Here is a 57,671-nt window from a genome sequence, read left to right as displayed (position 1 = left end):
TTAAAACGTCGCGCAAAATGGAGTTAGCGCGATTCATTTCTCCGATGATCTTGTCTCGAACTTTCGCTTTTGGAAGGGCTTTCATGCCCTCATCCCAGCGATCAACAAGGTTTCGCAAGTCAGTATCCAGCTCTTTTACATCCTTGCCCATGGCAACAGTGCGAATAATCACACCAAAGCCTTCAGGCTTGATTGAGCTGATTAGCCGTTGCAAGCGCTTACGCTCCTGACCATCAGTTATTTTTTTTGATACGTTTACCGTATTTGAAAACGGCACCATTACCAGGTATCTACCTGCCAATGACAACTCGCATGAAAGTCGTGGGCCTTTTGTAGAAATTGGCTCCTTTACTACCTGCACTAAAATCTTTTGTCCTTTCGTGAGGACCTGATTCATTTTCCCAAGCTTGTTGATGTCCGGCTCTGTTTTGAAACCTGCCAGTCGAGTGCTGTTCAGTTTCTTTGCCAGCGTTAGCTTGGTAAATTTGTTTAGTGATTGGACTTGTGGTCCTAAATCCAGATAGTGTAAAAAGGCATCTTTCTCGTATCCCAGATCGATGAAAGCTGCGTTCAATCCCTGAACGACTTTCTTAACTGATCCCAGATAAATGTCACCAACATTGAAGGTTTGTCCCCCTCCGTCCTGATGAAACTCTACAAGCCTTTTATCCTTAAGTAAAGCAATACGACATCCTTCGCGAGTTGAGTTAATGATAAGTTCATTACTCATAGCGATTGATTAAAGGGTGCCTATTACTTCTTCTTATGTCTGTTTTTTCTAAGTCTCTTTTTTCTCTTATGAGTGGAGATCTTATGTCTCTTTCTTTTTTTACCGCAAGGCATAATTTCTAATTTTTAAAATTTTTAAAATGTTTTAAAGGCTATTCAGGTAATCCCCTGCCATCACTTTAACGGCTGGTATGGAATCCTGTGTTGCCAATATTTCCTCCAAAAGCAGGCGTGCCTGCGATTGTTGATTTATTTCCATCAATGAAACCGCGAGATAAAGCTTCGCTTCATGGTCTGCTGGGTTCAGTGACACAAGTTTTTCAAAACGTTCTCTGGCTCGATCAAACTGACCACTTTGGATGGCAAGTAATCCCAAGTTTAAAATGGCTTGCCTGTTTGTCTCATCAACAACCAAAATTTCTCTCAGCATGTTGATCCCTGCCATCGGGTTTTCAGAAACAACCATTGTCATCGCCAATCGGTTCTTCACTACCAGATTATCTGGATCTTTATCCAGAAGATTTTGCAACACCTCTCTGGCTTTTAATGCATATTCCTTTGCTTGATCCGGTCCCTGAGACCTCTCATAAGCTGTGAAATAGATGTCTGCTGCCAATTCGGACGGCCCTTCTGACCATCCGTGAATGCGTTCAGCATATCTCGCTGCACTATCTACAATTCCGTAATCAAGATAGCGCCTCGCCAAAGAGTGCGCAAAGTTAGCTTTTTTATCAATATTTCCTTCCTCTTCAACTAATCTTCTTAACTCATTGATCTGAGTTTCAACTTCTTGAGGAATTTCCATGGAATGACTCTCTGTTTGAGTCACCTCCTGAAGCTGCTCGTTTTCAACTACGCTTCTTGGGAGTTGAAATAAAACGACAACCAATGCTGCCGCTCCTAATACAAGAATTAGTTGGGTTCTTGTCACTTGATTTTAGGCGAGTTTTTAATTTTCTCTACAAAAATTTTAGAGGGCTTAAAGGAAGGAATGTAGTGCTCGTCTATTACGATGGCGGTATTCTTGGAGATATTTCGCGCGATTTTCTTTGCGCGCTTTTTATTTACAAAACTTCCGAATCCCCGCACGTAAACATTCTCGCCATTGGCCATGTTGTTTTTCACAACCGTGAAGAAAGCCTCTACTGAAGCTTGCACATCTGCCTTATCAATTCCTGTTTTGTCCGATATCTCGTTTATCACATCAGCTTTTGTCACAACTGTCTGGTTTATAGGTGGGTGTTAAAAATTGGGAGGCCAAAATTAAATTTGCACCTTCACATAAAAAAAGGATTTCTAAATTATTAAGTCATCGAGGGGAAAACATTTTCAGAAAGGCTAATTAATTGGTATACAGAGAGAAAGCGTGATCTTCCCTGGAGAAAAACCAAAGACCCATATCCGGTTTGGCTTTCAGAGATCATCCTACAGCAAACCCGAGTGGATCAGGGGATGCCTTATTGGGAGTCGTTTATGAAAACTTTTCCTGAAATTGAAGACTTGGCCAGTGCTCCTGAAGAAAAAGTGTTGAGGCTTTGGCAAGGACTGGGGTACTACTCCAGAGCAAGAAACTTACACACTACAGCCAAGCATGTTGCCTTTGACCTTGATGGTAACTTTCCTAATAATTATTCCGAAATACTGAAATTAAAAGGAATTGGTCCTTATACAGCGGCGGCCATTGCGTCGATATGTTTTGATGAACCCAGACCTGTAGTAGACGGGAATGTCTTTCGTTTTGCTTCCCGATTCTTTGGAATAGCTGATGATATTTCGAAAGCAAAAAGCAGAAGTGTATTTGAAAAAGTGCTTCAGCAAGAAATTCCTAAAAAAGAGCCTGGAACTTTCAATCAGGCAATGATGGAGTTTGGTGCAACGGTATGTGCCCCTAAGCCCCAATGCGAGTCTTGCCTATTTCGTATGGACTGCTTTGCTTTCAGCACAAAACAACAAAAGGTGCTTCCTGTCAAAACAGGAAAAACGAAAGTCCGAGATCGGCATTTTCACTACGTTGTTTTTAAGCATGAAGACAAGTACCTTCTGAATGAACGAGTAGACAAGGATGTATGGAGTGGTTTGTTTGATTTTTTCCTCCTTGAAGGAAGTCTCCCTACCGAAGAAGTATTGGGAAATGTTACCGATCGGTTTGGGTTAAAGCATTCTGTAATCGAAGAGGTCTCTGAGCCAATGAAGCATATACTCAGTCATCAAAAAATCTACGCTTCGTTTTATCTGCTAACTATTTCCGGGGAAGATCAAAACAACGTAATACAAAACAGTGCGTTAAAGTCGTATTCCGTTGAGGAAATGCTAAATTTGCCAAAACCTAAACTAATCGTAAATTACCTACAACGAGTAGGCATCAAATAATTTGATATGTCAGGAGTAAATAAAGTAATCTTAGTTGGCCGTCTTGGAAAAGACCCGGAAGTACGTCACCTTGAAAATGGGGCAACTGTTGCCAACTTTTCAATGGCAACCTCTGAGACCTACAAAGACCGTCAGACAGGGGAAAGAAGGGAACAAACAGAGTGGCACAATGTGGTACTATGGAGAGGTCTGGCTGAAGTTGCTGAAAAGTATGTGAAAAAAGGTGACATGATTTATGTAGAGGGAAAGCTAAAAACTCGATCCTGGGAAAAAGACGGAGTGACCCGCTACACTACTGAAGTTGTAGGGGATAATATGACCATGCTAGGTGGAAGTGGCGGAGGTGGATCATCTCAGCAATCAGGGGATTACGCTCAGAGCCAACCTGCTCAGGAGTCAGCGCCAGCGGCTGATACATCAGCAGGAGATGCCACAGATGATCTCCCATTTTAAATTAAATTAAGACTACTTGGAAACATCATTAGACGATCCATTCCCCACGGTTTTTTTGAACATGATGGCAGAGATGCCAGTTTCGTTTTACCTGCTTAATGGAATAGTGGTGTTGGTATTACTGGGCCTGTCCGGATTAATTTCCGGATCAGAGGTTGCGTTCTTTTCGTTTACACATAATCAGATTAAGGAGTTTAATACCTCCCTTGATGTAAAAGAGAAAAGGATTAGTCAACTTTTACATCACCCGAAGCGACTCCTCGCTACCATTCTGATTCTCAACAATCTCGTAAATATTTTTATCGTGACCATTTCCACCTTTGCCACCTGGCAGATAGTAGGAGATGAAGGCAAACAGGGATTAACAATCGTTATCCTCACTTCGGTCATTACTGTTTTGATCATCTTTTTTGGAGAGATCATCCCAAAAGTTTATGCCAACCATAACGGAACTGCCTTTGCAAAATTGACATCAGGTCTACTGTTGCTTTCTTACAAGCTTTTCAAACCAATCTCCTGGTTCCTAATGACTATCACAGGTCTAATAGAGAGGCGTATGGAGAAAAAAGGCTACAATTTATCAGTAGAGGAAATCAATCAAGCGCTGGAGATTTCTGTGGAAAAAGAGGAGGTAACCGATGAAGAAAAAGGGATACTGAAAGGAATTGTAAACTTTGGGACTTTGTCTGTTAAGCAGGTAATGAAATCCAGAATGGATATTACTGCCATTGACAGGGAGACTCATTTTCACGAACTCATGAATCAGATCAACAAGACCGGGTATTCAAGAATTCCGATCTTCACCGAAACTGTTGATAAGATTGATGGAATTCTCTACATCAAAGACCTGCTACCTCACATAGGCGAAGAAGAAGACTTTGAATGGCAACACCTCCTTCGACCGGCATACTTTGTTCCCGAGAGTAAAAAAATTGATGATCTGTTTAAAGATTTCCAGGAAAAGCAAGTTCATATTGCTGTCGTTATAGATGAATATGGTGGTACCTCCGGACTCATCACCATGGAAGATGTAATTGAAGAAATTGTGGGTGAGATCAATGATGAATTTGATGATGAGAGTGATGTAGCGTACAACAAACTTGATAATCAAACCTACATTTTTGAAGGAAAGACCTCTCTGAATGATTTCTGTAAAATCACTGATTCTGATATTTCACTCTTTGATTCAGTAAAAGGAGAGAGTGAGAGCCTGGGAGGATTACTGTTGGAGATCAATACCAAGCTTCCAAGTGCAGGAGAAAAAATTCGTTTCAGGCATTTTGTTTTCACAGTAGTAGCAGTGGATCAGCGTCGAATCAAACGCCTGAGGGTTTATATCAATTCCGATAAAAGTAACGTTGCAGGGTTTGAAGATTAGTAGTTGCTTTGCGAGCCATGAAATATTCATTGATACTTCTTTCTTTTCTATTTTTTGCCTGCGGCGGTGACTACCTGCCAAAACCCAAAGGATACAATCGAATAGATTTACCTGCAGCTTCTTATCAGCCGTTACCTGATTCACTTCCTTACTTCTTTGAATACTCCAACCATTCGCGTCTACTTCGAGATTCCAGCTGGATAACTGAACGATATTGGATAAACCTCCACTACCCGGACATGGGGGCAACTATACAAATAACGTATAAGCCGGTTACTGATTCCATCATTCGGGAATACCTCAGTGACTCTTATAAACTGACTTCACAACACAATGTAAAAGCCTATGCAATCGAAGAGAGTATTCTTGAGTTGCCAAGTGGGCTTTATGCTTCATTTACAGAGCTTGAGGGTGAAGTACCAACACAAGCGCAATTTCATGTTACTGACATTGACAGTACCGACCATTTTTTGCGAGGCGCTTTGTATTTCCGTACCGCTACCAAAAACGATTCACTCGCTCCTGTAATTGATTATTTGAAACTGGATATGATCCACTTATTAACCACTTTGAAGTGGAGATAAAACACAACTGAGAGACTGTTAGCCAAACAATCTTCTGAATATTACTCTTTTTTACCCCACCCTATATGGTGTTGTTTTATTTCATCCTAACATTTAGAATGATCTATTGAATATTGTTTAAATGGTTTATACCAGAATAAAATTCTGTTATATTGCAATGTTGTAAAAAATACCCTTTATTAAAAACCTAATAATTATGAGGAGAATTAATAATATTTTATCGCTTGCTTTAATCGCAAGTATCACCCTTTTTTCTTGCTCTGAGCAAGAGCCTGTAGTTGAAGATTTTTCAGCTCCAGATGATGTTGTAGCACAGATTGCTGCTCTTGGATTTGATGTAGAAAACTTCCCTGTGGAAACTTTCGAGAATGGATACCTGGTGGAAAGAGACATCTACCTAACCGATGCAACCATTGCGGAGATGGGTCGAGGTAACGCTGTTCCTTCTGTAGAACAGTACCGAACCAATAACCTTGTGAACGCAGGTGGTGGTCGAGTGATCACTATCTATGCTCCTGAAGAAGGATCTGGTGGCGGAGGCGGAAAAGGCAAAAAAGGTGGAGGAGGTAGCGGTGGCTACAGCCCTGCTATGATCGCCGGACTTGACGAAGCGATCTCACGATACAATGCTGAAAACCTTACCATTTCTTTCCAAAGAGTTACAAACTCATCAGGTGCTGACATAGTAATGACTCGTCTTTCAAAAAGAGATGAAAGAAGAGGCGTTCTTGGATCTGCCGGATTCCCAACAAACTCAGGTGATCCTTACGGAGAAATCAAAATGAGTGGCGTGTTAGAGTCTTCTTACGGACTTAGCACTAATGGCATTGCTACCATTATTGCTCACGAGATGGGTCACTGTATTGGTTTCCGTCACACTGATTACTTCGATAGAAGTATATCATGTGGTGGTGGAACTTCTAATGAAGGTGATGGTGGTGTTGGAGCAATCCACATCCCTGGAACTCCAACCGGAGCGTCACTTTCTAAGCAATCATGGATGCTTGCATGTACTGACGGAAGCAATCGTGATTTTAACAATGACGACAAAACAGCACTTGATTACCTATACTAATTAACAGAAAAAGCTTAAACCAATAAAGGGTATGAAAGGGAGCATTAAACTGCTCCCTTTTTTTGTTGTTTTATTTCGAGACAAAATATTATATTGCAAGGTTGATTAACCATCACCTTTTATTATGAGAAGATGACAAGGTGAACCAAAGGGAGCTTAGGCTCCCTTTCTTTTTTCGCTTCGGTTTATCTTAGCCACATGCACCCATTCTTTGATCGATCCATTGAGTACCTGAAAGGAGTAGGTCCACAGCGGGCCGAGACACTCAACAAAGAATTGCAGATATTCACTTTTGGTGACCTTCTCCAGCATTACCCTTTTCGTCATGAGGATCGCAGCAAATTCTACAAAATCAGAGAATTGCAACCGGACTTACCTTATGTCCAAATCATTGGTGAGTTTAAGTCTTTCAAGACCATCGGTATGGGCCGAAAAGCTCGGTTGGTCGGTACGTTTGCTGACGATACAGGCACCATTGAGATGGTTTGGTTTAAGGGAATACAATGGATTCAAAAAAGTCTCACCATAGGAGTAAAGTATGTGGCCTTTGGTAAAGCCACTTTATTCAACGGCAAATTCAACATTGCTCACCCGGAAGTGGAGGTGCTCACTGAAAAGAACGCCAAAGGAGGCTACCTGATTCCTGTGTATCATACCTCTGAGAAAATGAAAAAGAAGGGACTGGACAGTAAGTTCCTCACCAAAGCGATGAAGGTGCTTTTAGTGGAGGCCGTCAATCACATTCCTGAGACCTTACCGAATCACCTCCTCCAGCAATTCAAATTGATGGATAAGAAAACGGCGGTGGTTGCTATGCATTTTCCTCGCAATGCGCAACAACTGGCTGTTGCTCAAAACCGAATGAAGTTTGAAGAGCTGTTCTTTGTTCAGCTTCGATTGATCAAACTGAAAATTGCCCGAACCGAGAAATACAAAGGAGTCATAATAAATAAGAGCGACCTCCTCAACGAGTTTTATGAAAAACACATGCCCTTCGAACTGACGGGTGCCCAAAAACGAGTGGTGAAAGAAATTTATGCGGACTTCCGCTCCGGTCAGCAAATGAACAGGCTGGTACAAGGAGATGTAGGGAGTGGAAAAACAATGGTCGCTTTTCTTTCCATCCTGATTGCGATTGGTTCCGGTTTTCAATGTGCCTTCATGGCCCCAACTGAGATTTTGGCCGAACAACATTTTAAGGGATTGCAGGAATGGACCAAGCCGCTGGGTATTCACATGGCACGGTTGACTGGCTCTACACCAAAATCTGAACGCAAACTCATTCACGAAGGGTTGATGTCAAGAACCATCACCATTTTGGTAGGCACACATGCCTTGCTTGAAGACAAAGTGAAATTCAAAAACCTAGGCTTGGCCGTAATCGATGAACAGCATCGTTTTGGTGTGGCACAGCGAGCGAAGCTCTGGACCAAGACAAAGGATGTTTACCCACATGTATTGGTCATGACTGCCACTCCAATCCCACGAACATTAGCCATGACACTCTATGGGGATCTGGATATTTCAGTCATAGACGAACTGCCGGCAGGGAGGAAGCCAATCAAAACGATGCACTATCGCGACAACAAGCGCCTGGAAATGTTTGGGTTTGTGGAAAAGGAATTAGAAAAAGGCCGACAGGCTTACATTGTGTTTCCACTGATTGAGGAATCGGCCACCCTTGATTACAAAGACCTGATGGATGGATATGAAAGCGTGACTCGCCGTTTCCCAAATTATCAGATTTCCATCGTGCATGGACGCATGAAGGCGGAGGACAAAGAATGGGAGATGCAGCGCTTTGTGAAAGGCGAAACCAAGATCATGGTTGCTACAACAGTGATTGAGGTAGGCGTGAATGTGCCAAATGCAACCATTATGGTGATTGAAAATGCTGAGCGTTTCGGGCTTTCTCAGTTGCACCAGTTGAGAGGGCGTGTCGGCAGAGGGGGTGATCAGAGCTATTGCATCCTGATGACCGGTTTGAAGCTCAGCACTGAAGGGCGCACCCGCCTGAAAACCATGGTGGACACCACCGATGGGTTCAAAATCGCAGAAGTGGACCTTGCTTTGAGAGGGCCAGGTGATTTGATGGGAACAAGACAAAGTGGAGTGCTTGATCTTTTAGTTTCCGACTTGGTAAAGGACGGAGAAATTTTGAAGGTGGCCCGAATCGCAGCTCAGGATATGCTGAAAGCAGATCCAAACCTTCAAAAACCAGAGCATCGAATGATTAAATCGCACATTGACTCTTTTAGTAAAAATGCCGTTAATTGGGGGAGGATTAGTTAATTGGGGGACTTGTTGCTAATTCACCATTTAACTAATTAACTTAACACTAAATGAAATCCCAATACATCAAACTTCTCAAGAAGCAAATTTCCAAATTGGAGGAAGAAACCTTTGATCTGGAAGCCTGGAAAACCAGTGCGATCACCGTCCTCGAACGAATTTTTGGAGAAAATGACCCCCGTGCCAAGCAGATTGATAATTTAAAGATCGACTACAGCAGCTGGGCATTGCGAGACTCAAGCTCTAAGTACAAGCCCGTTGAAACTGCAAAACTCAAAGGGCGAGAAGTTATGAATACCGCTATTGACGAAATCGAGATTTTCGGTGCTCCGGAAAATCATGCGGCTGAAGTGCTAGGTGATAGTTTTGCAAAAAAATTGCAATCTATGAGTGATTCGGAACGAAAAAAACATTTCGAAGGAATGAAGAAAGGAGAGTTAGTGGACTTGCTAATGAAGTTGACTTCTTAAGGGTCTTACCACAAAGAACCCAGAGAAAATCACGGAGACCACAGAGTCTTTGATAGGCAGCCTTTGTGTCCTTTGTGGATTCTTTGATTCCTCTGTGGTTAAAAAATCAGTGCTTAAAATGCCTCGTCCCGGTCATAACCATTGCTAAGCCATTTGCATCGCAGTAGTCAATGGAGTCCTGGTCTTTGATGGAGCCACCCGGCTGAATCACAGCAGTAATCCCTGCTTTGTGTGCAATTTCCACACAGTCCGGGAACGGGAAAAATGCATCAGATGCCATCACTGCACCATTGAGGTCGAAACCAAACTTACCCGCCTTTTCAATTGCCTGATTCAATGCATCCACCCTGGATGTCTGACCTACACCGCTGGCAAGCAGCTGTCCGTTCTTAGCCAAGACGATGGTATTTGATTTTGATTGCTTACACACTTTAGAGGCAAAAATTAAATCCTCCACTTCATCTGCCGTTGGAGCCTTTTTGGTTTTTACTTCCAGATCATCCTTGGTTTCAGATTTCAGGTCGTAATCCTGAACGATCGTGCCATTCAACAAGCTTTTGTATTGAACTTCCTGCATCCACGGTTTTTTCTGGATGAGCAAGATTCGGTTTTTCTTTTTCTCCAAAATCTCAAGTGCGTCTACTGCAAACGTCGGTGCAATCAGGATCTCAAAAAACAAGCTGCTCATTTCTTCTGCTGCCGCTTTGTCAACTTCCTGGTTGGTAATTAGAATCCCTCCAAAGGCCGAAACAGTATCCGCAGCAAAGGCTCTTTGATACGCCTCCTTAACTGATTTTCCCATTGCAATGCCGCAAGCGTTGTTATGCTTCAAGATTCCAAATGCGATATTATCCGGAAATTCAGCCATCAGCTGAACGGCAGCTTCAATGTCAACAAGGTTGTTATATGAAATTTCTTTTCCGTGGATTTGCTCGAAGTATGCCTCAAAATCCCCATAGAAATATCCTTTCTGATGCGGATTCTCTCCATATCGCAGTGTTCTGCCTGGTGCAGAGGAAACCCTGAATGCAGGTACTTGCTTTTCAGCATTCATCCAATTAAAAATTGCGGAATCATAATGGCTGGAGGTGGCGAATGCTTTAGCAGCAAATAGTTTCCGCTCATCTTCTGTTGTTTCCCCACTTTGATTATCCAGGATATCCTGCAGATCCTGATAATATTCCCTTGAGCTCACCATCACTACATCCTTGTAGTTTTTTGCTCCCGCTCGGATCAGGGCAATTCCTCCGATATCGATTTTTTCAATAATGTCGTCCTCTCCAGCACCACTCGCTACGGTTTCTTCGAACGGGTATAGGTCAACAATAACCAAATCAATCGGAGGGATTTCGAATTTTTTAGCTTCTGTCAAATCTGATTCATTGTCTCTTCTATGAAGAATACCCCCAAAAATCTTCGGATGAAGGGTCTTCACTCGCCCTCCAAAAATGGACGGATAATCAGTAAGATTCTCTACCGGCACAACATCTACCCCTTCTTCTCGAATAAACTTTTCTGTGCCTCCTGTAGAATAGATAGTAACTCCTAGTTTTTCCAAACTATGAATAATGGGGCTTAGACCCTCTTTGTGAAACACAGAAATAAGGGCGGATTGAATCTTCTTTTTGGACATGAATTTGGTTGGTTTTATTTCAAGGTTGCAAAGGTACCACGATGATGGTTTTATTTGGAACGAGACATGATATACTCTTCAATCACACGAGGAAAATGTTCGTATTCCATCTTATGAATTTTTTCTGCCAGAGATTCAGGTGTATCATCTTTCGCCACTTCACATTCGGCTTGAAAAAGGGTTTCACCTTTGTCATACTCTTCATTCACCAGATGAATGGTGATTCCTGACTTTTTCTCCCTTGCCTCTAAAACCGCTTTGTGAACTCGACCACCATACATTCCTTTTCCACCATGTTTTGGCAAAAGCGCAGGATGGATATTTATAATCCGGTTCTTATACGATTGAATCAGAAACTTAGGGATCAGCCATAGAAAGCCAGCCAAAATGATGTAGTCAATATCTTCTAACCGTTTGATAAATGATGAATCCTGAAATTGCTCTCTGGAAAACGTGCAAGAGGGAATGTCTAGATCATTTGCTCGCTGATGCACAAATGCATCCCTTTTGTTGGATAGAATCTCTTTGACCTGAATATGCTCATGATCCTCAAAGTACTTTGCAATATTTTCTGCATTTGTGCCACTCCCGGAGGCGAAGATTGCCAGGTTAATTTGTTTGCTCATTGGTTGTAAAATTAATCAGAAGGCATCTTCAAACACCTCTATGTTGCCACCAGGATCGACACAAACGATATCAAACCGAATGTCCTTCTTCCAGTTGATTGCATAGATGTAGTCCTCAGCCGCTTCTTTGATTCGCTCCTGTTGCGCTTCTGATACAAATGACTCTGCTTCACCAAAGTCCTTTCTACTTCGATTTTTTACTTCAATAAATATTAGCAGGTTTTCATTATGCAGAGCTATGAAATCAATTTCCGCTCGTTTGCATCGATAATTTGATTCCAAAATTTCACACCCTTGGCTTTTGTAGTAGCTTTTTGCTATTGCTTCACCCTGAATACCCTTAGTTTTGCGATCCATGTGCAGGGGCCGCATGGCCAATTTTTTTATTCAATGTCACAATTATATCCATTAAAATTCAATCCCATCTTCAAAGAAAAACTTTGGGGGGGGCAAAAAATCAAAACCATCCTTGGTAAGGACTTTGGTGATCTAGACAACTGTGGTGAAACATGGGAGCTTTCAGGTGTTCCTGGAAATATTTCTGAAGTGGCTAACGGGGTTCTTAAAGGAACACGATTAACAGACTTAATCGTGGAAAGCAAGGCCGAGTTGGTTGGTAATTCCATCTATCAGCATTTTGGAGATGAGTTTCCGCTACTGATCAAATTTATCGATGCGGATCAGGATTTGTCTGTTCAGGTTCACCCTGATGATGAGTTGGCTCAGAAAAGACATGAATGCCCGGGAAAAACAGAGATGTGGTACATACTTCAGGCTGATGAAGGAGCAAGTTTAATCAATGGGTTTGTGAAGGACACCAATCGAGAGGAGTACCAGGAGTATTTCAACAATGGAAAAATCATGGATTTGCTACAATCTCAAAAGGTAGAAACCGGGGAGGTGTATTATTTACCTGCAGGCAGAGTTCATACAATTGGCAAAGGGCTTATGATTGCCGAAATTCAACAGACCTCTGACATCACCTATCGAATTTATGATTTTGACAGGGTTGATAAGCATGGAAAGCAACGTGAGTTGCATGTGGAAGAAGCGCTTGACGCTATCGATTTCTCAAAGCCTAAAGAATTGAAAAGTGAATATGAAACAGTTCCAAATCAAGCAAATACAATAGTTTCTTCTCCCTATTTTTCAACAAACAAACTGATCCTTAATCAGCCTAAATCGATCAATCGTTCAGCACTTGATTGCTTTAAAATCTATATCGCGGTAGGGGGTGCAGGTAAAATCGAAGGAGAACCTATCAAGTTTGGAGAGGTGGTTTTGGTTCCTGCTTGCATGAAAGATTACTCCATTGAACCAGATGGTCAGCTTGAATTGTTGGAGACCTACATAGAACTATAGCTAGTGAATAAAAAAACACAATTCATTCATCTAGGTCTTAAAGACTATCAGGAAGCCTGGGACTTCCAGGAAAAACTTTTCAAAGAAGCGGTAGATCAGAAAATTACAAACCGTAAACTCCCTGAATCGGAGCAAGTTGAAACCAAAAACTATCTGATTTTCTGCGAGCATCCCCATGTTTACACATTAGGAAAAAGTGGAGATGAAAATCACCTCCTTGCGAATGAAGCTTTTCTCAAAGAAAAGGAAGCAACTTTCTACAAAATCAATCGGGGTGGTGACATCACTTACCATGGTCCCGGTCAAATTGTGAGCTACCCAATCTTAGATCTGGATCATTTTTTTACAGATATCCACAAGTATCTACGATTTCTGGAGGAGGCAGTCATCCTGACACTAAAAGATTATGGCATTGAGTCAGGAAGAGTGGAAGGACTGACGGGTGTTTGGTTAGATGGTGACGATGAAAAGAAAGCCCGAAAAATTTGTGCTCTTGGCGTTAAAAGCAGTCGCTGGGTAACCATGCATGGATTTGCCTTTAATGTGAATACAAACCTTGAATATTTTAATTATATCGTTCCCTGTGGCATTCAGGATAAGCAAGTTACGTCCCTTAATAAAGAACTGGGACAGGAGGTTGATATTAAGGAAGTAGAGGAAAAGTTAAAAAAACACCTTGTCAATATCTTTGAGATGGAACTGATAGACTAGCTACTTTTTTACCAACCAGAACGAAATCCCATAGCCAAGAAAAGTGGCCATTAAATGCATCAGCGAAATGTGAAGATCAATTCCAAGGAGAGACAAATTAATTGCCTCAAATACCACGGGTATCATTAGCATAACCCAAGGTTTTTTGCTTTTTGTCGCTAATGCCCCGTACACCTGAAACATGCCAATCGATCCTCCCATCCAGTTTCTTTCAAAAGCGAACTGCATGAAACGGCTATCTGGGAAAAGGTCTAGACCTACAGTGTAAAACACCCCAAAAAATGGAGCAACTGTCACATATGCGGAAAGAAATAATAACGCAGTTGTTTTAGGCCCAAAGATCGCTTCGTGTGATTGTACAATCAATAGGATTCCAAGAATGGAAACAAACAGAATGTGGTCAAACCCATTGTGTAGAAACAGCGTTGTAAACAGGTTTCGAATAAAAATCAACGGATCTTCTCTCAGATTTTTCACCCAGAAAGCAAAGTCACACTGAAGTGCTAATTGCCAGGTATCCTCACAGTTTCGAGTAGAAGCAAAGCCCAACAACCCAATTATTGACCAAATAACAACCAGGTAGTAAATTGAAAATGTCTTCTGTTTAGCTAACTCCCTGATATTAAGTGGTTGATTATTGGCACCCTTCCAGGGCCAGACAAAAGGGAATATTCTATCGTTTTGGTTGGTATTCATGGGAATAAAGCAGCAAACTAAACCAAGCCTCTAGAATAAGGAAAGTGGTTGGCCTATTTTATGTCGAAAGATCCCAAATTTGCATTATGCGAAAAGACATTGATTTTACACCGGTAAAAGGTGTACATATTGTGGTCGGCAAAGACGATGAAGGCTGGAAGGTGTTCTTGATTAACCGTACAAAAGACAAACTCGAAAATGTAATGGTCACTTCACGTGGATACGGTGAAACAAAAACAGAAAAGCAAAAAACCTCCACGCTACGCCATATGCTTCCATTTGTCGATTCTGGAGAATACGCACTAATTGAACCTATCGATGAATCGGTATTCCATTTAAACAATGAATATTGGGTCAGCTATTTCATTGACGGGCAGGTGTACGATAAAAAATTTATCTTTGTCCCCGATTCAATTGTTGAAGAAAATCTCATCTTCATTGAAGAGTTGGAAATGAAGGGTATCTTGCATGATTAATACCTAATCAAACCCGCTGAAGTTTGCAAAATCATTATCAAGACTTCCTAATCGTAGATATTGAAACAGTCTCGGGAAACGAGAACATCGAGCAGCTTTCTCCAGCATTAAAGAAACATTGGGAACGAAAAGCCGGATTTATTCGTAATCCTGATGATAAAACTCCGGAAGAACTCTATGAAGACCGGGCAGCCATCTACGCTGAGTTCGGAAAAATCATTGTAATAGGAATGGGCTTTTATTACCAGCATAAAGGAAAGCCCGCCATGCGAGTGAAGACACTTGCATTAGATAACGAAAAAGAATTATTAACAGACTTTAAAAATTTTATAGAAGCAAAGTTCGATCAGGACAACCTAAAGCTATGCGCACACAATGGAAAAGAATTTGACTTTCCATATCTGTGCAGACGTATGCTGATCAACGATATCAAAATCCCCTGGTCACTAAACATGACCGGAAAAAAACCCTGGGAAGTAAATCACATCGACACGATGGAGTTGTGGAAGTTTGGCGATTGGAAAAGCTTCACTTCACTGGATTTACTTACCAACATCTTTGGGATTCCATCCAGCAAACAAGAACTGGATGGCTCAATGGTGACAAAAACATATTATGAAGAAAAAGATGGGTTAACGAAAATTGAGGAATATTGCCAAAAAGATGTAATCGCAACGGCACAGCTCTACCTCCGCCTCAATAATTTACCTCTGATCGATCCAGGTCAGATAAACATCGTAAAATGACCGCACGGTCAAAAAAACTAACATGAGTAAAAAACGAAAAAAGAAACTAGGATCACGATCCAAACAAAAACAACCAAACCACGTCAAAGAAATAAAGAGTAAACTCCACGAGATTTTCTCACTAAATGATGGAAAATCATATGGCTACAGAGACCTCATCAGGCATCTAAAGCTTCGAGATAAAAAATCAAAAGACTACTTAAAAAGTCAGCTCTTTAGCCTTGAAAGCAAAGAAAAAATCAGGAGACTAAGTGATGGTCGCTTTGTCAGCAATGCTGAAAGCGAATACATTCAGGGAACAGTCGATCATGTCAATCCAAATTTTGGATATGTGGTCACTCCAGAACCAGAAGAAGACATCTGGGTAAAAACCGATGACTTAAATTTTGCAGTACATGGCGATTTGGTCAGTGTATTGATTACCAAGCAATCAGGAAAAGGCTACCGGCCAGAGGGCAAGGTCGTCAATATCTTAAAACGCAACCGAGAAGAATTTGTCGGACGAATTGAGGTATCACCAAAGTTTTCCTTCGTCATTCCAGATAGTCGAAACATCCATTTTGACATCATGGTCTACCCTGAAAAGATTGGTAAGGCAAAGCCGAATGATAAGGTCATGGTCAAAATTGACAAGTGGCACGACAAGAAAAACAGAAGCCCACTCGGAACTGTGACGGAAGTCCTTGGACAGGCTGGAGAGAATGAAGCAGAAATCCACTCCATCATGGCTGAATTTGGTTTACCCTTCCGGTTTCCAAAGAAGATCGAAAAAGCCGCTGATGAAATCTCTGACCTTATTACGGAAGAAGAGATCAAAAAACGTCGTGACTTTCGGGGTATCACCACTTTCACCATTGACCCGCATGACGCAAAAGACTTTGATGATGCACTATCCATCAAAGAACTGGAAAAAGGAAAATACGAAATCGGTATTCACATCGCTGATGTGTCTCATTATGTGGATGAAGGAACGGAGCTGGACAAAGAAGCCATTGATCGGGCCACTTCGGTTTACCTGGTAGACCGCACCATCCCCATGCTTCCGGAAAGATTGTCAAATGGGCTTTGTTCTTTGCGACCAAATGAAGAAAAGCTCACTTTCTCTGCTGTCTTTGAAATTGACTCCAAAGGGGTGGTTTCAAAAAAATGGTTTGGTCGAACCGTCATCAAATCAGACCGAAGGTTTACCTATGAAGAAGCGCAAGAGCGCATTGAGGGATTAGACAGTGATTTCACAAAAGAGATCGTCACGCTAAATGATATCGCTAAACATCTCAGAAAGAAGAAGTTCCAAAATGGAGCGGTGAATTTCGAAACAGTCGAGGTAAAGTTCCGACTGGATGAAAATGGAAAGCCACTTGAGGTGATTCCTAAAGAACGAAAAGATGCACATAAAATGATCGAAGAGTTTATGCTGCTTGCCAACAAGGAGGTAGCCACTCACATTTATAAATGGAAGGAAAAAGGAAAGGAAGAAGGAAGCAAAACATTTGTATATCGCGTGCACGATGATCCGGATCCTGAAAAGCTAAGCACCTTTTCTTCTTTTGCAGCCAAGTTTGGTCACAAAATGGATTTGGGTAAAAACCTTTCCGGTGGTTTAAATAAGCTGATGGACGATATCCAGGGCAAGCCTGAACAAAACGTGCTTGAATCACTTGCCATCCGATCCATGGCGAAAGCCAAGTACACTACCGATCCAAGGGGTCACTTCGGATTGGCCTTTGATCATTACACTCACTTCACTTCCCCGATCAGACGATACCCGGATGTGATGGTGCACCGTTTGCTTGAGCATTATTTACAAGGCGGCAAAAATGTAGGCGATGAGGAATATGAGCCATTATGTATGCATTCATCGGAACGTGAGAAGCGAGCTGCAGATGCAGAACGTGCATCTATCAAATACAAGCAGGTGGAGTTTATGGAAACCATGCTGGGACAAGAGTTTGAAGGAATTGTTTCAGGAGTGACTGAGTGGGGAATATTTGTAGAAATAATACAAACAAAATGTGAGGGAATGATCCGAATGAGTGATTTGGATGATGATTTCTATGAGTTTGACGAGAAGCAAATGCGCGTTATTGGGAGAAACAATAAACGCATTATCACATTAGGAGACAAACTCAAAGTACTGGTTGCCAAGACCGACATTGATCGCAGAACGATTGATTTAGAATTGGTGAATGAGTAAATTAGTGAGCTAGTCAGTTAAGTAATAAGATATGCTCAGCAAAAAAGCCACCGATATGATCGAGTACAATGGGTACTCCTATAAGTCTAATGACCGTCAAATCCTTTTTAAAAAGACAGGTACTGACCGGGTTGGGCTGATCATTGTAATGATCTTTAGTGCAATCATCATCGGCATTTTCTTTGCCATTCAATGGTGGGCAGGTCTAGGAGCTCTTATTGTGGCTTTTCTCATTTTCCGTCCGTTAGTCAAGCGAATTCCCGGAAGTTTAAAGCTGGCCATTGATCTTGCAAAGCAAACACTTGAACTTGATGATCGAAGTAAGTCATTCTCCTTTGAAGAGATCAAAGGAGTTTATATTCATTCAAAATTTGTAGATGAATATTCCAGTGCATTCAAAAGCACCAGTGAAGAACATCAGGTGACTATTGGTTTGGAGATTGAAAATGAAACGCAGATCCCTTTGTTTAAGCTCGTGTCTGATCATGCTAAACCCTCGAAGGAAATGAATGAAGTTTATGAATATTTAAAAACTATCATTTCCAATCAGGAGGCATCTAATGCTGCCTAGGCACAGAGGTGTTTTTAAAACAATATTCGACGAATCTCACAGTATTACTAAAGATTTTTCTTACCTTAATCTTCAGATTTAAGGCCAGCTATATAAATAGGTCTTAACGCATTACGTATGAAATCACCCAATCTCAGCAGGAAGGCTATTGACCTTCTTGAAGAAAACAGCTATTCCTTCAAATACAAGGATGGCGTAATTACTATCAAACGCAAAGCAGGTATCATGGGAGCCCTGGTTTTGCTATTTGTTACCGTCTTTCTTGCCATTCCGGTGTTTTCTGCTGGTGCGATTTATGGTGTTGTATTGATAGGTGGAGTAATCGGCGCAATAATCATTCGTAGAATTTATTTCTCGAAAAAATCCAGTTTGGCAATAGACCTAAACAAGAACACATTTACTGCAATTATCGACACTTATCATCAGGAAGATCAGCCACTAAAAATGATTTCATCCATCACCCTTCATTCTCAGTTTATTGATGAATACACCACTGCTGCCCGAAACTCCATTGAAGAGCATTTGATTTCAATTAGGATTCAGCTAATCAATAAAGAAGAACTAACACTTTTTCAATTCAAGTCTGAGCAAGCTGAGCCAAACGAAGAAATCAATGAAGTGTATTCCTTACTTGAAGATTCTGTAAAAGAGGCAAAGGCTGCTTAACCATACGCTTTTAGCAAGCTCTTTAAATCATCAAGTGTATTTGCATCTTCAGGCTTTTTATCTTTTCTCCACCTGCTCATTCGAGGAAACCTTAATGCAATTCCTGATTTGTGACGTGAGGATTCGGCAATTCCTTCAAACGCAATCTCAAACACCAATTCTGGTTTCACACTACGAACAGGACCAAATTTTTCAATCAGGTTGTTCTTCACAAAACGATCCACTTGCCTGAATTCTTCATCGGTTAGCCCACTGTATGCTTTGGTGAATGGCACCAGCTGGTCGTCATCCCATACAGCAAATGTATAATCGGTAAATAGGTTTGCTCTGCGCCCATGTCCCCGCATGGCATAAATCAATACCGAATCAATGACCATTGGTTCTACTTTCCATTTCCACCAGTCTCCGCGTTTTCGGCCTACTTTATATTCAGAGTCTTTTCTTTTTAGCATCAAGCCTTCCGAATGATGTTTTCTGGCATTTTTTCTTTCTCTTGACAGGTCTTCAATTGAAGTGAAAGCTATCTCATTTGAAAAGTGCAGGTCTGGATGATTAGCCTTAGAAACTAGTGTTTCTAACTTATTCCTTCTCTCCAGCAATGATTCAATCCTTATATCCTTACCCTCAAACTCCAGTAAATCATAAGCCAGTAAAATAATGGGAACTTCATTAAGCAGCTTTTTACCAACCGTTTTTCGACCGATTCTACGCTGCAATTCATTAAAAGTACCAGGTTTTCCATCCTTGAAAGGCAAAATCTCTCCATCGATAGCTATTCCATCAGGAAGCGTACTTCCCAGCGCTTTTAATTCTGGATATTTATCAGTAACCAACTCTTCACCTCTTGTCCAGACAAAAACCTCTCCTTCCCTTTTGATTAACTGTCCTCGAATACCGTCCCATTTTCTCTCTGCAATCCACTTTTTCGGGTCCGCATCAAAGGTCGATGTTTCGTCAAGTTGATACGCCAGATAAAATGGGTATGGTCGTGAAAGGTCCTCATTGCCATCTTCTGTTAAGATTAGTTCTTCATAAGTGTGTGTTGAAGGTGACCAATTTCCCATCAATCGATGTGCAAGGTCATTTTCGTTTTTCCCGGTGAATTGAGCCAAAGCCTTGACCATGGTTTTTTGCGAAACCCCAATTCGAAAGCTACCGCCGATAAGTTTGTTGAGAATAAATCGCTCCTTGCGATTCAGTATTTTCCATTTGCTAACAATATACTGTTTCTTCTCTTCCTCCTCTTTTTCGCCTAAATCAATGATTTCTTGCATCCATTCTGCAAGACTCACCTCTGACACTCCCTCATCATTCGGGATCAAGAGTGAAATCGTTTCTGCCATATCTCCAACTACCTGATAGGTTTCTTCAAAGAGCCACAAAGGAATACCCGCAATCTCGGCTGCCCATTCTTTCATTCGCGTGGAGTTCACCTTTCGCTTCGGTCTTTTTCCCGAAAGCAAGGCAACTGTCCACAGCTTGTCTTGGTCACTAGCTTTCTCCAGATAATTTTTTAAGGCTGAAACACGATCATTGGTTTTCGTGGTTTGATCCAGTTTTTCGAATAAGTCAACAAAGTGCTTCATTGCTCCTCCGCTTTGTTTTCCAATGACTCGCCCTCATAGAGTGTTTTTTCTGAAACTGCATTGTATCCGAGATGATTGAGCCATTCACTAAATGCCTCCGTGTATCCATGTGTACAAATTATATTCTCAGCGCCAGTTTCCTTTATTGCAGTATTTAACCCTTTCCAATCCGCATGATCTGAAAGAACAAACCCTCCATCAACATTTCTCCTTCTTCTTGAGCCGCGAAGCATCATCCAGCCGGAAGCCATCCCGATAGAAAGTGGTTTCCATTTATTTCCCCAAGCAGATCCCACAGCAGATGGAGGTGCGATTATGAGGGCTCCTTCCAGCTGCTGTTTTGGAGTTGATGGATCCACATACGGAAAGTGTCCGGAGAGAAAGCCTTCTTTTTGATAAATTTGGTTGATCGCATCCACTGCACCATGTGAATAGATCGGGCCAATGGACGTGTCTATCATAGCGAGAATACGTTGTGCTTTTCCAAGTGCGTAAGCAGTGAGTATACTGACTTTGCCTGATTTAATGTTGGTCCTCCACCAGTTCTCAATTTGATTAATTACTTCTTTTTCTGTAGGCCAATTAAATGCCGGTAAGCCAAATGTACATTCAGTAATAAACGTGTGACATTTTACAGGCTCAAAATCAACCGCTACCGGATCAGGCCCGGTTTTATAATCACCTGAAACACACCAAACTTCTCCTTTATGTTCAACTCTCACTTGTGCAGACCCTAAAATATGACCTGCAGGATGAAGACTTACCTTCACTCCATTTTTCAAGACAGTCTCATTGTATCCGATACCATTTATAGAAATGTTGCCAAGTCGATACTTCAATATTGATACTGAGTCCTTATGGGTCAGATACTGTCTGTGGCCCGGGCGTGAGTGATCCGCATGACCATGGGTGATAATGGCATCATTCACAGGTTGCCATGGATCAATGTAAAATTTTCCGGCCGGACAATAAATTCCTTTATTCGTAAAAGAGAGTAATGGTGTGGACATTTAAAGGGTAAACTACCCTTTTAATCGAAGGTTTTAGAGACTATTCACTGATTGTGATTTTTCGTTTCTAATTTAGATTTATAATCTAATCACCTCCTTGAAAAATCTACCTTATCTTAAGAAAGAACAAGGGTTCTACCTTTTTCTTATGATATCGGCCTACGTGTCGACACTTGTCTTTGGCATTTTTTATTACATAGCTGATGTGCCAAAGCTTTATATGCCTGTTTTCGGCTCATTTTTACTGTTCGTATTATATGGTGGGCTGTCCTATTTATCAGTTGGGCTCATTACACTTTTCCGGTTGTCCATAACCACAGCTATTTCCATCTTCTTTTATCAAATATTCTACACAGGAGGAATTCTTTCCTCAGGGTTGCTTGAATTTCTGATTCCGCCTCTTCTAGCCTTTTTCTATCGCCCTATAAAAGACCGGTATTTTTTCATGGTAGTATCTGCGATATGTATGGCTTCAATGTATTTACTAACCAAGTTTGAGCTAACCCAAAATTTAATTCCCGAATACCTTGCGAATACTCATGGGCTTCTTTGTTCAGTGTTTGTCTTCTCCATTGTTTCTATCTATACCTTCCTGTTTAGGAATGCGCTGGTCATTAAGAACCAGCAAATAGGCGAATCAATGAAAAAACTGCAGGATACAACGCACAAATTGATTCAGTCTGAAAAAATGGCCTCTCTCGGAATGCTCTCAGCTGGAGTGGCCCATGAAATTAACAATCCGCTGAACTTTATAAAAGGTGGAATTGAGGTTTTGGAAGATGGGTTGAAGGAAGAGAAAGAGTTGCAATTTGAAGCCGCTCCGTGCATTCATGTAATTAAGGAGGGGCTTAGCCGAGCCACCGTCATTGTCAATAGCCTGAATCACTTTAGTAGAAACACTGAATCGATGAACGAAACATGTGATCTACATGAAATAATTGACAATAGCTTAGTAATGCTGCAGCCCAAGCTAAAGTATAAAGGGAACGTAATGAAAGAGTTTGATAATAATCGCTTGGTTATCTCTGGAAATGAAGGAAAGCTTCATCAGGCATTTCTTAACATCATATCGAATGCCGAGCAAGCCATCGAAAAAAATGGAACCATCAAGGTAAAAACGGCTAAAAATGGAAAGAAAATAAAGGTTGAAATCACTGATGATGGAGTGGGAATTAGTAAAGAGAATCTTAAAAAAATCAGTGATCCTTTTTTCACCACAAAACCTGTGGGCAAAGGAACCGGGCTTGGCCTTTCCATTACTTATAAAATCATTGAGGATCATAACGGATCCATTGATGTTTCCTCAAAACCGGGGAAAGGTTCTAAATTTGTAATTTCATTTGACGCCTAGTGAGACCAACTATCCTTTTTGTAGATGATGAGATCATCAACCTTTTTGTATTGGAGAAAAGGTTTGAATCAGAGTATAATGTACTTACTGCTGAGTCCGGTGAAGATGCCATTAAAAAAATAGAAGAAAACAAAGACTCTATAAATGCTTTAATAAGCGATTTGAGAATGCCCGGCATGGATGGTCTTCAACTTATTGATCGAATTAAACCAGATATGGTAGATATCCCTTGCTTTCTACTCACAGGGTATGATCGAAACGAACAAATAGAGGGAGCGCTATCATCAAAAAAGGTATTGCACATGTTCAAAAAGCCCTTTGACTACAACGAAATAGATACAGTTCTGAAGGAATCGCTTTAGCGATGTGCTGTCTTCAAAAGATCCGTTACTGTTTTCACCGGATTAAATGTAATCAACGGTACTTCCACGAAAACTGTATTCCAATCCGCCATGCTTCCATTCCATAATCCCGGTAGTTCCATTGCTAAGAGCTTTTGGCCACTATAGGATTTCTCTGATATAAACCCGGTCTCTTCATCTCTGAATTTTAAGAGGTCAAATTTTTCTCTTTTGTAGTTTTTTACCCCACAAACAATATCAACAGGGTTAAAATGAGTGCCCGCCTTAAAAGTCTTCTTCTGGCTGGTATCCTTCATGTCTATCTGAGCTGATTCAACAATTTGCAGTGATTCTAAGTCTCCACTTTTAACCCAAAACGGACCTCCTCCTGGTTCGCCTTCGTTTTTGACCATGCCGCATACCCGAATCGGCCGGTTCAGTAATACAGGAATTTTATCATCGCTAAAGTGTCTTACTCCCATCTCATTCAATAAACTCCTGCCTTCCTTGGTGATGATATCATTTCCGACCTCACTATTCTTCAGTAAATCAAAAGCTTTTTCCTGATAGTGTAATAGTACTCCAGCCAGCACCTTTTTGTAGCGAATGGTTTCTGTCTTTAGCTTATCAGGGACAACATTGTCAATGTTTTTTATAAATATTAAATCTGCATCTAGCTCATTTAGGTTTTGAAGAAGTGCACCATGTCCTGCCGGTCTAAACAGTAGCTGACCCTTTTCATCTCTAAATGGCTTGAAGTCTAAAGTAGAGGCTATTGTATCTGTGTGCTCTTTCTGGGTGCTAAATGACACATCAATTTCAGCCTCAGTATTTAGTGAATCAATAGATTCAATAATGTGGTTCTTGAAGTCACTTAAGTGTTCCGGTGAAACGGTGAAGTGAAGGGTTACTTTTCTTGCCTTTTTGGCATAAGCTATCCCCTCATGTAGGTGCTCTTGAGCGGCGGTTCTCTCTTCGTTTTCGTACGTATGAAATTTTAAAAGCCCTTTCGGGAGCTTTCCGTAATTCAGCCCCTCCTCATTAAGCAAAAGCTTTACTATCTCGTCGTATTGATTTTTTGATTTTGCATCATTTACAGAGCATTGATGCTTTTCAAGCATTTTCTCATTCAATGATTCGTAAAAAGCAAATTCATCTAAATCGCTAAAAAATTTTCCTATCTTCTTTTCTTCCCTGGAAATACTTTCAAAGCTATCTGGTGTTCCATCATATTTATCAAGAAAAGCATACAGCCCTTTAAACATTCGTGTGGCTGCACCGGAAGCAGGAACAAATTTCATCACCTCTACATCCGAACGATCATAGTGAGAGATGAATGCATCAAGTTCCTCTTTTGAAATTTTTTTAATCCCATCTTCAACAGAGGCTGCAGCAATGAGATGTGCAGATGGAAATCCATTTTTAAACCGTTTTAGTTGGTTTTCTACTTGCTCTTCCTTTAGTCCTTTTCTTTCTATTTTAGCTTTGTCTGCTGATGAAAACTTTTCCATAGTTCCTTTGAATATATATTCAGATTGCGAAGTTGTTCTTTTTCAGATTAAAACGAATTAATTTGGTTTTACTATTTATAAATCGCCAACAAAATGAGCACAGAAATTTTTAAAATCTCCCCTTCTTTCTACGGCATATCAATGGTTCCAAAAGATAGCTGGAGAGAATACGGATATGCACTATTGACTATCGCAGGATCTGATGGTGAAGTTTCAGATCCGGAGTTAGAGTGGCTTACCATAGAGTGTGCCGAAGCAGTTGGTGTTGCTGAAGATATAGTAGCTGATTGGGAAGAGTATGACTTTGAAGAAAGTAAGCTGGAAGAAATATTCCATACTTTCAACACCAGGTCTTTTGCAAACTTCAATAAACTGCTCATATATGATGCAATCAGAATGTCAAGCGCTGATGGTGATTATGCACAGGATGAAAGAGAGCAAGTTCATCATGCTGCCAATATACTCCGGGTGCCGATGGATACAGTGATGGCAATTGAAGCTTTGGTAGACCTTGAGCATGCAGCTGATAAACTTAGGATGACGATTCTTTAGCCATATATTTCGTTTAGAACATTTGCCAAACGAATACCGGCCTGCAACAATCTTTGGTTTAGCAGCTCAATGTTTTCATAATCGTACCGATAACTAAGCTTCATATCCTCAGGCATGGTTTCATAACATTGATTCCTTAATCTTTTTGATTCATTTGCCCAGTCTAGCACGTTTCGTGATGACCAATCTGTCAGTTGTTGATCCGATGGGTGGTTAATCCAAGCTACATATTCGGTATAACTATATTTTTGACCTTCTATCATCTGACTATCCCAAACACGGTGAAGGTTTGAGTTTTCCCAGAAATACTGAAGTTTTACATCATTTCCTCCACGATCTTCCCCGTTACCCACATGCAGTGGTTGGTGTATGTCCCCAATAAGATGGATTAAGCATTTCAAAGCAAACGCCTCATCTTGGTCTGTAAATGTTTTGCTCTCAAGCTCACCCATTAATCGCTGTATAGTAACGATAATATCACCTTCTTCCGGAGTGCCTGCTTCTTTGTATGTCTTTTCATCAGGAATAGTAGCATAGTGCCATGGTGACATGTGACGATAGGTAGCGTCTGATTTGATAAAGTCCATGTAATTACTCACTTCGGCCAGCGTCTCATGGCCTAGTACTTTCTCGATGTTCTTTTTTGCTTTTTTGGTCAAGTATGTTTCAGCAATAAGTCCGACAATGCGGTGACCGGTGGCTCCCCAACCAAATGATTGTGACGTAATGAGTAGGCAAAGAAGCGGAAGGATAAGTTTTTTCATGCGATAAAGTTAAGTCGAAGCGTATATGTCGTCAAACAACACACTAAGTAAAGTATAAAAAAGAGAAGGCGTGACTGTAAAAACAGTACACGCCTAATCACCAACCTAACCTAAAAGAAAGTTTTTAATAAACGTCTGAAGTTTATTTTATTATGTAATTCTTTGTCTTTAATACCCCATATTGCCACAAAATGTTGCAATAACATCTTGAAATAGTTCATTTTTTAGATGAACATAGGTTTAACATCTACCAACCGCAGATATCAACGATTTTATTCAAAACCATTTGGAGCATCAGCGTGTAGTAATAAGATTACTTTTGCCATTTAAATTTTGATCAGCAGGTTTGGACACAAAAGAGCTATTACAGAAATATTCAGAAAGCACCAATGTACAAGCGATTGTAGATTCCATTGAAAAAAAGAAGCACCTAAGACTCAAAGGAATCTCAGGGAGCTATGATGCACTGCTGTTTGCCGCAACTTTCCAATCCATAGGAGGAGTTCACCTGGTCGTTCTTCATGATTTCGAAGAAGCCTCCTACTTTCAGAATGACCTGGCTAACTTTTTGGGCGATGAATATGTTTCGTTCCCTTCTTCTTATAAACGCCCATATCATTTTGAGGAAATAGAAAATGCAAATATTCTTCAAAGAGCTGAAGTATTAAATGATCTGAATGATAAGGACAACCTAGTCATCATCACACACCCGGAGGCCCTTTCGGAAAAAGTCATTAACAAGCGCTCCCTAGTTTCAAATACATTTACCGCAAAGCCAGGCGAATCTCTAGATGTTGAATTTCTTACCGACCTGTTGGTTACGTACGATTTTGAAAAGACTGATTTCGTATATGAGCCTGGTCAGTTTTCTGTCAGGGGTGGAATCATTGATGTCTTTTCATATGCACATGAGCAACCTTACCGTTTAGAACTTTTTGGTGATGAAATCGAGACGATCCGTGAGTTTGACCCGGAGAGTCAGCTTTCTACAAAAGAATTGGATCATATCTCACTCATTCCAAATGTTCAAACCAAACTAGTAAGTGAGGAGCGTCAATCATTTTTAGAGTACATCCCTAAGGAAACATTCGTTTGGCTTAAAGATTATCAGCAATCGCTTGACATAATCGATAAGTCGTTTCATAAAGTCGAGGAGCAATTTCAGGTAATCAAAGAAATGAGTGGCAATTCAAAACTCATTACCTCCCCAGATCAGCTTTTTGAAACACAACAGTCCTTTACCGCTTCGATTGAAAAGTTTACAAAAATTGAGTTTGGTAAACGATACTACCTGCAGCCTGATGAAGAGCTGACCATGGCCACTCGACCTCAGCCTTCTTTCCACAAAAACTTTAGCCTGCTAGCTGATAATCTAAGAGAGCTCCAACAGACAAATTATAAAAAATTCATAGCTGCCGAGTCATTCAAGCAAATCGAGCGACTGGAAACCATTTTTGAAGAGATAGATCCTGAGCTCACTTTTGAAGGAGTCACTGCCTCACTCCGTGAAGGGTTCATAGATGATCACGAAGAAATTGCCATCTACACCGATCACCAGATTTTTGATCGGTTCCATCGATATAAGGGCAAGGAGAAGTTCACCAAAACAAAGGCCCTTACGCTCAAAGAGCTAAAGACTCTACAACCGGGAGATTTCGTCACTCACATCGATTATGGAGTCGGCAGGTTTGCCGGGCTGGATACCGTAGATGTAGGTTCTAACAAGCAAGAGGCCATTCGGCTGGTTTACCGTGACGATGACTTGTTGTATGTCAGTTTACATTCCCTCCACAAGATTTCAAAATATTCCGGCAAAGAAGGTGAACCACCATCTATTAACAAGCTTGGTTCTCCCGACTGGGAAAACAAGAAAAAGAAAATCAAGCGGAAGGTCAAGGATATAGCCAAAGACCTGATTGATCTCTACGCGAAAAGAAAAGCGGCACGAGGATACGCTTTTCCTTCGGATGATTACCTGCAAGCAGAGTTAGAATCTTCTTTCATGTATCAGGATACACCCGATCAATCCATGGCGACTGGTGATGTCAAGGCTGATATGGAACAGGAACACCCCATGGATCGGCTGGTCTGTGGAGATGTAGGCTTTGGCAAAACAGAAATTGCCATCAGAGCTGCATTTAAGGCGGTAAATTCTGGTAAGCAAGTAGCTGTTTTGGTTCCTACCACTATTTTGGCCATGCAGCACCATAGAACATTTGAGTCCAGATTAGAAAACATGCCGGTCAGCATAGATTATATCAATCGGTTTAAGACGAGCAAGCAAATCACAGATATTAAGAAGAGAGTCAAAGAAGGTAAAATCGATATTCTCATCGGAACCCATCGAATTGTGAATAAAGACATTGAGTTTAAAGACCTTGGTTTGATGATCATAGACGAAGAACAAAAGTTTGGAGTGAAGGTCAAAGAGCGATTGAAAGACATGCGGGTAAATGTGGACGCACTAACCTTAACAGCCACACCAATTCCACGTACACTTCATTTTTCATTGATGGGTGCGCGTGACCTTTCAATCATATCTACTCCACCTCCAAATAGACGACCTGTAACAACAGAGCTTCATGAGTTTAATGAGGAAGTAATTCGTGATGCTGTTAGTCACGAACTTCGAAGGGGAGGTCAGGTATTCATGGTTCACAATCGAGTAAGTGACATTGAGCAGGTTGGAAATATGATTTTCAAGTTGGTGCCGAATGCTCGAATTGGTATTGCTCACGGTCAGATGGAAGGTCCACAGCTAGAAAAAGTAATGCTGAAGTTCATTGAAGGTGATTACGATGTTTTGGTTTCTACGAACATCATTGAAAGTGGCCTTGACATTCCAAATGCGAACACCATCATTATTAACAATGCACACATGTTTGGACTCTCGGACCTGCATCAAATGCGAGGACGTGTTGGGCGATCAAATACAAAGGCATATTGCTTTATGCTGACGCCTCCTTCTTCAGCATTGACAAGTGATGCAAGAAAACGACTCAATACGCTGGAAGAATTTTCAGATTTAGGAGACGGCTTCAAAGTAGCCATGCGCGATTTGGATATCAGAGGAGCCGGCAACCTACTCGGTGCTGAGCAAAGTGGATTTATCAACGATATCGGGTTTGATATGTATCACAAAATTCTGGATGAAGCGATTCAGGAATTGAAGGAGGGTGAATACAAGCAGCTTTTTGAGAATGATCTGCTTAAAAACAAAGAAGCGCTTGACAAGATGGTGGAAGACTGCAACATCGAGACAGATTTTGAAGCGCTTATTCCTGAAAGCTATGTGAGCAATATCTCTGAACGGCTTGGTTTGTATACACAGCTAGATGACCTTAAATCGGAAGAAGAGCTTGGCAATTTCATAAAAATGATGGTGGATCGTTTCGGGCCATTGCCCAATGGTGTTAAAAACCTGACAGAAACTGTACGTCTAAGGTGGAAGGCCATTCAAATCGGATTTGAAAAAGTAACTATCAAAAACAACAAAATGCGTTGCTACATTTCCGATAAAAAACCTCAGGAGTATTTCCAATCAAATCGTTTTGGAAACGTACTGGGTTTCATAAAGTCTAATCCTCATGATAGCAAAATGAAGGAGGTAAAAAACAAATTATTGATTAGTGTTGAAAATGTTGGGTCGATTGAAAATGCAAGATTGGTCATTGATCAAATGCATTCGCCAATGACTCCAGCTTGAGAATTCTGCTGATTCAGACAATAAATTGGCTGATAAAAGCATTAGATATGTAGGTTTAATCTAAAATCCATTGACTTACGATGGCTTTTTTGAAATATTTGTGTTTATTAGTACGTTGAAACGTTTCAAGACAAATTCAAACGGTGTTATGAAAAATTATGTGAGAGCAGCTAAACAGACTGGTTATGTCAGCTTGGCTGTAGTTTTTTTTAGTGCATGTAACCTCATTGGAGGTGGTGGCGGAGCGCCATCAGCAGAAAACCCAGGCTATGCCAGTTCAGCCACCGGCCTGGAGTTTAACGAAGAAGGTGGTTTTCAAGTAAATGATTTTCAAGGACAGCCAGACGGACCAAACCTGATTTTTATTGAAGGTGGTAGAACTGTGCTTGGTTCTTTTGAAGAAGATGTCATTTATGCCCACGACAATGTAGAAAGAGCCGTTACAGTTGCGTCTTTTTATATGGACGAGACAGAAGTAGCCAACATTCATTGGTTGGAGTACGAATATTACATCAAACAAGACTCAGACGAATACTATTGGAGAAACAACCTTCCTGATACGACTGTCTGGGCAAAAGATCTTGCTTACAACGATCCTTATGTAAATAGTTATTACAGATATCCTGGTTTTAGATACTTCCCTGTTGTTGGAGTAAACTGGAGACAAGCTGTGAACTATTGCAAATGGAGAACTACAGTTGTAAACCTTAAACTTGCTGAAGAAGCAGGGTATCTTGATCCGGTTGCATCTGGAGAAGATGCATTTGCCGGTGCTGAGGGTGGTGCCGTAGCAGCTCCTGTAGCTGATGTTCCTGGTCTTAGCTCTGGGTTTGTACTTCCAGACTATCGCCTACCGACTGAGGCAGAATGGGAATACGCAGCTCAAGCATTAATTGGAACTCAGTGGTTAGATGAAAATCAAACACACAAAAGACTTTATCCATGGGATGGTCATGCCTTGAGAAATCCTTATGGAAAGAGCATGGGTTATTTCCTTGCAAACTTTAAAAGAGGAAATGGTGATTATGCCGGTATTGCTGGTAAGCTAAATGATGGCGCGATGATCACTACTTACATTTATGACTATCCACCAAATGATTTTGGTCTGTACAATATGGCAGGAAATGTCAATGAGTGGGTACAGGATGTATATCGACCTCTTTCATTTCAGGATATGGATGATTTAAACCCGGCCAGAAGGGATGCAATTGGAGATTCTGAAGAAGGTTATGATGCAAACTTCTCTTTCATTGGAAATGAGTCAGCATATACTGAAGATGAGTGGGTGAAAACTTCTGGTTTGCAGAAATCCTACAATGCGGATAATCCTCCGGTTAGAAGAGTAAGAGTTTATAAAGGTGGTTCATGGGCTGATGTAGCTTATTGGTTATCACCAGGAACAAGAAGATTCCTATTTGAAGATTCAGCAACATCAACGATTGGATTCAGATGTGCGATGATTCGCGCCGGATCTAATTTCTAAGTATAAGATCTCACATATTTTTCAAAGGGCCATCCTATTGCTAGGATGGCCTTTTTGTTTGGTCTAGTTCCCTCGGGCAATTGAAGCAAGATGGACTTGATCAACACTAGCTTCAACCAATCGCTCACATAACATACCGACCGTTGCTCCTGTAGTGATCACATCATCCACTACCAAGATTGATTTTCCTGAACAATCTGTAGTTGCTTTAGAAAAAACATTTTGCATATTCGACCATCTGTTTGCTTTGCTTTTTCTGGTTTGGCTCTGAGTATATACTTCTCTCTCAATCAATGTTGTATTTACAGGAACTTTATAATAGTCAGAAATCTGTTTCGCAATAACCTCACTTTGATTAAATCCTCTTTTGCGAAGTTTTCGAGGGTGCAATGGGACTGGCACGATCTCATCAAAAGTGAAATGGTCCAGAGTAGGTGCCATCCAGCTGCCCAATAGCATACCGATTTCTTTCTGACCTTTGTATTTGAAATTATGCAGCAGTTTTTGGGTAATTCCTCCGACATTAAAGTGCATATAAGCAGCCGCCGATCTTATCTTTGGTTCAAATGCAAACTTTTTAAACAGATCATTGGATTCATTTTGATGATCGTTTGTCAGAGGAAGGTCTATTTTACACGAAGTGCATAAGTACTTTTCCTCCGAAATAAGTGATTGCTTACAGTTGATACAATTGATCGGAAAGATTAATGATATAAAGTCACGAATCATATCTAAAAACAATGTTACATAATGGTTTTTAAAAAAGACCTGGACTTACAAAAAGATTGGGTCAAGCTTTTGTATAAACTAAAGGAACTGACAGGAAAACGTCCTGCGGATCTCAACTCTGTCCTTTTTCTAATTGGACTACAAGAGCTTGGTATGGGAGCAAAATCTTTTTCAAAAGAAGAAAAACAGGACATTATGCACATTGCGATTTGCAAAGTGCTATCTCTGGCTGGCTATTATGAGCTAGAGGGCTTGGACGAAGATGGCTGGCCTCACTGGAAGTTGATTAAAAAGTTGCCCCGATTTGACTTACTTGAGCAGGAAAAATTGTTAAAAATTCAGATTTTAGAATATTTCAAGGAAGAAATTGGCTGGTAACATGCACCTTTGATTCTAATTGTCCGTTTACACTCCAACAATGAGTGGCATAGAAGAAATTAAAGACAAACTTGAGTCCTTCAAACGAAGGTATTATACCCGGCAGCTAATCATTGGCATTCTTAGCTTCCTGATAATTAATGCTGTTGTTTTTCTTGCAATTAATAGCTTGGAAAGCAGGTTCTGGTTAGGTGTAACAGGAAGAACGATACTATTCTTTGGCTTTCTTGCATTTATAATGGTCACGGCTTACTCTTCTATTGTCCAACCAATTCTTAAGCTTGCCCATTTAAAAAAAGGCCTTAATGATGAACAAGCAGCAATAGAGATAGCCAGGCACTTTCCCCAAATTGAAGATAAACTCCTTAATACATTACAGCTGAGCAGGCTGGCTAACAATGAGCTACTAAATGCCGCTATTGATAAAAAGTCAAAAGACTTCAGTAAAATTCAGTTTATTCAGGCAGTAAATTTTAAAGTAGCTAAGAAATACGCCTTTATTCTGCTGCTAGTATGTGCAGGGTTTTTGATGGTTTCATTCATTAATCCATCAATTATTACTGACAGTTCGGAAAGGATTGTGAACTTCAAAAAAGAATACATTCCGAAAGCACCATTCTCGTACGAAATATTAAATGAGGATTTTCAGGCATTTAGAGGAGAAGACCTCACAATTAGAGGAAAAATTAACGGAAATGAAATCCCTGAATCTGTCTCAATACTCATCGAAAATACCAGCAGGGGAATCTCCATTCCAATAATAGACGAGACATTTGAATACACATTTCCAAAAATCCAATCAAACAAAACAATTCAATTTGAAGCGGCGGGGTTTCGCTCTAAAACATTAACCATTCAAGTAAATGATCGGCCTGACTTGGTTTCAATGTTTATTCAAATCACAGAGCCGGCATATACAGGAGGGCAAAGAAAATCCATAGAAAATACCGGAAATCTAACTGTTTTAGAAGGATCCTCAGTTATATGGGACATAAACACAATAGCATCAGATAGTGCAAAACTTGTCTTAAATGATCGTTCAGTAAGAATTCCACAAACCAATGAAAATACTTACTCACTTCAGGAACGCATCACAAAAGGGGGTACTTATCAAATTCAGCTATTTAATGAATTCAGCCGAAACAAGTCTGAGTTAACCTACACGATCGATGTGATAAAAGATCAATATCCTGAAATAATAGCTGAGTATTTCCCTGATTCTGTTGGCTATCAGTTTCTAACGATTGCCGGGTCAATAGCTGATGATTACGGTTTTACATCATTAAACATCAACTACAAGAAAGAAGGACAAAAGCGTTTTTCCAAAATTCCACTTGAAATCAACACGAAAGCTGGAAATCAAAGCTTCTATGCAAACTGGAGCCTTGATACGCTAAATATACAGCCTGGAGAAACATTGGAAGTATTTGTGAGCGTTTTGGATAATGATGCAATCAATGGGGCTAAAGAATCTCGTGCAAACACATTTATTCTTCGGATTCCAACAACTGAAGAAATAGACGCAATTATTTCAGAAAAACAAAGTGGAGTAGAAGATCAGTTGGACAACACCGAAAAAAGGGCTGAAGAAATTGCCCAGCGACTTGAAGAAATAGAGGATCGGCTTAAATCAGAACAAAAATTCGATTGGCAAGAAAAAAAGCTACTCAATGACGTAATTGATGATCGAGAAAAGCTAAGTGAAGAAATTGAAAAGCTAAAGAAGCAGCATGAAGATTTATTGAAGTCAAATGACCGCTTTCAAAAACAAAGCAGTCAACTTCAAGAAAAGAGTCAAAAGATGCAGGAGCTACTGGATCAGCTCATGGACGAAGAAACTAAAGAGCTTTATGAGAAGCTGAAAGAATTGATGCGTGAGAACAGTCCATCAGATCAGATAAGCCAGGAAGTAGAAAAACTGAAGAAAAGTGAGCAAAACCTGGAAAGAGACTTAGAGCGAGCGGTAGAATTATTCAAACGCTTAAAGATGGAAAGTGCACTTGAACAAAATCTTCAAAAGCTGGATACGCTGAGCTCAGAACAAGAAAACGCCTCTGAAAACGCCTCAAACAAAGAGATGCAGGAAAAAATCAACGAAGAGTTTGATAAGTTTCGTGAAAAGATGGATGACGTGCAGGAGATGAATCAGGAACTAAAAAGACCTGAAGCATTGGAGGATTTTGAGTTAGAAGAACGACAAATCGCAAAAGAGTTGAGGGAAATTCTTGAAGAAATGGAGCAAGAAGAGCAACAGCGCAGTGAAGGCAGCAAAAGTGATGAAAACGAAGGCAATCGAGAAGGAGGCGAAAATCAGGAACAAAATGACGGGGCAGAACAACAAGAAGGCAGTCCTCAGGAACAAAACCAGCAAAATAGTCAAAAACAAAAACAACAGAATTCTAATAGCACACAACAAAAGCAAAAAAGCGCAGCTCAGCGAATGAAGAACCTGAGCAAAAAGATGAATAATATGCAGAGTGGCATGCAAATGGAAATGATGCAGGCCAACTTAGATCAACTAAGAGACATTCTGGATAACCTAGTGAAACTATCGTTTCACCAAGAAGAAATAATGCTTGAAATGAGGGAGGTCAATCAATCAGACCCTCGTTTTCTAGAATTATCTCAAAATCAGCTAAAACTAAAAGATGATGCAAAAGTTATTCAAGACAGTCTCTTATCATTAGCATCTAAAGTGGTTCAAATCTCTTCTTTTATTACGCGTGAAGTTGGATCAATTAATGATAATATTGATGAAGCAATTGAATACTTAAAAGACAGAAACCGAGGCAGAGCCCTTTCCAGCCAGCAATTTGCGATGACATCTATTAATAACCTGGCGCTATTACTCGACGATACCATGCAGCAGATGCAAATGGCCATGTCAGAAGCAATGGGCAATTCCAGCCAGCAAAATCAACAATCACAGGGGCTTCCTGATTTACAAGAGTTACAGAATCAACTTGGCGAGAGCATTAATGAACTAAAGGGTTCAGGCAAATCCGGCAGGGAGCTTTCTGAAGAACTTGCTCGTCTTGCAGCAGAACAAGAAATGATCCGGAGGCAGATGGAAATGCTTAAAGAAGCACAAGACGGAAAACCGGGAGGTGGACTAGGAGGTGATGATCTCAAAAGAGCGATTGATATGATGGAACAAAATGAGGTTGATCTTGTTAATAAGCGATTAACACAGCAATTAATCAATCGTCAAAAACAAATAACCACCCGGATGTTAGAGGCAGAAAAAGCACAGCGAGACCAGGAAATGGAAGAAGAAAGAGAAGCGCAAAGACCTTCTGTTATTACAAGAGAAATTCCGCCAGGATTCGAAAAATATCTCGAATTGAAGAAAAAAGAGATAGAACTACTAAAAACTATTCCTGTAGAGTTAAATCCATTTTATAAAAAAGAAGTAAACGACTATTTTAGACGCTTAAGTTCAGAACAACAGAATGATTGACAACATTCAAATACAGATACCATCCCTTCCTGAAAACATTAGGATAGTTGAAAGCTTTATTGACAATGCAAAGGATCAGTACAAGCTTAACGATGACATTTATGGGAACATTATGATTGCCGTTACAGAGTCCGTTAACAATGCCATTGTTCATGGAAACCAATCGGATAGCAAGAAAAATGTGGTCTTACAATTAGCACTTGAGGAGTCTCTCATCAAATTTACTGTTGAGGACGAAGGCCCTGGTTTTGATTACAATGATCTCCCGGATCCTACCTTACCAGAAAACTTAAGCAAACCGGGCGGAAGGGGGATATTTCTAATGAAGAATCTTTGCGACGAAGTATCGTTCAAAAAGGACGGAAGGGTTGCAGAGCTTAGTTTCTATCTTTCCTAATGAACATCCATTACTTTTCAGAGGATATTGATTTTAGTCTTTCAAACTCTTCTGAACAATCTGACTGGATCTCATCCATAATCATTAACCACAACTACGACCTTCAGGAGCTTAATTACATTTTTTGCTCAGACGAATATTTGCTCGCAATTAATAAGGAGCATTTGGATCACGACTATTATACTGATATTATAACGTTCGATAACTCGGATAAAGCAGGAGTCATTGAGTCTGACATTTTTATTAGTGTAGATCGAGTAAAAGAAAATGCCTCCAACCAAAACACCACATTTAAAGAAGAGTTGAACCGCGTGATGATTCATGGTGTTCTTCATCTCCTGGGTTTTGGAGATAAATCGGAAGAAGAGAAAAAGGTCATGAGAGAAAAAGAAGACGCCTGTTTATCTTTGCTAAATAATTAACGTTCCACGTGAAACATGAGGGTGGGATCAGGTAAAAGGTTCCACGTGAAACATCAACAATATGCTACAAGAATACGACATAATAGTAGTGGGAGCAGGACATGCAGGTTGCGAAGCAGCCGCTGCTGCAGCCAACATGGGATCTAAGGTGCTCTTAGTTACCATGAACATGAATACTATTGCTCATATGTCATGCAATCCGGCTATGGGAGGTATTGCAAAAGGACAAATAATCCGAGAAATAGATGCTCTAGGAGGATATTCAGGAATTGTAACTGATAAATCAATGATTCAATTCCGAATGCTAAATCGATCTAAAGGTCCGGCAATGTGGAGTCCAAGAGCCCAATCGGACAGAATGCGCTTTGCTGAAGAGTGGAGGCTTTCCCTTGAAGGGATTGATAATCTAGATTTCTGGCAGGAAATGGTGAATGGATTACTTGTTGAAGATAATAAGGTCGTGGGTGTAACTACAGGAATCGGGCTAGAAATAAAGGCTAAAGCTGTGGTGCTTACCAATGGCACATTTCTAAATGGTCTTATTCATATTGGAGAAAAGCAATTTGGTGGTGGCAGGTCAGGAGAAAGGGCTGCTACAGGTATTACCGAGCAATTAGTAGATCTTGGTTTTGAATCTGGTAGAATGAAAACCGGAACACCCCCAAGGGTTGATGGCAGATCACTTGACTATAGCAAAATGGAAGAGCAAGAAGGGGATGAGCTGCCAGGTAAATTCTCATACCTTGATTCCTCAAGGCCTTTAACCAAACAAAGAAGTTGTCACATTACCTATACCAATCCACAAGTACATGAAATATTACAAACAGGATTTGAAAAGTCTCCCATGTTTAATGGTAGAATTCAGGGCTTAGGACCAAGGTATTGTCCATCCATTGAGGATAAGATTAATCGTTTCGCAGAAAGGGACAGACATCAAATATTCGTTGAACCTGAAGGATGGAATACAGTTGAAATATATGTCAATGGTTTCTCTACCTCTCTCCCTGAGGATGTACAGTTCAAGGCCCTTCGAATGGTTCCGGGATTTGAAAACGTTAAAATGTTTAGGCCGGGTTATGCGATCGAGTATGATTTCTTTCCACCTACTCAACTTTCCAATACACTAGAAACTAACATCATAGAGAACTTATACTTTGCCGGACAGATCAATGGTACCACTGGATATGAAGAGGCAGCCTGTCAAGGATTGATGGCAGGTATAAATGCTCACCTTAAAATAAAGGAACGAGAAGCGTTTATTCTTAAAAGAAATGAGGCATATATCGGTGTTTTAATCGATGATCTGATTAACAAGGGCACTGATGAACCATATCGAATGTTTACATCAAGAGCTGAGTTTAGACTTTTATTAAGACAAGATAACGCTGACTTAAGACTCACAGAGATCAGCCATAAAGTAGGATTGGCTACTGATGAACGACTTGCACAGGTCAATAAGAAAAAACAAGAAACAGAAGAGTTAAAAACGCTTCTTCACAACATTCAATTTAAACCCAATGATGTGGAAGATAAATTAGCTCAATTATCTTCTGCACCAATAAAGGACAAATCATCACTTGCTACCATTCTTAAAAGACCGGAAATATCTATCTATGATTTCAAAATCTTTTCAGACGAATTCGAAAAGGCATTGAATTCATATTCGACAGACATCATAGAACAAGCAGAGATACAAATAAAGTATCAGACCTACATAGAGAGAGAACAGCAGAATTCTGAAAAAATGAATAATCTTGAAAACCTCAAGATTAAAAAAACATTTGACTACAATCAGTTGGCTTCATTATCTGCAGAGGCAAAAGAAAAACTACTAAAAATTAAACCGGAAACACTTGGTCAAGCATCGAGAATAAGTGGCGTTTCCCCATCAGATGTATCAGTTCTAATGGTTTATCTTGGTCGGTAATGTACGAAAAGCTAGAAGAGTGTCCCGTATGTAATCACACACAGTTTAATAACCACATCATTTGTGATGATCATTCTGTGTCCAAGGAAAGCTTTGCATTGGTAAAATGCATGAAATGTCAGCTTGTTTTTACCAACCCTAGACCTAAACCTGAGCATCTACACAAATACTACGAAAGCAATCAATATATTTCCCATACGGATAGAGCCAATAGTCTAATCAACCTGGTCTATAAGATTGTAAGAAAATATACCTTACGAAAAAAACTTCAACTTGTAGCCAAATACGCTAGGGACAATAAGTCACTTCTTGATTACGGGTGTGGTACAGGTGACTTTTTAAGAACATGTAGGGATAACAATTGGCAAGCTTATGGATATGAACCTGATACAAAGGCAAGAGACATAGCCATGCAAAAGAATGATCAGGCAGTCGTTGGCAGTCTATCTGATCTTAAACCTGGAGTACAGATAATTACTTGCTGGCATGTTTTAGAACATGTATCCGATTTGAAGAACACCGTAAAGACACTGAAAAATAAATTGAATGATGGTGGATATCTGATCCTCGCCTTACCAAATCATCAATCTTATGATGCAAATTATTATCAAGAATTTTGGGCAGCATATGATGTTCCCCGACACCTTTATCACTTTGATCAACACGCGATAAAATCATTTGCATCAAAACATAAACTTAAATTGATCGATACGGTACCGATGAAGTTTGATTCATACTATGTATCAATACTAAGTGAGAAATATAAGAATAAGAAAGGGATTCTCAATGCGTTCAAGATCGGTTATCTATCCAATCAAAAGGCAAAGAAAACGAACCAATATTCAAGCTTGATCTACATCCTTCGTAAATGAAGAAATTACTATACTGCATATTCCTAATAATTATAATTGATATCTCATTTCAGAGATGCGCAAATCCAGGTAGGCCAACAGGTGGACCAAAAGATACCATCCCTCCGACACTAATACATTCATATCCATTAAATGGTACAACCAATTTTAAAGCACAGGAATTTGTCCTTGAATTTTCTGAATACATAAGTGCAGATCAACTGAGACAACAACTGATCATCACACCGAAAACAGATGTCACCTACAAATCCATTGCAAAGAGAAATAGGCTTTTAATAAAGCTAGAGGAACCACTTCAGGACTCCACTACATACAATTTCAACTTTGCTGATGGAGTTACTGATATTACTGAAAAGAATCCAGTGGTTAACCTTTCACTTGCTTTTAGTACAGGACCCTTTATAGATAGTCTTTCAGTTCAAGGTTCTGTGGAAGAATTATTGACTAAAAAACCAGGTGACGGTTTTCTCGTGGGCTTATATCCACTAACAGATACACTCAATTTTTTCACTCAAAATCCAATGTACTTTACTACTGCAGATACTGATGGTAAGTACCAAATTAATTATATTAAATCAGGTAAGTACAAAATAATATCCTTTGATGATGACAATGGTAATTATTTGCTAGATCCTGAATCTGAACAACATGGATTTCTTGAACAATCAATACATCTGGACAGCTCATTATTATTGGATCCAATTAGATGTATTCTTCAAAATGTTAAACCAATCGCATTAATTAATGCAAGGCCTACAGGTCCATACGTTGAAATTAAATTCAATAAACAGCCTGATAACTATTCCATTCAACCCGAGTTTCTGAACCACACAATTATCGGAGATAAAAAGGACATAATTAGATTATATAAGCCTGAGCAGTTAGCATATAGAGATAGCACTCAATCGATTGTCAATGTCAGTGATAGTTTAGGAAACCTGAGTACAGACACTATTAAATATGTCTTCCTTGAATCAAATCGAAAATTACCTGACTTTAATGTTTCAGCTCCAACTACATCTGTTGTGTTCAAAGACTCATTTAGGATCTCACTGAATTTTAATAAACCAATACATAAATTTGATTCAACAAAGTTTTCACTTCAGGCAGATTCTACATTCAATCAAGAATTAAAACCAAAGAGCTACTTAAATTATAACCAAACACAGCTATCCTTAGATTTTATCATTGATTCTGACTCATTGCTTAATGTTTATAACAGTAGCTTACCTAAGGATACTACTCAGTCAGATACAATAACTAAGTCAGACAAACCAAAATTAACTGGTCAACAGGCTACTATTCCATTCAAACTGATTATGGAAAAAAACGCTATTATTTCCATAGAATCTGACACATCAAAATCAAAAGAGTTTTCTTTTAAGCAGCCCAAACAACCCTCAACAGCGGTATTGAAAATTACAGTAACAACAGATTATCCCAGATTCACTGTACAATTACTCAATGATAATGGTACAGTAAAATATTCAATTAGTGATCAGAAGGTAATTGAATTTAAAAATATAACTGCAGATACCTATACAATAAGAGTCTTAATTGATGAAGATCAGGATGGCAGGTATTCCTACGGTAATCTCTTAAATGACACTGAACCTGAACCAATCTATCTACATCCGGAACCTACGTCAGTTAGAGAAAACTGGGTAGTAGAAATGGGGATATCTTTTTAATACCTGTGTATAACATCATAAAAGAAGTGGATAACATAAGCAGTTTATCTACTTTCATTCAAATCGATTTATAGTCATATCCATAACTTCCATAAAGTCTCATCTATCTACATGTTATCAGAGCGTATAAACAAATTAATTTCACACAATCAATAAACCTTCATTATCCACAATAAAACATAAAGCATTATCTTTCAACCGATTAGATGTTAATTACTTGTCAATCCAAAAAGTTTAATCATAGTGCTTATAAACAATCTGAATTTGCAAGAATAAATTCAAATTCTTATCCACGTATCCACAGCCCTAATAATAAGAATAGTATTTAATTAAACTTTATATATATAATATAGGTATGTATATATGTGAACTTCTCTTAGCATGATCCGAAAGATTTTACTCTACATTCTTTTTCCACTTCAAATAATAACAGCTCAGAATCACGACCAGATTCAAATTGCCAATGAGTATTATCAACAAGGAGATTTGGAGAAGGCAAAAACGGTTTATAATGACCTGGCAGAAAATCCATACAACCTTCAATTAATTGCCGGAAACTATCTTACTCTATTAAAATCAACCGGGGAATTTGATGAGGCAGAAAAGTTTTTAAAAAGAGCAATTAAAACTTATCCTTCCAATCTACAATTTCAAGCAAATCTGGCGGCAGTTTATAATGAATCTGGAAATACTGAAAAGCTGGATAGTTACATTAAGGAATTAAGAAAAGAATCAAAAGCAAACCCTTTCCAACTAGGCATACTGGCGCAATACTTAGCCAGCGAACAATTGTATTATGAAGCAATAAAGTTTTTTAATGATTCAAGAGATTTAAGAAACAACCCTTCTGTTCATGCATTGGAACTTGCAACCATTTACAGAATGGTCAATGACAAACCATCGATGATTGAAGAGTATTTGAATTATGCTTCGGATAGTCCCAATCGATTGAGCTACATCAAGAATCTGTTACAAAATTTTATCCAGCAAGAGGAAGACCTGGATGAATTGGAATCAACACTCATCAGAAAAATGCAGGAGCATCCGCAAGACACCAAGTTTGCAGAACTCTTGCTCTGGGTGGAATTGCAACGAAAAAATTTTTACGGTGCTTTCGTTCAGGCCAGAGCCATCGATAAGCGAAATCAACGACCGGGTGATCGGTCCATGGATATTGGAAGAATAGCTCTTGAAAATAAAGCCTATGAAGATGCCGAGGAAATTTTCGAATATATAGCGAAGCAATATCCTAATTCAAGAAATTACCAGTATGCCAGAAAACTTTGGATGGAAAGCAAAGAGGAGAAGTTAAAAAATACTTTTCCAATCAATCGGGAAGAGATTCGACAACTCGCAGGTCAGTACCAAATGTTATACGATGAACTGTACCCATCCCAAACATCTTTTGATGCCTTGCGAAGTAAAGCGTTACTTCACGCATTCTATTTGAATGAAATTGATTTTGCAGCACAGCTACTGAATCAACTTGTTCAGAATCCACGCGCAGGGATGCAGCTGATCTCAAAAAGTAAGTTGGATTTAGGCGATATCTACCTATTGAAGGGAGAGCCCTGGGAAGCAACACTACTCTATTCTCAAGTAGAAAAAGCATACAAAAGTCATCCGCTCGGTTATGATGCAAAATTGCGAAATGCTCGACTGCATTACTTTACCGGAAATTTTGCACTGGCAAAAGGGCATTTGGATATTTTGAAAAAAAATACCACTCGCGAAATATCAAATGATGCCATCTCTCTCGGAATGTTGATTACAGATAATACTGCGCTTGACACAACGGATGCTGTCATGCAAGAATTCGCAAATATTGAATTGCTCATTTTCCAAAATAAAAAAGAGGAAGCAAATGATCGCCTTACCCAGATGCTGGAAGAATACAAACATCACTCGATTACGGATGAAATCTATTGGTTAAAATCTAAACTGGAATTGGAATCAGGGAATTCAGCATCTGCGATCAATTATCTCGATCAGATTTTGGCAGCATATTCCTATGATATCCTGGCCGATGATGCAGCATTTAAAAAAGCGGAGATTTACGACCTTCACATCAAAGATGTTGAACAAGCCAAGTCACTATATCAACAGTTTATGATAGATTATCCGGGCAGCATGTATGCGGCGGAAGCCAGGAAAAGATTCCGAAGATTAAGAGGAGACTTTATCAACTAGCGGTAGGACAGCCGTCTGTTTTATTTTTTTAAGCACCATCATACTTTGAACCAATCGGATGTTATTCAGCTTGGCCAATTTCCGATTGACAAATTCAGCATATTCGTCCATATCCCTTACGAGTACTTTGACTAAAAAATCGAATGTCCCAGCCAGGTGATAGCATTCCATTACTTCACTAAACTTTGCAATTTCCAATTCAAACTCTCGCAAGTATTCAGACTTATGCGATTCAAGTGTTACGGATGAAAACACTTCAAATCCAAAACCAGCCTTCTTTGGATTTACTGAGGCATGATATCCGGTAATTACTTCATTGCGTTCCAACCTACGTAAGCGTTCATAGATTGGAGTAATACTTAATCCCAGCTCAGCACTTAATTCTTTCATGGTAAGCTTTCCGTTATTTTGAAGCAGTGAAACCAGCTTTTTATCTAAATCATCCATATTCTTTTCTACTACTCTCCACGTTTTTACATAAGTATAGAAAATATGATTAATAAATAGACTATTTATAGATGATTTTTCTATTACGGTTTTAATTCGTGGATAAATCACTCACCTTAGTTAAAAAATGTGATTGCTATGAAAAAGATGAGTCCTGAAAGTTTGATGATGTCGTATGGTTTCAAACCAGAACTGTCAGAAGGAGCCATCAAACCACCGATTTTTCAAACCTCTACATTTGTCTTTCGAAGTGCCGAGCACGGCAAAGCATTTTTCGAACAGGCCTACGGCCTAAGAGAAAAAGATGAGGGTGAGGAGTTGGGACTGATTTATAGTCGACTGAACAATCCGGATCTTGAAATTTTAGAAAATCGACTAACGCTGTGGGATCAATCGGAAGATGCTGCTGTTTTCGAAAGTGGTATGGGTGCAATCACTACCACTCTTCTTCGGTTTTTGGAACCGGGCGATTTACTTGTACATAGCAACCCAATTTATGGTGGCACAGATCATTTTGTAAAACACGTGCTTCCAAAGTTTGGCATTCACATCCTTGGGTTTGACCCATTGGATAGCCAGGAAGAAATTGAAAAACTGATACAGGATTCAGGCCATGCGGATAAATTGAAAATGGTGTATGTAGAAACACCTGCGAATCCTACTAATCAATTGGTGGATCTGGAAATGTGTCGCATGATTGCGGATAAATTTCAAAGTGGTGAAGACCGACCGGTGGTAGCGGTGGACAACACGTACATGGGTCCACTTTGGCAACACCCATTAAAGCATGGCGCTGACCTGGTGCTTTACTCTGCGACGAAATACATCGGTGGGCATAGTGATGTGATAGCAGGAGCTTGCCTGGGAAGCAAAGAACACATTGCGATGATCAAAGAAATGCGTACATTTCTTGGAAACATGGCCGGACCTTGGACAGGCTGGTTACTTCTTCGAAGTTTGGAAACCCTGAAAGTCCGAATGGAGCAACAAGCCAGAAATGCAGCACGAGTTTATGAGGAAATCAAGGATCATCCAAAAGTGAAAACGATTCATTACCTCGGTGCGCTTAAGCCGGGAACTCGTCAACATGAGATCTTCGAAAAACAATACGCTTCCGCTGGAGCCATGCTTTCGATTATTCTTGAAGGAGGGGAAAAAGAAAGCTTCAAATTTTTGAACAACCTTAAATTGATCAAGCTGGCAGTGAGTTTAGGCAGTACGGAATCATTAGCTCAGCACCCTGCTACCATGACGCACGCAGGAGTAGATCCGGAGGATCGAAAGAAATACGGCATTTCGGATAACCTGGTACGACTGTCAGTCGGTCTTGAAAATGCTGACGATCTGATCTGGGATATCAAGCAGGCGTTGGAGGTTTAAACCAATATCAATCGTGGGGGTGTCGGCTCCATCAATGATGGATCAGGAGAAAAATGCTTATTCATAAATCCGTTCATTTCGTCGATGGTTTTATCTGAAAGTAATGGAAGTAGTTCTTCCATCACTTCACCTGAAATCATATAAGGAGGATTGTCCATATTGAGTTTTCCTCCTTTACAGTGCGCATATATCTGATATTCTCTGCAATCATCAATCCCTGTTTTTTTGATCATGCATTTTCTTAGGTTCTCTTCCGGGCCATTCTCTCGCAAATCCAATTGCGTCTGGACATTCATATTTTCCTGAAAATACTGCATCATCTTTTCCCATGATTCCTTTGAGATTTCTTTACGCATTCGTTCAGCACAGTTCATACAGATTGCGTAATCAAATACTACATCCTTCGCTTCATACCCTTCATAATTCTTTACTGCCTTTTCGATGATGTACTCGGTTTCATCATTCAATAGATATTTCTCACATTCGATACACCGCTCGAAAGGAGCCTTTGTTTCAAACGAATAAAAATCTTCCGGAATATTGTGTTCACTCATAATTCAAATCTAAAAGTAAAAGCACGAGCCACGAAAAATAGTATGCATGCATAACAAATTTTGCTATATTTGAAGAATCAGCGTGCGCTTATGAAAAGAGAAGAAACGGTCGACTACAATATCAAAGGTCTCTGGCACAGTATCTCCAGGATGTACAATCAATTTGGATCACAGTATGACATCACTGCTTCCACTGGTTTTGTTCTCCTGAATATCGATGTTGAAAATGGAACTCCCGCAACTAAGATAGCACCACTTCTAGGAATGGAGTCCAGAAGTCTCACCCGCATGCTTAAAGCAATGGAGGAAAAAGGCTGGGTCTATCGAGAAAAAGATCCAACGGATGGAAGATCAGTGAGAATATTTTTATCTGATGTTGGCAAGGAGAAAAGAGAACTATCCAGAAGAGCCGTTAGGGAATTTAATTCTAAGATAAGATCACTCATTGACGAAAACCGGTTAAATACATTTTTTGAAGTAGCACAGGAGATCAGTGAAATTGTTGACGACCCAAAATTGTTTAACAAAGTAGCAGACCAAATAGCAGATGAGTTTGCTAGCTCAGGATTAGTACATAATCATTAGAAATTATTTTAAAAAACGATAATACAGAACCTAAATGAAACGAACCATTAAGAAAGCAGCCGTTTTAGGATCCGGAATTATGGGATCAAGGATAGCCTGCCACTTTGCAAATATCGGAGTGGAGGTCGTTTTGCTTGATATCGTACCACGAGATCTGGAGGATAAAGACAAAGACAATCCGGCCGCCAGAAATAAACTGGTGAACGATGCGCTTCAAACAGCGATCAAATCAAACCCATCACCACTTTATGATAAGGATAGAGCCCGATTGATCGAAACAGGAAACTTTGATGATGATCTATCCAAAATCAAAGATGTGGATTGGATCATCGAGGTAGTTGTTGAAAACCTGGATATCAAAAAATCACTTTTTGAGAAAGTTGAAAAAGAACGAACAGCGGGAACGCTCATTACATCAAACACTTCGGGTATTCCTATCCACTTGATGCTGGAAGGAAGAAGCGAAGATTTCCAGAAACATTTCTGCGGAACTCACTTTTTCAACCCACCAAGATATCTGAGGTTGTTGGAAATTATTCCGACGGAAAAGACAGATCCTGAGATTGTAGACTTCTTCATGAAATATGGAGACCTCTATCTGGGAAAAGAAACAGTATTGTGTAAAGACACACCGGCATTCATTGCGAACCGAATCGGTGTTTACTCAATGATGTCCGGTATGCATGCGATTTCTGAAACAGATTTTTCTGTGGGCGAAATTGATAAGCTGACCGGTCCGGTAATTGGAAGAGCAAAGTCGGCTACTTTCCGAACTTCGGATTTGGTCGGACTTGACACAACAGTGAATGTTGCTAATAATCTTTATGCAGCACTTGATAAAGATGAATCAAAAGATCGATTCAAGCTTCCAAAAATTGTAAAGGAGCTTCATGAAAGAAAGTGGCTTGGGGATAAAACCAATCAGGGATTTTACAAGAAGGTGAAAGAAGATGGCAAGAAAGAGATTCTTGAACTTAACCTAAAAACTTTCGAGTACGAGCCTAAGAAAAAATCAAAGCTTGACATTCTCGATAAGACAAAAAACATCGAGGATTTAAATAAGCGATTACAAATTGCTATTTCCCTGAAAGGACCAGAAGGAGATTTTTATAGAAAAACCTTCTTCGATCTTTTTAAATACTGCACGTATCGAATTCCTGAAATAGCGGATGAGCTATTCCGAATTGATCAGGCTGTTTCAGCTGGATTTGCGTGGGAGATGGGCCCATTTGAAACCTGGGATGCGATGGGTTTGAAAGACATTCTTGCTCAGATGAAAGAGGCAGGTGAAGAGCCGGCCTCATGGGTGCAGGAAATGGTAGATGCTGGATTCGAAAGCTTCTACACGTATGAAAAAGGAAAGAAAATGTTCTACGACATTCCTTCCAAGTCATACAAAGTAGTGCCTGGAACGGAAGGTTTAATCTTCCTTGATGCATTCAAAGAAAACAACATCGTTTGGGAGAAACCTGGCGCAACGATCTATGATATTGGAGATGGGGTGTTGAACCTGGAGTTCCATACAAAGATGAACTCGGTGGATGCAGATGTGATCGAAGGAATCAATACGGCCATTACCATGGCAGAAAAAGATTATCGTGGAGTAGTCATTGGAAATGAAGGGCAACAGTTTTCCGCAGGAGCGAACCTGGCTATGCTTTTCATGTATGCCGTAGATCAGGAGTTTGATGAAATTGATCTGATGGTGCGTACGTTCCAAAACACGATGACAAAAGCACGCTTTTCAAGCGTACCAGTAGTTGCTGCAACTTCCGGACTTGTACTCGGCGGAGGTTGCGAACTTTCACTTCATTGTGATGCGGTTCAAGCACATGCAGAATCGTATGTTGGACTTGTAGAGGTGGGAGTTGGCCTGATCCCGGGCGGAGGCGGAACGAAGGAGATGACCCTTCGAGCAGCGGATGAATTCACACCTGGAGATCCGGAGCTGAACACCCTTCAGGAGTATTTCATGAATATCGCAACAGCGAAAGTTGCCACTTCTGCAGCGGAAGCTAAAGGCATGAATATCTTCCGGGAAGGTGATGAGATTACACTTAACAGAACCCGCCTTTTGACTGACGCAAAAGAAAAAGTATTGGCACTGGCCGATGCAGGATATACACAGCCAGTTCCGAGAGACAATGTAAAAGTTCAGGGCCAAGCAGCTTTGGCAATGTTCTATGCAGGAATCGAAGGAATGAAATACGGATCATACATTTCTGATCATGACAAAAAGATCGGTCAGAAACTGGCATGGATCATGGCAGGTGGAGATATTTCTGCACCAACAGAAGTTTCCGAGCAGTACTTACTGGACTTAGAGCGTGAAGCATTCTTGAGTCTTTGCGGTGAGCCAAAAACTTTGGAAAGAATCCAAAGCATTTTATTCAAGGGAAAGCCACTTAGAAATTAGACGTTAGACTAAAGACATTAGAGATGCATAATTTCAAAGAGTTACATGTTTGGCAAAAAGGAATTGATATGGCTCAAAATATTTATGAGCTGACTTCTACCTTTCCAAGCGAAGAAAAATTCGGAATTGTTTCTCAAATGAGAAGAAGTTCGGTATCTGTACCTTCTAATGTTGCCGAGGGTGCTGGCAGAAAGACAGACAAAGACTTTTCTAACTTTCTTTCTATGTCTTTAGGATCTCAGTTTGAATTAGAAACACAGTTAATCATTTCAAAAAGAGTAGGATTTATTTCTGATGAACAACTTGCGAAAGAATCATTGGAACTAATTGAACTACAAAAAATGACACGATCTTTAGTAGATAAGTTCTCTAGGGTCTAGTGTCCAAATTCTAATAATCTTAAAAACAATATTATGAACGCATATATAGTAGCAGGATATAGATCGGCGGTGGGGAGAGCCAAAAAAGGAGGCTTCCGTTTTTACCGTCCGGATGATTTAGCCGCAGATGTGATCAAGCATCTGGTAGGTTCGATCAAAGACTTTGATGCCACCCGTGTGGATGACCTCATTGTAGGAAATGCCATTCCGGAAGCAGAGCAGGGTTTGCAGATGGGACGATACATCTCACTTCTTTCTTTGCCAATCTCAGTACCAGGCATGATTATTAATAGATATTGTGGATCAGGATTAGAAGCGATTCACCTGGCGTGTGCAAGAATTCACTCTGGTACGGCTGATTGCATCATTGCCGGAGGAACGGAATCCATGTCTTTGGTACCGATGATGGGATACAAAGCAGCACTTAACTGGAAGATTGCGGAGGAACACCCGGAGTATTATTTGAACATGGGTCTTACCGCTGAGGAGGTTGCTAAGGATTTCAACATTTCAGCAGAAGACTCCAACAAGTTTGCAATGGAGTCGCATCAGAAAGCAGCCAAGGCAATCAAAGACGGGAAGTTTAAAGATGAGATTGTTCCTGTAACGGTTAAAGAAACCTTTGTTGGTGAAGATGGAAAACGGCACAAGAGAGAATTTGTCGTGGATACAGATGAGTGTGTAAGAGAAAATACCACCATGGAAGGTCTGGAAAAACTTCGTCCTGCCTTTAAGCAAGGCGGACAGGTGACCGCAGGAAACTCCTCACCAACTTCTGATGGAGCAGCATTTGTGATGGTGATGAGCGAAAAGATGGTGAAGGAACATAACCTGGAGCCAATTGCTCAGATGATCAGCTACACTGCAGCAGGAGTAGATCCACGAATCATGGGAATTGGACCGGTAGAAGCAGTGCCAAAAGCATTGAAGCAAGCAGGTCTGAAACAAGATGATCTGGACCTGATCGAGCTGAATGAAGCATTCGCTGCACAATCACTAGGCGTGATAAGAGGACTTGACCTGGATACCAGCAAACTAAACGTGAACGGAGGAGCCATAGCATTGGGTCACCCACTCGGCTGTACCGGTGCAAAACTTTCAATTTCCCTTTTCAATGAAATGAGAAGAAGAAAAGGAAAGTACGGAATGGTCACGGCTTGTGTAGGTGGCGGACAGGGAGTAGCAGGAATTTACGAGCTTCTGAACTAGAAAAAAGAACTGGTTATAAATGAACGGGTCATCTGCTTCAGCGGATGGCCTTTTTTTGTTTTATGGATGAACTATCTTGTGCGAAATTTTTAATGGATATGAAAAAGATACTATCACTATTGTTTTCTGTTTGTTCGCTTTTCCTTTTTGCTCAAAAGGATATGGAGCTAGCAAAGCAAACAGTTGATCAAAACCTCATCAAAAGTCACATTGGCTTTCTTGCCTCAGATGAGCTGAAGGGAAGGGACACCCCTTCAGAAGGATTAAAAATTGCGGCTAAATACATCGAAAGTAGATTCGTTGAATACGGAGTAAAATTGGCTCCAGGCATGAACAGCTATTTTCAGTCAGTGCCAATGAAAAAAGTGAGTCCACCTAAATCCGGATCATTAACACTCGGTGATGCAGAATATAAATTTCAGGAAGATTTCATTATGCTGGAGGGAGACAACACAGATCTATCTGCAGACTTTGTGTTTGTTAATTATGGGCTGGAAGACGACCTCAAAAACGTAGATGTTGACGGAAAAATTGTGGTTGCCATTTGCGGTGATGGAGTGAGTGACAACCCCCAACAGTGGGTCGGCCAATCAATTCAAAAGCGTCTGAATGTAGCGTCGAAAGGCGGCTTAGCTTTAATCGAACTATACAACTCACCAATGATTCCCTGGAATTTTTTGACCAGGTATTTTTCAGGAGATCAAATAGTGTTGGATGAATCAAAAGATGGTGAATCGTTAACTCACTTATGGATGAACAGATCCGCAGAGGATTTTAATTCCGATAAAAACAATGCACAAATTGTAATAGACGGAGCAATTAATGAAAAATTCAATTCTCAAAATGTAGTTGGCTATGTCGAGGGTTCTGATGACAAGCTCAAAAACGAAATCATCGTTTATTCAGCACATTATGATCATATTGGAGTTGGGCAGGCAAATGCTGAAGGAGATAGTATTTTCAATGGATCGCGAGATAATGCAGTTGGTACTGTGACTGTTCTGACAGCAGCAGAAAACCTAGCAAAAACCCCAACTAAACGATCCGGTCTTTTTGTGTTGTTCACAGGAGAAGAAAAAGGGCTTCTCGGCAGCAAGTATTTTATTGACAACTCTCCGGTGGCATTAGAGGACATAGTTTACTGCTTTAACTCTGACAATGGTGGATATAACGATACCTCCAAAGCAACCATCATTGGATTGACAAGAACCAGTGCCGAGGAAATGATCATTGAGGCTTGCAAGGCCTTTGGCCTGGAGGCTACAGAAGACCCGGCTCCTGAGCAAGGATTATTTGATCGGTCAGATAATGTTCGCTTTGCATCGAAAGGAATACCGGCACCAACCTTTAGTATGGGCTTTACGGCTTTTGACGATGAGATTACAAAATATTATCATCAGGCCAGCGACAACCCTAATACACTAGACTATGCATACCTCGAAAAATTCTTTAGGAGTTACGTGTATGCATGTCGAATGATAGGTAATGCGAAGGAGGCACCTTTTTGGGTTAAAGGTGATAAATACTACGAGGCAGGAAAAGAGTTGTATAAATAAGGTATTTCGCCTTCAAAGTCGTTCAACTACTTGAACACAATAAAACATTCATGCTGAAAACGGATCGTCTTGCGATCAAAATGAGACTTTCAGAAAAAAAGGCCCATATAGGGCCTTTTCTTTTTCACGGAGATTAGTGGTGAGGTCGGATTTTCAAATTTTTTAAATTGAAAATACCAGGGAGCCCACTATGTGAGTGAGATAGTTGGCAAACCAAAGGATTAAGCGAAAACCTTGGACTCCCGGTATCTTCATAGATTAACCATCAACCTAAGAGCATATCATCTATTGTTTGTAATAAATGACAATATGAAATTAGGAAATAGATTGATGTAGTAAAGGAGGATTTCTACTCTCCAACAACAGACTTAATGCCTAAGTAATTGATATTCAGACAAGTACTATTTAAAGTTAAGACGTTAATTACCAGAAAAATGGGAGAAGAATACCCAATTTTGGGGATGCCTTAAATGGCAGCTATTCCGTTTTGAAATGCAAACTTCACTAACCCTACTGCATTTTTGGCTTTGGTTTTTTTCATTAAGTTCTTTCGATGCGTGTGGATTGTTTGTTCACTCAGGAAGAGTTTTTCACCTATCTCTTTCATCGTTAGCTCCTGACAAATTAACTGGAGTACCTCGATTTCTCTAGGACTAATATCGGCACGTCTTGCGAGCCCTTTGTCTATGCCATCCTTTTGAACTTTTTTGTGTAGCGCTTTAGATACAAGCTGGTTGTAATAAAAATCATTATTCACCACTGAGATGATTGCGCGATGTACTTCTTCGGGCTCTGCATTTTTTAAAAGGTAACTGTGCACACCGATCTCAATCAAATCTGAAATAATCTGTAAGGAATCATGCATGGAGATCATGATGATTTTTACTTCAGGGTGTTTAGCTGTGATTTTTTTAGCAGTTTCCCAGCCATCCATCACCGGCATTTCCAGATCTAAAAGGATTAGATCAAAAGCATTGTCGGTAAGTTTTTCTAGCGCATCCTTGCCATTTTCTGCTTCATCTACCTGGCCAACTTCATTGAAGGATTCAAGAAGCATCATGGTTCCTCTACGGAATAGGGTGTGGTCATCTGTGACCAAAATATTCAGCTTATCTGGTTGACTCATCTCACTCGGTTGAGTGATCAAATTAATCAATTGATCGGTCTATAACCAAATTTACTTTAGCACCTCCACTCTCATTGTTGGAAAACATTACTGTCGCACCAATTGATTGAGCTCTGTTTTTTATGTTCAGCAAGCCAATTCCATCACTATTGGCCAAGACATCCTGAGGAAATCCTTTGCCATTGTCCTCAAACTGAATCGAAACATTATACTCGGAAACACCGATTGACATCAAAATAGAGGTAGCTTCAGCGTGCTTTAAAGTATTCGAAGTAAGCTCTTGAATAACTCTGTAAAGCATAAGTTCATTATCCTTACTTAAAGAAAGCTCCTCCCATCTACCAATTTGAGCATCCATTGTGTCAGAAGAAATCCTTTCAAATAGCTCCTCAATGGATTTTTTTAAACCATATTTTTTGAGGATGATTGGCATCATTTGATGGGAAATACTTCGGACTTGTCCAATAGTTTCATCGAGGTGCCCTAGAACACTATCCAACACTGCTACTTCATTTTTCCTTTTAGCCACTTGCAGGTTCAGTTTGATAGACGAAAGCATAGCTCCAACACTATCATGAAGCTCAGAACCTAGCCTGTTACGTTCCTTTTCCTGAGATCGAAGAGTAGCATGTAGCATCTCTTCTTGATGCTTAGTCTTGAGTTCCTGCATTTCCAATTTGCTTTCCAATGTCTTTCTTCTGTATAGAAGCACAAAAAACACAACAGAAAAGGCCATCAACATAACACCGATGGTTCCAATAATTACTAAAAGAATGACTTTACCTTCCATTGGCTTTAGGCTTTAGCATTGGATCATAAACCCCCTTTTCCAATAGCACCAACACAAAGAACAGCGCATAGTTTTTACTGGTGTTCGCAAATAGATTTATCATGCTGATTGGAAATAGCTGGCTGGAACTTATGTCTAACTCAAAAACGAGGTATTGTGTGAAAAGCCTTTTTAGAAAGGTGAGGGAGTAAAAAATAAAAAATCCGGCGAGCGCATAGAAAACCGGCATTTTTCTAAGTTCCCCCTTAGGCCTCTTTAGAAGTTCACGGAAGCCAATAAATGAGAGTATCAGAAAAATCGTTGAGGAAAACACGTGAGTAATTGTATTCGACTCAAAAAAAGAAAAATAAAAGGTGAAGCTTATAAGTGCGGTAATTGTAAAAACTAGGCAAAGAAGCTGTATTGCCCTCTTGTATTTAGGCAATGTCCGTATAAAGAACCACGACATCAAGAAATAGTTAATAATTACCCACCAGTTGCTACCAAAATAGCTATTTGGATAAAAATGCTTGATGTAAATGTAAATGGTGAAGTCGAAAAAAAAGCTTGCAAAAAGGATGTAGAAAATGATGGCCGCATTGGATTTCCATTCTCTTATAAAGAAAAGAAAGAACAGGATTCCTGGAACACCAGAGTATCTATTGATGTCAGAAAAAACCCAGTAAATGTCAGACAAGCTCAAAAGGCTATTGTTTTTTGGAAGAGTAAGCTTTTGAAAATGAGTATAAAAACCAAATAACCCCACCAAATATCGAGGCAGATCCAATCACGACAATATTTACTATTATCTCGATCATGCTGGATGTAATGATTTAAGACTTCCGGGAAATCCTTTGTGAAGAAGTATCAATGCATAGAACAGAACAAAGTTCTTTGAAATATTAGCAATATGATTAATCATGTTGATTGCTGTGTACCCACTATCTGAAATAACTAAATCAAAAATGAGATAGTTGTTAAAAATACTTTGAAGGAATATCAGACAATAATAAACAAAGAAGGATGTAGATATCCAGAAAACAGGTTGTTTGGCTAGAACAATGTTTGGCTTTCGAAGAAGTTGGAAATAGGCAATTAATGATAAAAAGATAAATGTAATATTACTCCACACTAGTGTGAAGGTGTTAAACTCAAGAAAGGTGTACCAAAGGCCAAACGAAATAATACCACCAGTGGCAAAAACACTACCCAATATAAGATATAGGCTTTTTCGAATATCTAAAACTTCAGAGAATAACCAGAGCATTGCAAAGTAATTGGCAATTAACCAGATGTTACCGATTATGTAACTATTCTGTAAAATAAGGCGAACAAAAAAATAATTAGAAGTGTCTGCCAAAAAGGAGAGGACCAGAATAATTACTAAAACTGTTGAAACGTTTGTTCGATGTTTTCTGCCATAAATGAAAAAGAGAATTCCGGAAATACCGGAAAACATACTTAAATCACCTAACCATCGATCCAGAGCCTCCAAATTATAATCCTGATGGACATTTTGGTGGACAAGGTTGACTAAAATCAGCTGGTTCATCATTCTCATCCATACTTTTCTCCATCACACTCATCGAATGCTTCTTGTCTTCAAGGATATTCCCATCCTCATCTGCAGGAAACATCAGCAGCTTTTCTTCATTTTGATCATCAACACCTTTAAAGAACCAGATTCCTTCACATCCTTTATACTTTAAAATTGCTTTTATGATGTCATCACCAAAAAGCCAACCATGCGTTTCCTTAGGGTTTTCCTTTTGATATCGTTTTACCCATTTCTTAGCTTCAGATTTAGGCATCTTCTTGCCAATCTTTTTGACGTTTTTATCAGCCATTTTCAGTAAGGTTTAGTTGGTTTAAGTACAATTGTAATTTTATCACTTGTCTAATCAAAGCTGATTAAGGTGAAAGCGATGAAAAATACCCAAAAGTGGGTAGTCAAGAACGGCAAAAAATAAAACTAAAGGGGGAAATTAGATGAAAGTAGAAGAAGCAATTATATTTGTCTTCCACATCAAAAACAGATTGAAAAATGGCAATGCTTGGAATAATTATAGTGCTTTTTGTGTTGGCAATTATTTGCCCATTTATCCTACCTAATAAAGCGGTAAGCAAGCACAAAAGAGATCACGTAGAATAAGAAAGATTTTAATCCTTCTTCTGATTTTCTTTTCTGGCGTTCACGAATGCAAGTGCATGAACAAATGCCACTAGAAAGATCACAATATTCACAAAAATATTTACTCCGTCTGTAACTGCTGGATTCGTTAAATTCATTTTACGCTTGTTAGAATTGAATGATTATGCGAAGATAGGCTCTTTCATTGCTTTCAGCAATTTTCTCACATCGATTTCGTCATTATATACATTTGGAGAAATCCGAATTGCGTCTCCTCTGAAGCTTACACTTACCCGATGCTTTGCTAATGAGTGCTTTAATGCATTCACTTCAACACCCTCAGGCAGTCTTACACCAAAAAGGTGACTTGCCCTTCGGGCTTCTTCTTCAATTTTATACCCCCATGCTTTCATTTGCTCAATGGGCTCTGTTATTAACTCACAGATATATTTTTGAATGTTTTCTGGCTTCCACTTATTCAATTGTTTCACAGCTTCATGCATCATCGGCACCAGAATAAAATTGCTATGCTCTCCAACTTCATAGCGTAGCGCATACGGTCGGTATTCCGGTTGATAATTGACGAGGTTTGCAAAATCATCACTATCCTTTCGGTTGATCCAGTTTTCTTCTATAGGTATTCCATTGTCAAAGGCAGGACCATAATAGGCCAGCCCAATGGAGTAAGGCCCCATTAACCATTTGTACCCTGCACAGATGAGTGCATCAGGCCGAATATTATTAATACTGAATGGCATAGCTCCAACCGACTGTGTGCCGTCAACAACCAACAATCCACCTACCTCATCCAGTCTTTCTCTGATTTTTTCAAGGTGAAAAAGGGTTCCATCAGACCAGTGAATATGACCTATTGCCACTACCCTTGTTTCTTCATCAATGCTGTTTAGAAGTTTTTCATTCCAACTTGCTCCTCTCTGTTTGCTGTCCGCTGGCCCAATGTTTACAATCTCGAACCCTGCTTCTTGCAACCTCATCCAAGGATATACATTGCTGGGAAACTGCTCTTCTGCAAGCAGCACTTTCCCATTTTTAAATGGGATGTTGTTTGCTACATTGGCCAGGCCATAAGATGCTGATGGAATGATTACTACCCTGTCAGGTTGATCACAGTCAATAAGCTTTGAAAATGCCAGCCTTAAATTATCCGCTGGACGAAAAAATTCATCAGGCCCGATTTGAGCCGGGTTTCTTTTACCGGTAATGCCGGCTTTTCCGGCCTTTTCCACCTTTTTCATTAAAGGAGACATATACCCGCAATTCAAATAGGCATTCTTTCGCTGAAGGAAAAATTTTTGACGCTGACATTTCATGGTTTATAATTACTGTATGACGTTCAAGATATTGGATTCTAAGCAAAAGGCAGAAGCCTTTTTTGAAGAAGGAACCCCCAAATTAATTAGAGCTGGGGACAATGAGATATGTCTGGTACGAAAGGGGAATACATTCTTTGCTTTTGATAATGCCTGCCCACATATGGGAGCCAAATTACACCAGGGAAACACCAACCACTTAAACGAAATCGTTTGTCCTCTTCATACCTATCGATTTAATATGAAAACCGGAGAAGAGGTGAATAAAAGGTGTAAATCAATGAAGACCTACTACGTCCATACGAACGAAGGAGGTCTTTTCATAGACTGTTAGGAAACTATCCGATTCGGAAAAACTTCACAACAGAAACTAACCAGTCAGCAA

Annotated in this window: 57 protein-coding genes (2 of these 57 only partly in view); 35 read left to right on the top strand and 22 right to left on the bottom strand. The window is 40.0% G+C overall.

The genetic code is table 11. From position 1 onward, the window contains the following. The 3 genes from ACQK2H_RS01495 to ACQK2H_RS01485 all read right to left on the bottom strand — a co-directional run. Positions 1 to 730, bottom strand: the beginning of a protein-coding gene (locus ACQK2H_RS01495; protein ID WP_425389704.1) for an Rne/Rng family ribonuclease. It extends 821 nt beyond the left edge of the window; 730 of the gene's 1,551 nt are visible here — the first part of the coding sequence; the start codon lies at positions 728 to 730; the stop codon falls past the left edge of the window. A 144-nt stretch (positions 731 to 874) separates the two neighbouring features. Further along, a complete protein-coding gene (locus ACQK2H_RS01490) occupies positions 875 to 1,660 on the bottom strand; it encodes a tetratricopeptide repeat protein (protein ID WP_425389703.1) in 786 nt (261 codons plus the stop codon). Continuing rightward, entirely contained in the window at positions 1,657 to 1,947 is a 291-nt protein-coding gene (locus tag ACQK2H_RS01485) for an HU family DNA-binding protein (protein ID WP_089355061.1), read from the bottom strand. Before ACQK2H_RS01485 ends, ACQK2H_RS01490 begins: the two co-directional genes overlap by 4 nt. A 93-nt stretch (positions 1,948 to 2,040) precedes the next feature. Between ACQK2H_RS01485 and mutY the strand changes: the two genes are divergently transcribed. From mutY to ACQK2H_RS01450, 7 genes are all read left to right on the top strand, one after another. Next, complete coding sequence (mutY, locus tag ACQK2H_RS01480) at positions 2,041 to 3,099, top strand: A/G-specific adenine glycosylase (RefSeq protein WP_425393118.1); 1,059 nt, start codon at positions 2,041 to 2,043, stop codon at positions 3,097 to 3,099. 6 nt (positions 3,100 to 3,105) lie between these two features. Beyond that, entirely contained in the window at positions 3,106 to 3,552 is a 447-nt protein-coding gene (locus ACQK2H_RS01475) for a single-stranded DNA-binding protein (RefSeq protein WP_425389702.1), read from the top strand. Between the two features lie 61 nt (positions 3,553 to 3,613). Then, on the top strand, positions 3,614 to 4,930 hold the full coding sequence (gene gldE / locus ACQK2H_RS01470) for a gliding motility-associated protein GldE (protein WP_425393117.1): 1,317 nt from the start codon (positions 3,614 to 3,616) through the stop codon (positions 4,928 to 4,930). A 17-nt stretch (positions 4,931 to 4,947) separates the two neighbouring features. Then, complete coding sequence (gldD, locus tag ACQK2H_RS01465; protein WP_425389701.1) at positions 4,948 to 5,514, top strand: gliding motility lipoprotein GldD; 567 nt, start codon at positions 4,948 to 4,950, stop codon at positions 5,512 to 5,514. Between the two features lie 196 nt (positions 5,515 to 5,710). Beyond that, positions 5,711 to 6,589 carry a M57 family metalloprotease gene (locus tag ACQK2H_RS01460; protein ID WP_425389700.1) on the top strand — a complete coding sequence of 293 codons (879 nt, stop codon included), beginning with the start codon at positions 5,711 to 5,713 and terminating at the stop codon, positions 6,587 to 6,589. A 198-nt stretch (positions 6,590 to 6,787) separates the two neighbouring features. Further along, positions 6,788 to 8,881 carry an ATP-dependent DNA helicase RecG gene (gene recG / locus ACQK2H_RS01455; protein ID WP_425389699.1) on the top strand — a complete coding sequence of 698 codons (2,094 nt, stop codon included), beginning with the start codon at positions 6,788 to 6,790 and terminating at the stop codon, positions 8,879 to 8,881. 50 nt (positions 8,882 to 8,931) lie between these two features. Next, a complete protein-coding gene (locus tag ACQK2H_RS01450) occupies positions 8,932 to 9,351 on the top strand; it encodes a hypothetical protein (RefSeq protein ID WP_425389698.1) in 420 nt (139 codons plus the stop codon). A 106-nt stretch (positions 9,352 to 9,457) separates the two neighbouring features. Here ACQK2H_RS01450 and purH read toward each other — a convergent pair whose 3' ends face one another. From purH to ACQK2H_RS01435, 3 genes are read right to left on the bottom strand one after another with little or no spacing between them, the layout of a single operon-like run. Further along, entirely contained in the window at positions 9,458 to 10,984 is a 1,527-nt protein-coding gene (gene purH / locus ACQK2H_RS01445) for a bifunctional phosphoribosylaminoimidazolecarboxamide formyltransferase/IMP cyclohydrolase (RefSeq protein WP_425389697.1), read from the bottom strand. Between the two features lie 50 nt (positions 10,985 to 11,034). After that, complete coding sequence (locus ACQK2H_RS01440) at positions 11,035 to 11,610, bottom strand: phosphoribosylglycinamide formyltransferase (protein WP_425389696.1); 576 nt, start codon at positions 11,608 to 11,610, stop codon at positions 11,035 to 11,037. Positions 11,611 to 11,625: 15 nt separating this feature from the next. Next, the gene (locus tag ACQK2H_RS01435) at positions 11,626 to 11,982 is read right to left on the bottom strand and encodes a YraN family protein (protein ID WP_425389695.1); all 357 of its coding nucleotides are present in this window, start codon (positions 11,980 to 11,982) and stop codon (positions 11,626 to 11,628) included. An 18-nt stretch (positions 11,983 to 12,000) separates the two neighbouring features. On the opposite strand from ACQK2H_RS01435, the gene ACQK2H_RS01430 reads away from it, so the two are divergent. After that, positions 12,001 to 12,972, top strand: a complete 972-nt coding sequence (locus tag ACQK2H_RS01430) for a type I phosphomannose isomerase catalytic subunit (protein WP_425389694.1) — start codon at positions 12,001 to 12,003, stop codon at positions 12,970 to 12,972. Positions 12,973 to 12,975: 3 nt separating this feature from the next. Further along, positions 12,976 to 13,683, top strand: coding sequence for a lipoyl(octanoyl) transferase LipB (gene lipB, locus ACQK2H_RS01425; protein WP_425389693.1), 708 nt, complete (start codon positions 12,976 to 12,978; stop codon positions 13,681 to 13,683). Here the strand turns inward: lipB and ACQK2H_RS01420 are convergent, their stop codons facing one another. Then, positions 13,684 to 14,379 carry a hypothetical protein gene (locus ACQK2H_RS01420; RefSeq protein ID WP_425389692.1) on the bottom strand — a complete coding sequence of 232 codons (696 nt, stop codon included), beginning with the start codon at positions 14,377 to 14,379 and terminating at the stop codon, positions 13,684 to 13,686. It abuts the gene before it with no gap. Between the two features lie 86 nt (positions 14,380 to 14,465). Here ACQK2H_RS01420 and ACQK2H_RS01415 point away from each other — a divergent pair, with 86 nt between their 5' ends. The 5 genes from ACQK2H_RS01415 (at position 14,466) to ACQK2H_RS01395 (ending at position 19,032) form a co-directional block, all read left to right on the top strand. Next, complete coding sequence (locus tag ACQK2H_RS01415; protein ID WP_425389691.1) at positions 14,466 to 14,855, top strand: hypothetical protein; 390 nt, start codon at positions 14,466 to 14,468, stop codon at positions 14,853 to 14,855. A gap of 23 nt (positions 14,856 to 14,878) precedes the next feature. Further along, on the top strand, positions 14,879 to 15,601 hold the full coding sequence (locus ACQK2H_RS01410; RefSeq protein ID WP_425389690.1) for a 3'-5' exonuclease: 723 nt from the start codon (positions 14,879 to 14,881) through the stop codon (positions 15,599 to 15,601). A gap of 22 nt (positions 15,602 to 15,623) precedes the next feature. After that, positions 15,624 to 17,795 carry a ribonuclease R gene (rnr, locus tag ACQK2H_RS01405; RefSeq protein ID WP_425389689.1) on the top strand — a complete coding sequence of 724 codons (2,172 nt, stop codon included), beginning with the start codon at positions 15,624 to 15,626 and terminating at the stop codon, positions 17,793 to 17,795. 31 nt (positions 17,796 to 17,826) lie between these two features. Beyond that, a complete protein-coding gene (locus tag ACQK2H_RS01400) occupies positions 17,827 to 18,366 on the top strand; it encodes a hypothetical protein (RefSeq protein WP_425389688.1) in 540 nt (179 codons plus the stop codon). 117 nt (positions 18,367 to 18,483) lie between these two features. Then, positions 18,484 to 19,032, top strand: a complete 549-nt coding sequence (locus ACQK2H_RS01395; RefSeq protein WP_425389687.1) for a hypothetical protein — start codon at positions 18,484 to 18,486, stop codon at positions 19,030 to 19,032. Here ACQK2H_RS01395 and ACQK2H_RS01390 read toward each other — a convergent pair. Together ACQK2H_RS01390 and ACQK2H_RS01385 are read right to left on the bottom strand one after the other, a co-directional pair. After that, on the bottom strand, positions 19,029 to 20,618 hold the full coding sequence (locus ACQK2H_RS01390) for an ATP-dependent DNA ligase (protein ID WP_425389686.1): 1,590 nt from the start codon (positions 20,616 to 20,618) through the stop codon (positions 19,029 to 19,031). The two genes, ACQK2H_RS01395 and ACQK2H_RS01390, sit on opposite strands and share 4 nt — an antisense overlap. Further along, complete coding sequence (locus tag ACQK2H_RS01385; protein WP_425389685.1) at positions 20,615 to 21,628, bottom strand: ligase-associated DNA damage response exonuclease; 1,014 nt, start codon at positions 21,626 to 21,628, stop codon at positions 20,615 to 20,617. The genes ACQK2H_RS01390 and ACQK2H_RS01385 overlap by 4 nt, the downstream gene beginning before the upstream one ends. Positions 21,629 to 21,725: 97 nt before the next feature. On the opposite strand from ACQK2H_RS01385, the gene ACQK2H_RS01380 reads away from it, so the two are divergent. Together ACQK2H_RS01380 and ACQK2H_RS01375 are read left to right on the top strand one after the other, a co-directional pair. After that, positions 21,726 to 22,979 (top strand): sensor histidine kinase, encoded by a 1,254-nt coding sequence (locus tag ACQK2H_RS01380; RefSeq protein WP_425389684.1) that lies wholly within the window; start codon positions 21,726 to 21,728, stop codon positions 22,977 to 22,979. Next, positions 22,979 to 23,341 carry a response regulator gene (locus tag ACQK2H_RS01375; protein ID WP_425389683.1) on the top strand — a complete coding sequence of 121 codons (363 nt, stop codon included), beginning with the start codon at positions 22,979 to 22,981 and terminating at the stop codon, positions 23,339 to 23,341. Before ACQK2H_RS01380 ends, ACQK2H_RS01375 begins: the two co-directional genes overlap by 1 nt. On the opposite strand, the gene ACQK2H_RS01370 is transcribed toward ACQK2H_RS01375, so the two are convergent. Continuing rightward, positions 23,338 to 24,831 carry a DUF4301 family protein gene (locus ACQK2H_RS01370; protein WP_425389682.1) on the bottom strand — a complete coding sequence of 498 codons (1,494 nt, stop codon included), beginning with the start codon at positions 24,829 to 24,831 and terminating at the stop codon, positions 23,338 to 23,340. The genes ACQK2H_RS01375 and ACQK2H_RS01370 overlap by 4 nt on opposite strands. Positions 24,832 to 24,924: 93 nt before the next feature. Here ACQK2H_RS01370 and ACQK2H_RS01365 point away from each other — a divergent pair, with 93 nt between their 5' ends. Then, positions 24,925 to 25,383 carry a hypothetical protein gene (locus tag ACQK2H_RS01365; RefSeq protein ID WP_425389681.1) on the top strand — a complete coding sequence of 153 codons (459 nt, stop codon included), beginning with the start codon at positions 24,925 to 24,927 and terminating at the stop codon, positions 25,381 to 25,383. Here ACQK2H_RS01365 and ACQK2H_RS01360 read toward each other — a convergent pair. Continuing rightward, entirely contained in the window at positions 25,380 to 26,147 is a 768-nt protein-coding gene (locus ACQK2H_RS01360) for a S1/P1 nuclease (protein WP_425389680.1), read from the bottom strand. The two genes, ACQK2H_RS01365 and ACQK2H_RS01360, sit on opposite strands and share 4 nt — an antisense overlap. A 346-nt stretch (positions 26,148 to 26,493) precedes the next feature. Here ACQK2H_RS01360 and mfd point away from each other — a divergent pair, with 346 nt between their 5' ends. Both mfd and gldJ read left to right on the top strand, forming a co-directional pair. After that, positions 26,494 to 29,853: a transcription-repair coupling factor gene (gene mfd / locus ACQK2H_RS01355; RefSeq protein WP_425389679.1), complete on the top strand. Its 3,360-nt coding sequence runs from the start codon at positions 26,494 to 26,496 to the stop codon at positions 29,851 to 29,853. Between the two features lie 148 nt (positions 29,854 to 30,001). Continuing rightward, positions 30,002 to 31,336 (top strand): gliding motility lipoprotein GldJ, encoded by a 1,335-nt coding sequence (gene gldJ / locus ACQK2H_RS01350; protein ID WP_425389678.1) that lies wholly within the window; start codon positions 30,002 to 30,004, stop codon positions 31,334 to 31,336. Positions 31,337 to 31,399: 63 nt separating this feature from the next. On the opposite strand, the gene ACQK2H_RS01345 is transcribed toward gldJ, so the two are convergent. Beyond that, positions 31,400 to 32,065 (bottom strand): ComF family protein, encoded by a 666-nt coding sequence (locus ACQK2H_RS01345; RefSeq protein WP_425389677.1) that lies wholly within the window; start codon positions 32,063 to 32,065, stop codon positions 31,400 to 31,402. Positions 32,066 to 32,086: 21 nt separating this feature from the next. Between ACQK2H_RS01345 and ACQK2H_RS01340 the strand changes: the two genes are divergently transcribed. From ACQK2H_RS01340 to ACQK2H_RS01305, 8 genes are all read left to right on the top strand, one after another. Further along, complete coding sequence (locus tag ACQK2H_RS01340; protein ID WP_425389676.1) at positions 32,087 to 32,443, top strand: hypothetical protein; 357 nt, start codon at positions 32,087 to 32,089, stop codon at positions 32,441 to 32,443. A 40-nt stretch (positions 32,444 to 32,483) separates the two neighbouring features. After that, entirely contained in the window at positions 32,484 to 35,903 is a 3,420-nt protein-coding gene (locus ACQK2H_RS01335; protein WP_425389675.1) for a DUF4175 family protein, read from the top strand. Beyond that, positions 35,899 to 36,300 carry an ATP-binding protein gene (locus ACQK2H_RS01330; RefSeq protein ID WP_425393116.1) on the top strand — a complete coding sequence of 134 codons (402 nt, stop codon included), beginning with the start codon at positions 35,899 to 35,901 and terminating at the stop codon, positions 36,298 to 36,300. Before ACQK2H_RS01335 ends, ACQK2H_RS01330 begins: the two co-directional genes overlap by 5 nt. After that, positions 36,300 to 36,722: an rRNA maturation RNase YbeY gene (gene ybeY, locus ACQK2H_RS01325; RefSeq protein ID WP_425389674.1), complete on the top strand. Its 423-nt coding sequence runs from the start codon at positions 36,300 to 36,302 to the stop codon at positions 36,720 to 36,722. Before ACQK2H_RS01330 ends, ybeY begins: the two co-directional genes overlap by 1 nt. 61 nt (positions 36,723 to 36,783) lie before the next feature. Next, positions 36,784 to 38,649, top strand: a complete 1,866-nt coding sequence (mnmG, locus tag ACQK2H_RS01320; RefSeq protein ID WP_425389673.1) for a tRNA uridine-5-carboxymethylaminomethyl(34) synthesis enzyme MnmG — start codon at positions 36,784 to 36,786, stop codon at positions 38,647 to 38,649. Then, positions 38,649 to 39,521 carry a class I SAM-dependent methyltransferase gene (locus ACQK2H_RS01315; RefSeq protein ID WP_425389672.1) on the top strand — a complete coding sequence of 291 codons (873 nt, stop codon included), beginning with the start codon at positions 38,649 to 38,651 and terminating at the stop codon, positions 39,519 to 39,521. The genes mnmG and ACQK2H_RS01315 overlap by 1 nt, the downstream gene beginning before the upstream one ends. Then, complete coding sequence (locus tag ACQK2H_RS01310; RefSeq protein WP_425389671.1) at positions 39,518 to 41,212, top strand: Ig-like domain-containing protein; 1,695 nt, start codon at positions 39,518 to 39,520, stop codon at positions 41,210 to 41,212. The genes ACQK2H_RS01315 and ACQK2H_RS01310 overlap by 4 nt, the downstream gene beginning before the upstream one ends. Positions 41,213 to 41,593: 381 nt before the next feature. Then, complete coding sequence (locus ACQK2H_RS01305) at positions 41,594 to 43,402, top strand: tetratricopeptide repeat protein (protein WP_425389670.1); 1,809 nt, start codon at positions 41,594 to 41,596, stop codon at positions 43,400 to 43,402. Here ACQK2H_RS01305 and ACQK2H_RS01300 read toward each other — a convergent pair. Then, positions 43,379 to 43,960 carry an Lrp/AsnC family transcriptional regulator gene (locus ACQK2H_RS01300; protein WP_425389669.1) on the bottom strand — a complete coding sequence of 194 codons (582 nt, stop codon included), beginning with the start codon at positions 43,958 to 43,960 and terminating at the stop codon, positions 43,379 to 43,381. The two genes, ACQK2H_RS01305 and ACQK2H_RS01300, sit on opposite strands and share 24 nt — an antisense overlap. Positions 43,961 to 43,981: 21 nt before the next feature. Here ACQK2H_RS01300 and ACQK2H_RS01295 point away from each other — a divergent pair, with 21 nt between their 5' ends. Further along, entirely contained in the window at positions 43,982 to 45,229 is a 1,248-nt protein-coding gene (locus tag ACQK2H_RS01295; RefSeq protein ID WP_425393115.1) for a cystathionine gamma-synthase family protein, read from the top strand. Here ACQK2H_RS01295 and ACQK2H_RS01290 read toward each other — a convergent pair. Next, positions 45,226 to 45,783, bottom strand: a complete 558-nt coding sequence (locus tag ACQK2H_RS01290; RefSeq protein WP_425389668.1) for a hypothetical protein — start codon at positions 45,781 to 45,783, stop codon at positions 45,226 to 45,228. The genes ACQK2H_RS01295 and ACQK2H_RS01290 overlap by 4 nt on opposite strands. A 90-nt stretch (positions 45,784 to 45,873) precedes the next feature. On the opposite strand from ACQK2H_RS01290, the gene ACQK2H_RS01285 reads away from it, so the two are divergent. The 5 genes from ACQK2H_RS01285 to ACQK2H_RS01265 all read left to right on the top strand — a co-directional run bounded on the left by ACQK2H_RS01285 (position 45,874) and on the right by ACQK2H_RS01265 (position 51,929). Beyond that, a complete protein-coding gene (locus ACQK2H_RS01285) occupies positions 45,874 to 46,368 on the top strand; it encodes a MarR family winged helix-turn-helix transcriptional regulator (protein ID WP_425389667.1) in 495 nt (164 codons plus the stop codon). Between the two features lie 34 nt (positions 46,369 to 46,402). Then, entirely contained in the window at positions 46,403 to 48,784 is a 2,382-nt protein-coding gene (locus tag ACQK2H_RS01280) for a 3-hydroxyacyl-CoA dehydrogenase NAD-binding domain-containing protein (protein WP_425389666.1), read from the top strand. 23 nt (positions 48,785 to 48,807) lie between these two features. After that, positions 48,808 to 49,164: a four helix bundle protein gene (locus tag ACQK2H_RS01275; protein WP_425389665.1), complete on the top strand. Its 357-nt coding sequence runs from the start codon at positions 48,808 to 48,810 to the stop codon at positions 49,162 to 49,164. Between the two features lie 33 nt (positions 49,165 to 49,197). Next, positions 49,198 to 50,373, top strand: coding sequence for a thiolase family protein (locus ACQK2H_RS01270; RefSeq protein ID WP_425389664.1), 1,176 nt, complete (start codon positions 49,198 to 49,200; stop codon positions 50,371 to 50,373). Positions 50,374 to 50,471: 98 nt separating this feature from the next. Beyond that, positions 50,472 to 51,929, top strand: a complete 1,458-nt coding sequence (locus tag ACQK2H_RS01265) for a M28 family peptidase (RefSeq protein ID WP_425389663.1) — start codon at positions 50,472 to 50,474, stop codon at positions 51,927 to 51,929. A 466-nt stretch (positions 51,930 to 52,395) separates the two neighbouring features. Here the strand turns inward: ACQK2H_RS01265 and ACQK2H_RS01260 are convergent, their stop codons facing one another. Genes ACQK2H_RS01260 through ACQK2H_RS01250 form a run of 3 tightly spaced genes read right to left on the bottom strand, consistent with a single transcriptional unit; the run spans position 52,396 to position 54,074 of the window. Continuing rightward, positions 52,396 to 53,055 (bottom strand): response regulator transcription factor, encoded by a 660-nt coding sequence (locus tag ACQK2H_RS01260; RefSeq protein ID WP_425389662.1) that lies wholly within the window; start codon positions 53,053 to 53,055, stop codon positions 52,396 to 52,398. Positions 53,056 to 53,077: 22 nt separating this feature from the next. Beyond that, positions 53,078 to 53,845 carry a sensor histidine kinase gene (locus tag ACQK2H_RS01255; RefSeq protein ID WP_425389661.1) on the bottom strand — a complete coding sequence of 256 codons (768 nt, stop codon included), beginning with the start codon at positions 53,843 to 53,845 and terminating at the stop codon, positions 53,078 to 53,080. Next, positions 53,835 to 54,074, bottom strand: coding sequence for a hypothetical protein (locus tag ACQK2H_RS01250; RefSeq protein WP_425389660.1), 240 nt, complete (start codon positions 54,072 to 54,074; stop codon positions 53,835 to 53,837). The genes ACQK2H_RS01255 and ACQK2H_RS01250 overlap by 11 nt, the downstream gene beginning before the upstream one ends. A 276-nt stretch (positions 54,075 to 54,350) precedes the next feature. Here ACQK2H_RS01250 and ACQK2H_RS01245 point away from each other — a divergent pair, with 276 nt between their 5' ends. After that, a complete protein-coding gene (locus ACQK2H_RS01245) occupies positions 54,351 to 54,584 on the top strand; it encodes a hypothetical protein (RefSeq protein ID WP_425389659.1) in 234 nt (77 codons plus the stop codon). Between the two features lie 54 nt (positions 54,585 to 54,638). On the opposite strand, the gene ACQK2H_RS01240 is transcribed toward ACQK2H_RS01245, so the two are convergent. From ACQK2H_RS01240 to ACQK2H_RS01225, 4 genes are all read right to left on the bottom strand, one after another. Further along, entirely contained in the window at positions 54,639 to 55,379 is a 741-nt protein-coding gene (locus ACQK2H_RS01240) for a hypothetical protein (RefSeq protein ID WP_425389658.1), read from the bottom strand. After that, a complete protein-coding gene (locus ACQK2H_RS01235; protein ID WP_425389657.1) occupies positions 55,321 to 55,671 on the bottom strand; it encodes a hypothetical protein in 351 nt (116 codons plus the stop codon). Before ACQK2H_RS01235 ends, ACQK2H_RS01240 begins: the two co-directional genes overlap by 59 nt. A 313-nt stretch (positions 55,672 to 55,984) precedes the next feature. Beyond that, positions 55,985 to 56,113 (bottom strand): hypothetical protein, encoded by a 129-nt coding sequence (locus ACQK2H_RS01230; RefSeq protein ID WP_425389656.1) that lies wholly within the window; start codon positions 56,111 to 56,113, stop codon positions 55,985 to 55,987. A 24-nt stretch (positions 56,114 to 56,137) separates the two neighbouring features. Continuing rightward, positions 56,138 to 57,211, bottom strand: a complete 1,074-nt coding sequence (locus ACQK2H_RS01225; protein WP_425389655.1) for an aminotransferase class V-fold PLP-dependent enzyme — start codon at positions 57,209 to 57,211, stop codon at positions 56,138 to 56,140. A gap of 91 nt (positions 57,212 to 57,302) precedes the next feature. On the opposite strand from ACQK2H_RS01225, the gene ACQK2H_RS01220 reads away from it, so the two are divergent. Then, positions 57,303 to 57,620, top strand: a complete 318-nt coding sequence (locus ACQK2H_RS01220; RefSeq protein WP_425389654.1) for a Rieske (2Fe-2S) protein — start codon at positions 57,303 to 57,305, stop codon at positions 57,618 to 57,620. Positions 57,621 to 57,624: 4 nt separating this feature from the next. Here the strand turns inward: ACQK2H_RS01220 and ACQK2H_RS01215 are convergent, their stop codons facing one another. Further along, positions 57,625 to 57,671, bottom strand: partial view of a sodium:calcium antiporter gene (locus ACQK2H_RS01215; protein WP_425389653.1) — the 3' portion only. Its footprint extends 1,153 nt past the window's final position; only the last 47 of its 1,200 coding nucleotides appear in the window; the start codon falls outside the window, past its right edge; it ends in the stop codon at positions 57,625 to 57,627.

Origin of the sequence: Ekhidna sp. (genome assembly GCF_965228795.1) — a bacterium.
GTDB lineage: Bacteria > Bacteroidota > Bacteroidia > Cytophagales > Cyclobacteriaceae > Ekhidna.
The sequence above is the reverse complement of the archived record's forward strand: the minus strand, read 5'-3'. Positions and strand labels throughout refer to the sequence as shown.

What these genes read in the sequence shown, in the direction of transcription:
- ACQK2H_RS01475 (WP_425389702.1), top strand. Translation starts at nt 3,106, where the DNA reads ATGTCAGGAGTAAATAAAGTAATCTTAGTTGGCCGTCTTGGAAAAGAC.
- gldE (WP_425393117.1), top strand. Translation starts at nt 3,614, where the DNA reads ATGATGGCAGAGATGCCAGTTTCGTTTTACCTGCTTAATGGAATAGTG.
- gldD (WP_425389701.1), top strand. Translation starts at nt 4,948, where the DNA reads ATGAAATATTCATTGATACTTCTTTCTTTTCTATTTTTTGCCTGCGGC.
- ACQK2H_RS01460 (WP_425389700.1), top strand. Translation starts at nt 5,711, where the DNA reads ATGAGGAGAATTAATAATATTTTATCGCTTGCTTTAATCGCAAGTATC.
- recG (WP_425389699.1), top strand. Translation starts at nt 6,788, where the DNA reads ATGCACCCATTCTTTGATCGATCCATTGAGTACCTGAAAGGAGTAGGT.
- ACQK2H_RS01450 (WP_425389698.1), top strand. Translation starts at nt 8,932, where the DNA reads ATGAAATCCCAATACATCAAACTTCTCAAGAAGCAAATTTCCAAATTG.
- purH (WP_425389697.1), bottom strand. Translation starts at nt 10,984, where the DNA reads ATGTCCAAAAAGAAGATTCAATCCGCCCTTATTTCTGTGTTTCACAAA.
- ACQK2H_RS01440 (WP_425389696.1), bottom strand. Translation starts at nt 11,610, where the DNA reads ATGAGCAAACAAATTAACCTGGCAATCTTCGCCTCCGGGAGTGGCACA.
- ACQK2H_RS01435 (WP_425389695.1), bottom strand. Translation starts at nt 11,982, where the DNA reads ATGCGGCCCCTGCACATGGATCGCAAAACTAAGGGTATTCAGGGTGAA.
- ACQK2H_RS01430 (WP_425389694.1), top strand. Translation starts at nt 12,001, where the DNA reads ATGTCACAATTATATCCATTAAAATTCAATCCCATCTTCAAAGAAAAA.
- ACQK2H_RS01420 (WP_425389692.1), bottom strand. Translation starts at nt 14,379, where the DNA reads ATGAATACCAACCAAAACGATAGAATATTCCCTTTTGTCTGGCCCTGG.
- ACQK2H_RS01415 (WP_425389691.1), top strand. Translation starts at nt 14,466, where the DNA reads ATGCGAAAAGACATTGATTTTACACCGGTAAAAGGTGTACATATTGTG.
- rnr (WP_425389689.1), top strand. Translation starts at nt 15,624, where the DNA reads ATGAGTAAAAAACGAAAAAAGAAACTAGGATCACGATCCAAACAAAAA.
- ACQK2H_RS01400 (WP_425389688.1), top strand. Translation starts at nt 17,827, where the DNA reads ATGCTCAGCAAAAAAGCCACCGATATGATCGAGTACAATGGGTACTCC.
- ACQK2H_RS01395 (WP_425389687.1), top strand. Translation starts at nt 18,484, where the DNA reads ATGAAATCACCCAATCTCAGCAGGAAGGCTATTGACCTTCTTGAAGAA.
- ACQK2H_RS01390 (WP_425389686.1), bottom strand. Translation starts at nt 20,618, where the DNA reads ATGAAGCACTTTGTTGACTTATTCGAAAAACTGGATCAAACCACGAAA.
- ACQK2H_RS01385 (WP_425389685.1), bottom strand. Translation starts at nt 21,628, where the DNA reads ATGTCCACACCATTACTCTCTTTTACGAATAAAGGAATTTATTGTCCG.
- ACQK2H_RS01370 (WP_425389682.1), bottom strand. Translation starts at nt 24,831, where the DNA reads ATGGAAAAGTTTTCATCAGCAGACAAAGCTAAAATAGAAAGAAAAGGA.
- ACQK2H_RS01365 (WP_425389681.1), top strand. Translation starts at nt 24,925, where the DNA reads ATGAGCACAGAAATTTTTAAAATCTCCCCTTCTTTCTACGGCATATCA.
- ACQK2H_RS01360 (WP_425389680.1), bottom strand. Translation starts at nt 26,147, where the DNA reads ATGAAAAAACTTATCCTTCCGCTTCTTTGCCTACTCATTACGTCACAA.
- gldJ (WP_425389678.1), top strand. Translation starts at nt 30,002, where the DNA reads ATGAAAAATTATGTGAGAGCAGCTAAACAGACTGGTTATGTCAGCTTG.
- ACQK2H_RS01345 (WP_425389677.1), bottom strand. Translation starts at nt 32,065, where the DNA reads ATGATTCGTGACTTTATATCATTAATCTTTCCGATCAATTGTATCAAC.
- ACQK2H_RS01340 (WP_425389676.1), top strand. Translation starts at nt 32,087, where the DNA reads ATGGTTTTTAAAAAAGACCTGGACTTACAAAAAGATTGGGTCAAGCTT.
- ACQK2H_RS01335 (WP_425389675.1), top strand. Translation starts at nt 32,484, where the DNA reads ATGAGTGGCATAGAAGAAATTAAAGACAAACTTGAGTCCTTCAAACGA.
- ybeY (WP_425389674.1), top strand. Translation starts at nt 36,300, where the DNA reads ATGAACATCCATTACTTTTCAGAGGATATTGATTTTAGTCTTTCAAAC.
- mnmG (WP_425389673.1), top strand. Translation starts at nt 36,784, where the DNA reads ATGCTACAAGAATACGACATAATAGTAGTGGGAGCAGGACATGCAGGT.
- ACQK2H_RS01315 (WP_425389672.1), top strand. Translation starts at nt 38,649, where the DNA reads ATGTACGAAAAGCTAGAAGAGTGTCCCGTATGTAATCACACACAGTTT.
- ACQK2H_RS01310 (WP_425389671.1), top strand. Translation starts at nt 39,518, where the DNA reads ATGAAGAAATTACTATACTGCATATTCCTAATAATTATAATTGATATC.
- ACQK2H_RS01305 (WP_425389670.1), top strand. Translation starts at nt 41,594, where the DNA reads ATGATCCGAAAGATTTTACTCTACATTCTTTTTCCACTTCAAATAATA.
- ACQK2H_RS01290 (WP_425389668.1), bottom strand. Translation starts at nt 45,783, where the DNA reads ATGAGTGAACACAATATTCCGGAAGATTTTTATTCGTTTGAAACAAAG.
- ACQK2H_RS01285 (WP_425389667.1), top strand. Translation starts at nt 45,874, where the DNA reads ATGAAAAGAGAAGAAACGGTCGACTACAATATCAAAGGTCTCTGGCAC.
- ACQK2H_RS01280 (WP_425389666.1), top strand. Translation starts at nt 46,403, where the DNA reads ATGAAACGAACCATTAAGAAAGCAGCCGTTTTAGGATCCGGAATTATG.
- ACQK2H_RS01275 (WP_425389665.1), top strand. Translation starts at nt 48,808, where the DNA reads ATGCATAATTTCAAAGAGTTACATGTTTGGCAAAAAGGAATTGATATG.
- ACQK2H_RS01270 (WP_425389664.1), top strand. Translation starts at nt 49,198, where the DNA reads ATGAACGCATATATAGTAGCAGGATATAGATCGGCGGTGGGGAGAGCC.
- ACQK2H_RS01265 (WP_425389663.1), top strand. Translation starts at nt 50,472, where the DNA reads ATGAAAAAGATACTATCACTATTGTTTTCTGTTTGTTCGCTTTTCCTT.
- ACQK2H_RS01260 (WP_425389662.1), bottom strand. Translation starts at nt 53,055, where the DNA reads ATGAGTCAACCAGATAAGCTGAATATTTTGGTCACAGATGACCACACC.
- ACQK2H_RS01255 (WP_425389661.1), bottom strand. Translation starts at nt 53,845, where the DNA reads ATGGAAGGTAAAGTCATTCTTTTAGTAATTATTGGAACCATCGGTGTT.
- ACQK2H_RS01250 (WP_425389660.1), bottom strand. Translation starts at nt 54,074, where the DNA reads ATGCCGGTTTTCTATGCGCTCGCCGGATTTTTTATTTTTTACTCCCTC.
- ACQK2H_RS01245 (WP_425389659.1), top strand. Translation starts at nt 54,351, where the DNA reads ATGCTTGATGTAAATGTAAATGGTGAAGTCGAAAAAAAAGCTTGCAAA.
- ACQK2H_RS01240 (WP_425389658.1), bottom strand. Translation starts at nt 55,379, where the DNA reads ATGATGAACCAGCTGATTTTAGTCAACCTTGTCCACCAAAATGTCCAT.
- ACQK2H_RS01235 (WP_425389657.1), bottom strand. Translation starts at nt 55,671, where the DNA reads ATGGCTGATAAAAACGTCAAAAAGATTGGCAAGAAGATGCCTAAATCT.
- ACQK2H_RS01230 (WP_425389656.1), bottom strand. Translation starts at nt 56,113, where the DNA reads ATGAATTTAACGAATCCAGCAGTTACAGACGGAGTAAATATTTTTGTG.
- ACQK2H_RS01225 (WP_425389655.1), bottom strand. Translation starts at nt 57,211, where the DNA reads ATGAAAAAGGTGGAAAAGGCCGGAAAAGCCGGCATTACCGGTAAAAGA.
- ACQK2H_RS01220 (WP_425389654.1), top strand. Translation starts at nt 57,303, where the DNA reads ATGACGTTCAAGATATTGGATTCTAAGCAAAAGGCAGAAGCCTTTTTT.